Source organism: Coriobacteriia bacterium (assembly GCA_031292615.1).
Classification (GTDB): Bacteria; Actinomycetota; Coriobacteriia; order Anaerosomatales; family JAAXUF01; genus JARLGT01.
This window is the reverse complement of the sequence record JARLGT010000104.1, coordinates 1-45,722: the sequence shown is the minus strand read 5'-3', so window position 1 is coordinate 45,722 and position 45,722 is coordinate 1. Positions and strand designations below refer to the sequence as shown.

General features: G+C 65.7%; 44 protein-coding genes and 1 tRNA gene. 6 read left to right on the top strand and 39 right to left on the bottom strand.

Going from position 1 to position 45,722, the window contains the following annotated elements; translation table 11 throughout:
- From P4L93_09560 to P4L93_09545, 4 genes are all read right to left on the bottom strand, one after another.
- Positions 1-1,329 (bottom strand): mannose-1-phosphate guanylyltransferase/mannose-6-phosphate isomerase (locus P4L93_09560; protein MDR3687187.1); only part of this gene is annotated, 1,329 nt, incomplete at its 3' end.
- Positions 1,330-1,436: 107 nt separating this feature from the next.
- Positions 1,437-2,309 carry a UTP--glucose-1-phosphate uridylyltransferase GalU gene (gene galU, locus P4L93_09555; protein MDR3687186.1) on the bottom strand — a complete coding sequence of 291 codons (873 nt, stop codon included), beginning with the start codon at positions 2,307-2,309 and terminating at the stop codon, positions 1,437-1,439.
- A 9-nt stretch (positions 2,310-2,318) separates the two neighbouring features.
- Positions 2,319-3,602: a glutamate-1-semialdehyde 2,1-aminomutase gene (gene hemL, locus P4L93_09550; GenBank protein MDR3687185.1), complete on the bottom strand. Its 1,284-nt coding sequence runs from the start codon at positions 3,600-3,602 to the stop codon at positions 2,319-2,321.
- Between the two features lie 69 nt (positions 3,603-3,671).
- Positions 3,672-5,225, bottom strand: coding sequence for a hypothetical protein (locus P4L93_09545; GenBank protein ID MDR3687184.1), 1,554 nt, complete (start codon positions 5,223-5,225; stop codon positions 3,672-3,674).
- Between the two features lie 136 nt (positions 5,226-5,361).
- Here P4L93_09545 and P4L93_09540 point away from each other — a divergent pair, with 136 nt between their 5' ends.
- Positions 5,362-6,351, top strand: a complete 990-nt coding sequence (locus P4L93_09540) for a glycosyltransferase family 2 protein (GenBank protein MDR3687183.1) — start codon at positions 5,362-5,364, stop codon at positions 6,349-6,351.
- 74 nt (positions 6,352-6,425) lie between these two features.
- Here P4L93_09540 and P4L93_09535 read toward each other — a convergent pair whose 3' ends face one another.
- The 5 genes from P4L93_09535 to P4L93_09515 all read right to left on the bottom strand — a co-directional run bounded on the left by P4L93_09535 (position 6,426) and on the right by P4L93_09515 (position 9,967).
- Positions 6,426-6,830: an Lrp/AsnC family transcriptional regulator gene (locus P4L93_09535; protein ID MDR3687182.1), complete on the bottom strand. Its 405-nt coding sequence runs from the start codon at positions 6,828-6,830 to the stop codon at positions 6,426-6,428.
- Positions 6,831-6,967: 137 nt separating this feature from the next.
- The gene (locus P4L93_09530) at positions 6,968-8,425 is read right to left on the bottom strand and encodes a radical SAM protein (protein MDR3687181.1); all 1,458 of its coding nucleotides are present in this window, start codon (positions 8,423-8,425) and stop codon (positions 6,968-6,970) included.
- 167 nt (positions 8,426-8,592) lie between these two features.
- The gene (hemB, locus tag P4L93_09525; GenBank protein ID MDR3687180.1) at positions 8,593-9,573 is read right to left on the bottom strand and encodes a porphobilinogen synthase; all 981 of its coding nucleotides are present in this window, start codon (positions 9,571-9,573) and stop codon (positions 8,593-8,595) included.
- Between the two features lie 11 nt (positions 9,574-9,584).
- Positions 9,585-9,773, bottom strand: a complete 189-nt coding sequence (locus P4L93_09520; protein ID MDR3687179.1) for a hypothetical protein — start codon at positions 9,771-9,773, stop codon at positions 9,585-9,587.
- Positions 9,774-9,891: 118 nt separating this feature from the next.
- Positions 9,892-9,967: transfer RNA gene (locus P4L93_09515), tRNA-Ala, on the bottom strand.
- 184 nt (positions 9,968-10,151) lie between these two features.
- Here P4L93_09515 and P4L93_09510 point away from each other — a divergent pair.
- Together P4L93_09510 and P4L93_09505 are read left to right on the top strand one after the other, a co-directional pair.
- Complete coding sequence (locus P4L93_09510) at positions 10,152-10,787, top strand: helix-turn-helix domain containing protein (protein ID MDR3687178.1); 636 nt, start codon at positions 10,152-10,154, stop codon at positions 10,785-10,787.
- A 104-nt stretch (positions 10,788-10,891) separates the two neighbouring features.
- Positions 10,892-11,443, top strand: a complete 552-nt coding sequence (locus tag P4L93_09505; GenBank protein MDR3687177.1) for a DUF308 domain-containing protein — start codon at positions 10,892-10,894, stop codon at positions 11,441-11,443.
- 56 nt (positions 11,444-11,499) lie between these two features.
- Here the strand turns inward: P4L93_09505 and P4L93_09500 are convergent, their stop codons facing one another.
- The 11 genes from P4L93_09500 to P4L93_09450 all read right to left on the bottom strand — a co-directional run bounded on the left by P4L93_09500 (position 11,500) and on the right by P4L93_09450 (position 22,364).
- A complete protein-coding gene (locus P4L93_09500) occupies positions 11,500-12,321 on the bottom strand; it encodes a uroporphyrinogen-III synthase (GenBank protein MDR3687176.1) in 822 nt (273 codons plus the stop codon).
- Positions 12,322-12,335: 14 nt separating this feature from the next.
- Positions 12,336-13,292, bottom strand: a complete 957-nt coding sequence (hemC, locus tag P4L93_09495) for a hydroxymethylbilane synthase (GenBank protein ID MDR3687175.1) — start codon at positions 13,290-13,292, stop codon at positions 12,336-12,338.
- Positions 13,293-13,313: 21 nt separating this feature from the next.
- Positions 13,314-14,660, bottom strand: a complete 1,347-nt coding sequence (gene hemA / locus P4L93_09490; GenBank protein MDR3687174.1) for a glutamyl-tRNA reductase — start codon at positions 14,658-14,660, stop codon at positions 13,314-13,316.
- 232 nt (positions 14,661-14,892) lie between these two features.
- Positions 14,893-15,738, bottom strand: a complete 846-nt coding sequence (gene ccsA / locus P4L93_09485) for a cytochrome c biogenesis protein CcsA (GenBank protein MDR3687173.1) — start codon at positions 15,736-15,738, stop codon at positions 14,893-14,895.
- Between the two features lie 119 nt (positions 15,739-15,857).
- Positions 15,858-16,049, bottom strand: a complete 192-nt coding sequence (locus P4L93_09480; protein MDR3687172.1) for a CcmD family protein — start codon at positions 16,047-16,049, stop codon at positions 15,858-15,860.
- Positions 16,050-16,092: 43 nt separating this feature from the next.
- A complete protein-coding gene (gene ccsA / locus P4L93_09475) occupies positions 16,093-16,845 on the bottom strand; it encodes a cytochrome c biogenesis protein CcsA (protein ID MDR3687171.1) in 753 nt (250 codons plus the stop codon).
- 29 nt (positions 16,846-16,874) lie between these two features.
- The gene (locus P4L93_09470) at positions 16,875-17,561 is read right to left on the bottom strand and encodes a heme exporter protein CcmB (GenBank protein MDR3687170.1); all 687 of its coding nucleotides are present in this window, start codon (positions 17,559-17,561) and stop codon (positions 16,875-16,877) included.
- A 17-nt stretch (positions 17,562-17,578) separates the two neighbouring features.
- The gene (locus P4L93_09465; protein ID MDR3687169.1) at positions 17,579-18,310 is read right to left on the bottom strand and encodes an ABC transporter ATP-binding protein; all 732 of its coding nucleotides are present in this window, start codon (positions 18,308-18,310) and stop codon (positions 17,579-17,581) included.
- Between the two features lie 3 nt (positions 18,311-18,313).
- Positions 18,314-20,458, bottom strand: coding sequence for a cytochrome c biogenesis protein CcsA (gene ccsA, locus P4L93_09460; GenBank protein ID MDR3687168.1), 2,145 nt, complete (start codon positions 20,456-20,458; stop codon positions 18,314-18,316).
- A gap of 82 nt (positions 20,459-20,540) precedes the next feature.
- Positions 20,541-21,224: a cytochrome c maturation protein CcmE gene (locus P4L93_09455; GenBank protein MDR3687167.1), complete on the bottom strand. Its 684-nt coding sequence runs from the start codon at positions 21,222-21,224 to the stop codon at positions 20,541-20,543.
- A 228-nt stretch (positions 21,225-21,452) separates the two neighbouring features.
- Positions 21,453-22,364, bottom strand: coding sequence for a quinate 5-dehydrogenase (locus P4L93_09450; protein ID MDR3687166.1), 912 nt, complete (start codon positions 22,362-22,364; stop codon positions 21,453-21,455).
- Positions 22,365-22,501: 137 nt separating this feature from the next.
- Between P4L93_09450 and P4L93_09445 the strand changes: the two genes are divergently transcribed.
- Positions 22,502-23,560 (top strand): HD domain-containing protein, encoded by a 1,059-nt coding sequence (locus P4L93_09445; protein ID MDR3687165.1) that lies wholly within the window; start codon positions 22,502-22,504, stop codon positions 23,558-23,560.
- Between the two features lie 15 nt (positions 23,561-23,575).
- Here the strand turns inward: P4L93_09445 and P4L93_09440 are convergent, their stop codons facing one another.
- A complete protein-coding gene (locus tag P4L93_09440; GenBank protein MDR3687164.1) occupies positions 23,576-24,343 on the bottom strand; it encodes a type III pantothenate kinase in 768 nt (255 codons plus the stop codon).
- 172 nt (positions 24,344-24,515) lie between these two features.
- Between P4L93_09440 and P4L93_09435 the strand changes: the two genes are divergently transcribed.
- Together P4L93_09435 and P4L93_09430 are read left to right on the top strand one after the other, a co-directional pair.
- Entirely contained in the window at positions 24,516-25,220 is a 705-nt protein-coding gene (locus tag P4L93_09435) for a response regulator transcription factor (GenBank protein ID MDR3687163.1), read from the top strand.
- An 8-nt stretch (positions 25,221-25,228) separates the two neighbouring features.
- Positions 25,229-26,269, top strand: coding sequence for an ATP-binding protein (locus P4L93_09430; protein MDR3687162.1), 1,041 nt, complete (start codon positions 25,229-25,231; stop codon positions 26,267-26,269).
- On the opposite strand, the gene P4L93_09425 is transcribed toward P4L93_09430, so the two are convergent.
- The 18 genes from P4L93_09425 to P4L93_09340 form a co-directional block, all read right to left on the bottom strand.
- The gene (locus P4L93_09425) at positions 26,266-26,847 is read right to left on the bottom strand and encodes a biotin transporter BioY (GenBank protein ID MDR3687161.1); all 582 of its coding nucleotides are present in this window, start codon (positions 26,845-26,847) and stop codon (positions 26,266-26,268) included. The two genes, P4L93_09430 and P4L93_09425, sit on opposite strands and share 4 nt — an antisense overlap.
- A 77-nt stretch (positions 26,848-26,924) precedes the next feature.
- Positions 26,925-27,887 (bottom strand): biotin--[acetyl-CoA-carboxylase] ligase, encoded by a 963-nt coding sequence (locus P4L93_09420; protein ID MDR3687160.1) that lies wholly within the window; start codon positions 27,885-27,887, stop codon positions 26,925-26,927.
- Positions 27,884-28,558, bottom strand: a complete 675-nt coding sequence (locus tag P4L93_09415) for a DedA family protein (protein MDR3687159.1) — start codon at positions 28,556-28,558, stop codon at positions 27,884-27,886. The genes P4L93_09420 and P4L93_09415 overlap by 4 nt, the downstream gene beginning before the upstream one ends.
- Positions 28,559-28,613: 55 nt before the next feature.
- A complete protein-coding gene (gene nadC, locus P4L93_09410; protein ID MDR3687158.1) occupies positions 28,614-29,540 on the bottom strand; it encodes a carboxylating nicotinate-nucleotide diphosphorylase in 927 nt (308 codons plus the stop codon).
- Positions 29,541-31,235, bottom strand: a complete 1,695-nt coding sequence (gene nadB / locus P4L93_09405) for an L-aspartate oxidase (protein ID MDR3687157.1) — start codon at positions 31,233-31,235, stop codon at positions 29,541-29,543. It lies immediately after the preceding gene.
- A complete protein-coding gene (nadA, locus tag P4L93_09400) occupies positions 31,228-32,142 on the bottom strand; it encodes a quinolinate synthase NadA (GenBank protein ID MDR3687156.1) in 915 nt (304 codons plus the stop codon). The genes nadB and nadA overlap by 8 nt, the downstream gene beginning before the upstream one ends.
- Complete coding sequence (panC, locus tag P4L93_09395; GenBank protein MDR3687155.1) at positions 32,139-33,008, bottom strand: pantoate--beta-alanine ligase; 870 nt, start codon at positions 33,006-33,008, stop codon at positions 32,139-32,141. Before panC ends, nadA begins: the two co-directional genes overlap by 4 nt.
- The gene (panB, locus tag P4L93_09390; protein MDR3687154.1) at positions 33,008-33,916 is read right to left on the bottom strand and encodes a 3-methyl-2-oxobutanoate hydroxymethyltransferase; all 909 of its coding nucleotides are present in this window, start codon (positions 33,914-33,916) and stop codon (positions 33,008-33,010) included. Before panB ends, panC begins: the two co-directional genes overlap by 1 nt.
- A gap of 150 nt (positions 33,917-34,066) precedes the next feature.
- Positions 34,067-34,867 carry a 2-amino-4-hydroxy-6-hydroxymethyldihydropteridine diphosphokinase gene (gene folK, locus P4L93_09385; GenBank protein ID MDR3687153.1) on the bottom strand — a complete coding sequence of 267 codons (801 nt, stop codon included), beginning with the start codon at positions 34,865-34,867 and terminating at the stop codon, positions 34,067-34,069.
- A 224-nt stretch (positions 34,868-35,091) separates the two neighbouring features.
- Positions 35,092-37,263 carry a sodium-translocating pyrophosphatase gene (locus tag P4L93_09380; GenBank protein ID MDR3687152.1) on the bottom strand — a complete coding sequence of 724 codons (2,172 nt, stop codon included), beginning with the start codon at positions 37,261-37,263 and terminating at the stop codon, positions 35,092-35,094.
- A gap of 190 nt (positions 37,264-37,453) precedes the next feature.
- Positions 37,454-38,404, bottom strand: coding sequence for a dihydropteroate synthase (gene folP, locus P4L93_09375; GenBank protein MDR3687151.1), 951 nt, complete (start codon positions 38,402-38,404; stop codon positions 37,454-37,456).
- Entirely contained in the window at positions 38,401-38,973 is a 573-nt protein-coding gene (folE, locus tag P4L93_09370; protein MDR3687150.1) for a GTP cyclohydrolase I FolE, read from the bottom strand. The genes folP and folE overlap by 4 nt, the downstream gene beginning before the upstream one ends.
- A 115-nt stretch (positions 38,974-39,088) precedes the next feature.
- Positions 39,089-41,068 carry an ATP-dependent zinc metalloprotease FtsH gene (ftsH, locus tag P4L93_09365; protein MDR3687149.1) on the bottom strand — a complete coding sequence of 660 codons (1,980 nt, stop codon included), beginning with the start codon at positions 41,066-41,068 and terminating at the stop codon, positions 39,089-39,091.
- 48 nt (positions 41,069-41,116) lie between these two features.
- Positions 41,117-41,662, bottom strand: coding sequence for a hypoxanthine phosphoribosyltransferase (gene hpt, locus P4L93_09360; protein ID MDR3687148.1), 546 nt, complete (start codon positions 41,660-41,662; stop codon positions 41,117-41,119).
- A gap of 49 nt (positions 41,663-41,711) precedes the next feature.
- A complete protein-coding gene (gene tilS / locus P4L93_09355) occupies positions 41,712-43,106 on the bottom strand; it encodes a tRNA lysidine(34) synthetase TilS (GenBank protein ID MDR3687147.1) in 1,395 nt (464 codons plus the stop codon).
- Positions 43,107-43,160: 54 nt separating this feature from the next.
- The gene (locus tag P4L93_09350) at positions 43,161-43,958 is read right to left on the bottom strand and encodes an ABC transporter permease (protein ID MDR3687146.1); all 798 of its coding nucleotides are present in this window, start codon (positions 43,956-43,958) and stop codon (positions 43,161-43,163) included.
- On the bottom strand, positions 43,955-45,094 hold the full coding sequence (locus P4L93_09345; protein ID MDR3687145.1) for an ABC transporter ATP-binding protein: 1,140 nt from the start codon (positions 45,092-45,094) through the stop codon (positions 43,955-43,957). The genes P4L93_09350 and P4L93_09345 overlap by 4 nt, the downstream gene beginning before the upstream one ends.
- On the bottom strand, positions 45,091-45,711 hold the full coding sequence (locus P4L93_09340; protein MDR3687144.1) for an ABC transporter permease: 621 nt from the start codon (positions 45,709-45,711) through the stop codon (positions 45,091-45,093). Before P4L93_09340 ends, P4L93_09345 begins: the two co-directional genes overlap by 4 nt.
- Positions 45,712-45,722: the final 11 nt, after the last annotated feature.

Genomic DNA, 45,722 nt, shown 5'->3' with positions numbered 1-45,722 from the left:
GATGCCTTCGTTAGCCTGCACGGGGATGCGCTCCTCATCGCGCGTGACGATGGCGCTGCCGCTGACCACGATCCAGTGCTCGCTGCGGTGATGGTGCATCTGCAGGCTCAGACGACAGCCCGGCTTCACTTCGATCAGCTTGATCTGGTAGTGCGGGCTCTGTAGCAGGCTTTGCCACGTACCCCACGGCCGTAGGCTCACCTTGGGCTGCGTGACCTCAGGAGCGCCCACGGCCTTGAGCGCGTCGACGATCATGCGCACGTCCTGCGCGCGGCTCTTGGGCAGCACGAGGGTGGCGTCGGTCGTGTCCACGACAACGAGATCGTCAACGCCCAGCGTGGCAACCAGGCGATCGCCCGAGTAGACGATGGTGTTGTGGCTGTCGATGTCGACCCCGCGGCCAACCCGCACGTTGCCGTCGGCGTCCGCCTCGGCCACGTCCTCAAGCGCGAGCAGCGAGCCCACGTCGCTCCAGCGCAGCGGCGCCGGGATCACGGCGACGCGCGAGCTGCGCTCCATGACGGCGTTGTCGATCGAGATCGACTCCAGTGCCGAGAACCGCTCGCGTGCCTCGGCGCCGTTGCGATTGGCGAGGGGCTGTGCGGCGATCCACCGCGCGGTGTCGGCGATCGCCGCCTCGGCGCCACCCGCAGCGTCGAGCTCGGCGAGCACTTGCGAGGCCTTCATCACGAAGATGCCGGCGTTCCAGAAGTACTCCCCGCTGGCGACGAACTCCTCGGCGCGCGCAGCGTCGGGCTTCTCGATGAACTGGGCGGCGACGTGCGGAGTGGCGCTGCCCACGGCAAACGCCGGCAGCAACTCGCCAGCGCGAATGTAGCCGTAGCCGGTCTCGGGACGGCTGGGCGTGATGCCGATCGTCACCAAGTAACCGTCTGCAGCGACCTTGGCGGCCGCGCTGATCACGTCGGACCACACGGTGCCGTCCTCGAGAAGGTGGTCGCTGGGCAGCACGACCATGATCGCGTCGGGGTTCTCGGCGATGAAGGTAGCCGCGGCAAGTGCGATGGCCGGCGCCGTGTTCTTGGGAATCGGCTCCTGGATGTAGCGCACCGCGTGCAGCTCGGGATCGGGCTGGGCCGTCAGGTGGTTGCGCAACTCGTCGAAGAGACGCTCGTTGGTTGAGACGACGATCGACGAGCCGCCCTCGGCGAACGGGAGGATGCGGTGCACGGCTTGCGCGATGAGCGACTCCGTGCCGAACATCGAGAGGAGCTGCTTGGGATTGAGCTCGCGAGACAGGGGCCAGAAGCGCTGGCCGCTACCTCCCGCGAGGATGGTGGCAAACAGATTGTCGATGCGCTGGGGCACGGTTCACCTCTTGTCGGAATCGGGGACTTGCGCGCGCTAGTATACCAGCCGAATCCCCTCGCCCGAGGGTGCCGATGGACCGCCAGTGGTGAAGTTCGAGGCCGGTGCTACTTGGCTGGGCGCTCCGGATGCATCAGGGCGAACAGACTGTCGCGAAGCGCAGGCCCGTACTGTTCGCTCGCCAGACCCAGCTTGATGTTGGCCTCGAGCCAAGCGAGCACGTTGCCCGTGTCGTAGCCCTCGGCGGGATCGACGATGACAGCGTAGATCTCCTCGCGCTCGAGCAGTGCCACGAGCGCGTCGGTGAGCTGGATCTCGCCGCCCTTGCCCGGGGGCGTCTCGGCGAGAATCTCCATGACGGCTGGGGTGAGCAGGTAGCGGCCGAAGATTCGCAGGTTACTGGGCTCGGTGCCCACCGGCGGCTTCTCGACCAGACCGGTGACGCGCCACACGCCGTCGTCAACCAGTTCGCCGGCGATCACACCGTAGCGGTGGACCTGATCGGCGGGCGCAGGCACGACCGCGATGACGCTTGCCCCGGTGCGCTCGTGCACGGCGCGCATGCGCGGCAGGATCGAGCCGCCGGGAACCAGCTCGTCGCCGAGCATCACGAAGAAAGGCTCGTCATCGGTGAGCGGAGCACCGCATAAGACGGCGTGGCCCAGACCACGAGGCTCCTTCTGGCGCACGTAGAAGACCTCGGCGATGTCGGCGATGCTCTGCACCGTCGCAAGCTCCTTGGTCTTGCCCGCGGCCTCGAGCTCAACTTCGAGCTCGACCGAGCGGTCGAAGTGGTCCTCGATGGCGCGCTTGCCTCGGCCGGTCACGATCAGGATGTCGGTGACTCCGCCGGCGACCGCCTCTTCGACCACGTACTGGATGACCGGCTTGTCGACCACCGGAAGCATCTCTTTGGGCTGGGACTTGGTGACCGGCAAGAACCGCGTGCCGAGACCTGCCGCGGGAATGATGGCTTTCATCCGCGCTCCCTAGATCGTCGCAAGGACATCGGCGGCGGCATCGACGAACGCATCGATGTCGGCGTCGGTGTGCGCCAGGGACACGAAGCACGCCTCGAACTGGCTCGGGGCGATGGTGAATCCACGGTCGAGCATGCCGCGGAAGTACGCGGCGTACTTGGACGTATCGGAGGTCGAGGCCGTGGGCCAGTCGACAACGTCGGCGTCGGTGAAGAACATCGTCGACATGGAGCCGACGCGGTTGCAGCAGGTCGCGTGTCCTGCGCCCTGGGCTGCCTTGCACAGACCACCGGCGAGCTTGGCGCCGAGGCGATCGAGCTCGGCGTAGACGCCCGGCTCCTCGAGCTTCTGCAGAAGCGCAAAACCGGCGACCATCGCCACAGGGTTGCCCGAAAGCGTGCCGGCCTGGTAGACGGGGCCGATCGGAGCGAGCTGCTCCATGATCTCGCGCTTGCCGCCAAACGCGCCAACCGGGAAGCCGCCGCCGATGATCTTGCCCATCGTTGTCAGGTCCGGGATAACGCCGTAGAGCTCCTGCGCGCCACCGAGCGCGACGCGGAAGCCGGTGATGACCTCGTCGAAGATGAGCACAACACCAAACTCGTCGCACAGATCTCGCAGGCCCTGAAGGAAGCCGGGAGCAGGAGCCACGACGCCCATGTTGCCGGCGACCGGCTCGACGATGATCGCCGCGACGTGGCCGGCCTGAGCCTCGAGCGTCTTGCGAACCGGAGCGAGCTGGTTGTATGGCAGCACGATGGTGTCGGCGGCCGCGCCCTTGGTCACGCCAGGCGTCGACGGGATGCCGAGCGTGAGCAGACCGCTGCCGGCGGCCACGAGCAGCGCGTCGGAGTGGCCGTGGTAGTTGCCGTCGAACTTGATGAACTTCTCGCGGTCTGTGTAGCCGCGCGCCAGGCGTATGGCGCTCATGGTGGCCTCGGTGCCGCTCGAAACCATACGAACCATCTCAATCGACGGCACGATCTCGGCGAGCTTCTTCGCCATCTCGAACTCCATGGCGGTCGGAGCGCCGAAGCTGGTCCCGCGCGCCAACTGCTCTTGGACGGCCGCGATGACGTGGTCTGGCGTGTGGCCGAGGATCATCGGCCCCCACGAGCCCACGAAGTCGATGTACTCGTTGTCATCGACGTCCCACACGCGGCTACCTTTGGCGCGTGCGTAGAAGATCGGATCGATGCCGACCGACTTGAAGGCGCGCACGGGTGAGTTCACGCCACCCGGGATGAACTTCTGGGCGGACGCGAAGAGCTCGGATGACTTATCGTGAAGCATGGGTGACCCTTCCGTTCAGATTCCTTGGATGCAGGCAGCGCGCCGAGTGGGGCTGCGCCGCCTGAAGCATCATACCGTTTCGGGAGCCGGAGCCGCCCAAGCGAACAGCGCGGCCGATCCCACGAGCGCGATGGGCGTGTACATCTGACCCCAGTAGCTGCTCGTCGCCCCGATCGTGGCCGTGAAGAGGACCCAGAACGTCGCAAACGCCAGAACGGGAACGAGCGCTCCCTTGTTACGCCGCAGCACGAGCCACCAGCCCGGCAGTTGTGCGAAGAGCGGCAGCGCGCGTTTCCCGATGAACGTACCGTACGGGACCATCATGTACGCCGCCGGCGCGATGAATCGCGTACCGAAGGTGTCGGCGGCGCTGGCTGCGAGCCGTCCCTTGATGTCGGGAGCTCCCGGCTGAGGCGCCACGAACGGCGCACCAGCACGCAAGTGCACGAAGTAGAGGACGAAGAAGCCGAGCATGAACGCGGCGTAGAGCCCCGCGAAACGCCACCATTTCGCGCCTTCGCGCCAACCGCGATAGATCGCCCACAGAAGCAAGATGGCGAGCCAGATCAATGCCACGTCTCGGAAGATACCGGCAAGCAGCGCGAATACCCCGGCCCACACGTAGCGCTTGCGTATCTGCAGCATGATGCTGAACAGGATCGCCAATCCCGCCCACCAGTCAGGAAAGAAGAGGTTCATCCAGCTAGTGCACATCAGCAGCAGGGGAAAGAGCACGGGTGGCACGAGGGCAGCTCTGGCCGTCAGCGACGGATACAGTCCCCACCACACCGCGAACAGGGCCACGACGCACAGCAGCAGCGACCAGTAGAACAGTCCGCCCCCCGGCGCCAAGACCCGCCAGATGTAGAACGTCCACGGCATCCGGATAAACGAAGCCGAGTACGCCCACCCGTAGAACTTGCCGTTGCGAACGTCCTTTTCGGCGATGAGGCGGGTATCCCCCGAGGCGGCCTTCACGAAACCCGGGTAGTACGGCATGCCCTTGAGGAGGTTGAAGTAGGCGTTCATGTAGATCGCCGCGTCGTAGCGGTAGGTGCCGGCTGCAAGAGGGTGCGTCGAACGCAGCCGAAACGGGCTTGAGTACGCCGCCAGGATCAGCGCCACCGCGATTGCGGTGACAGCAACGCCGCCGAGCACGGCGCGCGCAACCTCGGCGCGGTCGGGAGCCGTGCGTGACGCGAGCCAGCGCGCGCCCATCGCGAGCACGGACACGCCCAGCATCACCGTCAACACGAGGGCGAAGTCGGCACGACCCCAGTGGCCGTTGACCGCCGAGGATCGGATGAGTGGCCCGAGAAACTCGCCGTGCACTTCGCTTTGCGGATAGCCCACGTGCCAGCTCGAAAGCGCGTTGACGGCGCGCGGCGCGCGAAAGCCGAGTACGGCCAATCCCCCGCCAAACCCGCCCACCACGGCCCCCACGACGCCAGCCGAGAGCAGGTTCCGGCAGACGGCCGCGGTCAACGCTCCGCCCGCGACGATTGCCAGTACCCAGCCCCAGGGACCGCCCACCCCTATGGTGAGCGCGATGCCAGCCGCCAGAATAGCCACAAGCGCCGCGTGGCGAGCCAGATCCAACGCCCTCGTGACGCCCTGACCCATGTGGATGCCCCTCCATCGAGCAGGCGCAGGTCGCCCGCGATACGAGGGGTATAATACGGCGAACTCGCGGCGGGGGATATCGAACCTGCCGCGCTCTGCGCTCAGCTGCGCCGATTCCAACCCAACAAGGAGCCCCGTGGGCACGGAACTGCACTCGATCGTGGTGCCGATGTACAACGAGGAGTCCGTCGCCGAGGAGTTCATCCGACGCGCGACGGCGGCGTTCTCGGCGCTTCCAGACTACGAGATCATCGTGGTCGACGACGGCAGCAAGGACCGCACCTTCGAGATCGTTTCGGCAATCGCGGCAAGCGACCGGCACGTCAAGGTGGTGCGCTTCGCGCGCAACTTCGGCCACCAGACGGCCACCACCGCCGGCATCGACCTCGCAGCCGGAGACACCGTCAGCGTGATCGACGCCGACCTGCAGGATCCGCCTGAGCTCATCTTGCAGATGGTGCAGCTGTGGCGCGACGGCGCCGACATCGTTTTTGCTGTGCGGGAGTCCCGCGCTGGCGAAAGTGCGTTTAAGACAGCAACCGCCAGCGCGTACTATCGCGTGTTGCGTCGCAGCGCGCGCGTCGACATCCCGGTCGACACCGCCGACTTCCGCCTGATGAGCCGCAAGGCGACCGAAGGCCTCAAGGCCATGCGCGAGCGCAGCCGCTACATGCGCGGGCTCGTGGGCTGGATGGGGCTCGAGCGCGCCACGATTACCTACCACCGCGATGCGCGCTTCGCGGGCGACACCAAGTACCCGCTGCGTAAGATGTTCCGCCTCGCCGCCGACGGCATCGTCTCGTTCTCGACGATCCCTCTGCACATCGCGACGTTCATGGGCGTGTGTGCGGCCGGGCTGGCGTTCGTCTACGCGCTCTACGCTGTGATGATGAAGATCACCGGGAACTACGTGGTTCCCGGCTGGGCGTCGATCATGGTCTCGGTGCTCTTCGTGGGCGGAGTGCAGCTCATCACGCTCGGCGTCGTGGGCGAGTACATCGGCCGCATCTACGACGAGGTGCGCGCCCGTCCGCTCTACCTCGTCTCCGACGTGCGAGGCTTCGAGCCCCCTACCGCCGAGCACTTCGCCGTATCGCCGCTGCCCAAGACCGACCGCACGCTCTAGCGGGACGGTCGCTCGCGCCGAGAACTGTGTCGCGCGCCAAGAGCGACCCGCGGGCCACGGCCGCCCGCGGCGCCCTACTCCGACAGCGCGACAACCTCGCTCGCGGTGCCATCAAGCAGCCAATCTCGGACGCGCTCGATCACCTCGGCAGGCTCCATTGATATGCCGCGCAGTTCGAGTTGCGCCGCGACCTCGGTAAACGGGTGCTCGCTCCACGGGAGATCGAACGAAACGAGCTGCGCGAGGTCCGCGTCCTCCACCGAGGCGCCCGACGCAAATGCGTCCGGGTCTGAGAAGATCACCGCGATGCGCGCGACCGCGCCGGTCTCCCGCAGCTTCTCGGCGCTGTTCAAGACATCGGACTCGCTTGCGCCGAGTTCGGCAGCCAGATCGCAGTAGGGAGACTCGGATACGGGGAAGCCGCTCTGTAGAGCCGCGAGGACCCGCGTGTCGAGCGGGGTGAGATCGAATTCGCTCATTGTGCCGCCTCCATTGTGATGTCCGGTCAAAGGGTGGCGTCGTCGTGCCGACCCTCGCAGTCTATCGCAGCCCCAAAGAAAGACGGCCGCCCCGGTCTCCCGAGACGGCCGTCGCTCGTGCGATTCACGGCGAAGCGCTACTCCGCGCTGGTCGAGACGCCGACCTCGGCGGCGGCCTCCTCCAAGGAACACTCGCCCTTCCACGCGGGCGGCTGGTAAGAGCAGTACGGCTCGGCCTCGAGGTAGTCGCCGGTCGCCTCGAGCGCGCGGGCCCGGCAGCCGCCACAGACGGCCTTGAACTCGCAGGCGCCACACTTGCCCTTGAGGAGCGAGTAGTCGCGAAGGTCGTTGAAGACCTTGCTCTCGGTCCAGATCTCGTGGAACGGCTTCTCTTTGACGTTGCCCAGCTGCATGTCGAAGTAGCCGCACGGCTGGATGTCGCCGATGTGGCTGATGAAGCAGAACGTGATGCCGCCGAGGCACCCGCGCGTCATCGCGTCCAAGCCGTACTCCTCGCGCGTGACCTTCTTGCCCTCGGCCTTGGCCAGCTGACGGATGATGCGGTAGTAGTGCGGCGCATCGGTGGGCTTGAAATGCAGCGACGAGGTCTTCTGGCGCTCGTAGGCCCATACCAGGACGCGCTCGTACTCCTCGGGCGGGAGCTCCTCGGCCAGGATCTCGGAGCCGCGGCCCGTCGGGACGAGCATGAAGATATGGAACGCATCGATGCCGAGCGACTCGGCCAGCGTGTGCATCTCCTCGACGAGGTGCGCGTTGCGCGTGGTGACGGTCATGTTGATCTGCACACCCACGCCGTGGCGCTTGGCCATCTTGATGCCTTCGATGCTCGCATCGAACGCACCGGGCTGCTGGCGGAACTCGTCATGGCCCTCGGCGTTGGGGAAGTCGATCGAGACGCTGATGCGCGGAATCTTGTGGTCCGCCATCTTCTGGGCGATCTCTTCGGTGATGAGCGTCGCGTTGGTGCCGATGACCGGCATTGCGCCCTTCTCGTGGGCGTAGTCGGCGATCTCCCAGATGTCGGGTCGCATGAGCGGCTCGCCACCGGTGAGGATGATGATCGGGTTGGAGATGGTGACGATGTCGTCGATCGTTGCCTTGATCTCGTCAAGCGTGAGCTCGCCCTCGTAGTGGCCGAACTCAGCCGCAGCGCGGCAGTGCACGCAGCTCAGGTTGCACGAGCGGGTGATCTCCCACGCGATGATGCGCGGCGCCTTGATGCCCGTGCGCTCCTGGTATGCGATCGCAGCGGGACCGCCGCCGGGGCGGAAACCCACTGAGCGAGCGCCACCGTGACGCTGCGTCTCGCCGGGACCGCCAGGGACGCCAGCGGGGTGCCCACCCGGATGACCGCCGGGGTGACCGCCCGGGTGGCCGGGACCGCCGGGGACGCCAGCCGGATGGCCCGAGCTTGCGATCGGGATGGCGACGCCTGCCTGGCCGCAGCCGGCCTCGGCGTCGGCCATCTCCTGCTCGGTGACGGTGGCGTCGGCGTCGTCGATCGGCGTCGTCTCAAGCTCGCCTTCGAGGTCGAGATCGGGACGTGCCGAAGAGTCTCCTACGTTCTCAGCCATGTACGCTCCTCTTGAAAAAGCTTGTCGGCTCGGAGGCAAGACCGGCCGGCACGCACGATGCGTTCCGATGTAGCGACGTCACGCGCGGCCAGTCCGCGTGTCACGCTCGCCCGCGTGAAGCAGCAAGTACGGTACCGCCGATGCGAATCGCGTCCGCGTGCGTCTGACTACTTCTCGGCGAGCCACCTTGCGGCGTCTTTGGCGTGATAGGTCAGAATCAGGTCGGCGCCGGCACGCTTGAACCCAACCAGCGTCTCGAGCACGACGCGCTTCTCGTCGATCCAGTCGTTGGCGGCGGCGGCCTTGACCATCGCGTACTCCCCCGACACGTTGTATGCGGCGGTGGGATACCCGAACTCGTTCTTCACGCGGTAGATCATGTCCATGTAGGCAAGCGCCGGCTTGACCATGACGATGTCGGCGCCCTCCTCGATGTCGAGTGCGGCTTCGCGAATGCCTTCCTCGGCGTTGGCGGGGTCCATCTGGTAGCCGGTGCGATCGCCGAAGGTCGGCGCACTGTCCGCGGCGTCGCGGAACGGGCCGTAGTAGCCGCTGGCGTACTTAACCGAGTAGGCCATGATCGGGATGTCCTGGTAGCCCTCGGCATCGAGCGCACCGCGGATGGCGGCGACGCGACCGTCCATCATGTCGCTCGGCGCGACCATGTCCGCGCCGGCCTCGGCGTGAGTGACCGCCTCCTTGGCGAGCAGCTCGATCGTGACGTCGTTGATGACGCAGCCACGGTCGTCGAGGATGCCGCAGTGGCCGTGGCTCGTGTACTCGCACATGCACACGTCGGTGATCACGTAGAACTCCGGGTCGTGCTTCTTGATGGCGCGAATGGCCTCCTGCACGATTCCGTGCTCGTCGTAGGCCTCGCTACCCACCTCATCCTTGGTGGACGGCAAACCGAACAGAATGACAGCGGGGATACCGAGACTCCTCAGTTCGTCGATCTCGGCGGGCAGCATGTCAAGCGAGAGCTGGTACTGGCCCGGCATCGACTTGATCTCGTCGCGCAGGCCTGTGCCCGGCTTCACGAAAATCGGATAGATCAGGTCGGCTGGAGACAGTGCGGTCTCGCGAACCATCGAGCGGATGGTCGCGTTGGCGCGCAGACGACGGGGGCGATACGACGGGAACTGCACTTGAGAGCTCCTTACTCGACGAACTCGTCGACCGAGACCTCGTCGGCCGACTCGACGACGATCTCGTCGCTGGTCATGTACTTGACGTAGCGGGCGAACGTGATGGCGGCCCAGGCTGCCGAGACGGCAACCGTGATGTAGAACAGGAGCTGGATGAAGAAAGCGATTATCTGCCCGTAGGCCTCGATCCATGCAACCATTTGGTCCTCCTTGATACGGCGCGTCGTGCGCTGCGGCGTGATGACGTTCTCAAGAGCTTGCGAACAGTCAGGGCGGCCACGAGATCGCTCTCGCCGGCCGCCCTGACATTCTACCCGATGGTGGAGACGAGGAGATTCGAACTCCCGACCTCTGCCGTGCGAAGGCAGCGCTCTCCCAACTGAGCCACGTCCCCATGAGGGATGCACGAGCGGCGAACACGCCGCCAGAGCAGACAGTAGTGTGCCCACCCCACATTCCTTTGTCAAACGGCGCCGAGGGAATGCCCCCGGGCAAATCGGTACGTTAGTTGCCCTGCAACTGCAATACCAGATATAACCGTCGTGCACATCTAGACGACTCGCAAAGGAGCACGAAGCATGAGCGAATTGACCGGGAGCGGCAACTCGGAGCAGGCCCTACGGCCGACGGGCCGTGACGAGGTTATCGCCAGCACGATCCAAGCCGCCATCGAGCTGTTCTCGAAGCGCAACCCCAGTCAGGTAAGCGTCCGTGAGATCGCCGCAGGCGCCGGCGTGAGCCACGCCTTGGTGCACCGATATATGGGCAGCAAGCAAGACATCTTCCGAGCAGCTCTCGCAGCCGCGCGGCAAGAAGCTGCGGACTACTGGATGCAAGAGCACGGCCTTTCGCAGACTGCAGGCACGTTCGACTCCACCCTGCCCCCTGGACGCTACGTGCGCATGGCAGTTCGCGCCTCGCTTGACGGTGTGGAGATCAGCCCGGAGGACTTGAAGCTCCCTCACTCCGATGAGATGCTCAAACTCCTCGTGGGTTCGGGGCTTCCGCCGATTGAGGCCCAGGCCCCTTTCGACATCCGAATCGTCCTTTCGGCGGTTACCGCGATGGCCGCCGGCATGGCCATCGCCGAGGACTTCTTCTTGGCGCAGTCGGGCTTGCAGGATGAAGACCCCACGTACGTCCATTCCGAGTTCAACCGCCTGATTCGTTTGAATCTCAGCCTCGCAGACACGCGACCTCGCCCCGCCGAGTAAGCCTGCTTCCGGCGTTTCCTGACCGTTCCGCTTGGGAATCTGTCTCGAAGACACGCCGCTATGCGCGTTGGTTGATGCAACGCGCGAGACTGAGGGGGTAAACAATGGCCGACGCTACTGCCAACGTCGCGGTCACCAAGGGTCAGCTCATGCCGTGGTGGCTCACGCTCGTCCAAGGAATTGCAGTCTTGGCGATCGGGCTGCTGCTCATCTTCATGCCTGCGAAGACGACCGTCGTTCTGGTTCTGTTCCTCGGCTGGTGGTGGCTCGTCTCGGGCATCTTCGAGATCGGATCGCTCTTCGTCGACCGGACCGCCTGGGGTTGGCGCCTGTTCACCGGCCTGCTCAGCTTGCTGGCCGGCGCCTACATCATCGGAGCGCCGCTGGTAGGCGCCGTGGTGGTCGTGGGTGTGGCTACACTGATGCTCGGCATCAACGGCATGATCATCGGCATCGTGGACATCATCAAGGCGACCCAGGGCGCGGGCTGGGGCAAGGGTATCCTGGGCATCTTGAGCTTCATCTTCGGCGCGGTCATCGCGTTCAACTTCACGACGTTCATGAGCGCGCTGCCGTGGGTCTGGGGCATCTTCGCGGTCGCCGGCGGTATCGCGGCCATCGCAATGTCGTTCCAGCTGCGCAAGATTGAAGCGTAGCGCGGGCGCGACCGCAGGAGCGCACTGCTGCTAGGCTTGGCGCGCGAGCGCCGGCACTAGGGGCGCGAAACGAAGTAATCGGCGATGGCCTGAGCGAGTGAGGCCATCGTCTGCTTTTCGGCCTCAATGTCATCCTTGTAGCCCAAGGCCTTCAGCGCCTCAGTCGTGACGGGCCCGATGCTGGCCACGGCGACGCCTGCCATCAGAGCGCCCGGCTCGATTCCTGCCGAGCGAATCGCGCTGAAGAACGCCTCGGCGATCGCACCACTTGTGAAGCTGACGCAGTCCACCGAGCCTGCGCGCAGACGCTCGAGTACTTCAGGTGCGGGCTCGACCGCCACGGTCTGATAGACCGGCACGACATCGACCTCGGCACCCATCGCACGCAAGGCATCCGGAAACACCTCACGGGCCTTCAGGGCGCGCGGAACCAGCACTCGGCAGCCCTCGCCGACCCCCAGCGATCCAAACGCCGCCACGAGCCCCTCAGCACGCGCATCGTCCGGCACCAGATCGGGCTCGACGTCCTTGACGCGCAGGTGAGCCGCGGTCGCTCGACCCACCGCCGCGATCTTGACGTGCGAGAGCGCCTCGGCCGCTCTATCCACAAACACCAGCCGAGCGAAGAAGCGGTCCACGGCGTTTGTCGACGTCAGCACGACCCAGTCGTAGCTGGTTAGCTCGGCGATCGCGGCATCAACGGCGCTAGGGTCGGGCGGGTCGACCACGGCAAGCACGGGCATCGCGAGCACTTCGGCGCCAAACGCTTCGAGGGGCTCGGCGAGAGAGGCAGCCTGCTCGCGCGTGCGTGTGATGACGACGGAGCGCCCGGCAAGGGGCGCTCCATGTTGGTGCGATGCGTTGGTTTCCACAGTCACGCTCTCGGCTGCTCCTACGTCTCGAGCAGGCCGTCGACGCTGGCCTCGCGGATCTCGGAGAGGATGGCGTCAGCGCCCAACTCGAGCAGCTCGGCGACGATCTTCTCGCCCAGCTCGATGGGCTGGCTCGCTGGGCCCTCGAGATGCGCGCGCAGGATTCGGTCGCCTGCCACGGATCCGACGACCGCGTCCATGACGAGCGTGTCGCCCTCGAGCTGCGCATACGCTCCGATCGGTACCTGGCAGCCGCCCTCGAGCTTGTTCATGACCACGCGCTCGGCGGTGACGCACAGCATCGTGGGACCGTCGCCGATCTTGTCCATGACGTCGGTCATGAACTCGTCGCTCTCGCGGATCTCAATGCCGATGGCGCCTTGGCCAACCGCCGAGACCATCTGCTCGGTGGGGATGTAGCCGGTGATGCGGTCGGCCCAGCCCATGCGCGTGATGCCGGCGCTGGCGAGGATGACCACGTCGACCTCGCCGGTCTCGGCCTTGCGCATGCGGGTGTCGAGGTTGCCGCGCACATCGACGATCTCGACGTCGGGACGAAGCGCCCTGACCTGCGCGATGCGGCGAAGAGAGCTGGTGCCTACCTTGGCGCCCTTCGGCAGCGACTCGAGCGAGTAGCCGGCGCCGGACACCAGCGCATCGCGGGGATCGACGCGCGGCGGCATTGCCGCGATACCCAGGCCCTCGGGAAGCTCGGTGGGGACGTCCTTCATCGAGTGGACGCACAGGTCGACTGTGCCAGCCATCAGCTCGACCTCAAGCTCCTTGGTGAACAGGCCCTTACCGCCTACCTTGGCCAGCGGGACGTCGAGAATCTTGTCGCCGGTGGTCTTGATGATCTTCAACTCAACAGGAAGGCCGGTGATCTCTTCCACCAGCCCTTTGATGTACTCCGATTGCCACAAGGCCAACTTGCTGCCCCGGGTGCCGATCGTAAGCTTCTCGCGGCTTGTCGCCACTTGGATCCTCCCTCTTGTTCGCTAGCCAGCCGAGGCCTTCTCTCCCCTCCCGAGGAGCGACCTGATCAGGCCCATTGGGCGGTGAGGGCTCGTACCCTCAGGATTGCTGTCGAGTCCGTAGAGCATGCGTGCCGTCTCGACGTAGGAGTAGCCGTCCTTCTCGGAGGCTACCTGCTTGAGACGTTGGGTGGGTCCGTGGAGCATCTTGTTGACGATGGACGCGGTCAGCGCGTCGACCGTCGCAAGTTCCTTCTCCGACAGACCGCCGAGGCGCTTGATGGCCTTCTCGAGCTCGGCCTGACGGATCGCCTCGGCCTTGCTGCGAATCGCGGCAACCGTCGGGACGACCTCCATCGACTCGAGCCACGACTCGAAGGACGCCATCTCCTCGGCGATGATCACTTCAGCGAGCTCGGCCTCGTGCATACGCTCTTCGAGGTTCGCCGAGACCACACCGTTGAGGTCGTCGATGTTGTAGAGGTAGACGTCGGCCAGGTCGTTGACGGCCGGATCGATGTCGCGAGGAAGTGCGATGTCGATGAGGAACAGCGGGCCACGGCGACGTCCCTTGCGGGCGGCGGCGACCTCGCTCTTCGTGATGACGTAGCCGGTGGCGGCGGTCGAGGAGATCACGATGTCGGCATCGGCCATACGTGTGAACAGATCCTCGTAGGGAATCGCCGTGCCCTCGAACTTGTCGGCCAATTCCTGGGCGCGGGCGAAGGTGCGGTTGGCGACGAGCACCTCTTTGACGCCTTGGGAGACCAGATGCTTGGCGGTCAGCTCGCTCATCTTGCCGGCACCAACCACGAGAATCGTTCGGCCATCGAGCGTGTCGAACACCTTCTTGGCCAGTTCGACGGCAGCGTAGCTGATCGAAACGGCGTTCTCGCCGATCTCAGTCTCGGTGCGCACGCGCTTGCCGACCTCGAAGCTCTGGCGAAACAGCTTGTTGAAGATGCGCTGGCTGCCGCCACCCTCGAAAGAATGCTCGTAGGCCTCTTTGACCTGGCCGAGGATCTGCGCCTCGCCCAGCACCATCGAGTCGAGCGACGCTACCACGCGGAAGAGGTGGCGAACGACCGCCTCACCCTCCGAAATGTAGAGGTAGCGGACGAGCTCGTGGCGATCCAAGTCGTGGTAGTCGCACATGAAGTCGATGATCGCGCCCGGGCCGTCGAAGTTCTCGGCGGTCACGGCGTAGATTTCGGTGCGGTTACAGGTAGAGACGATCACGGCCTCGGCGACAGCGTCCGATGCGGTGAGCGCCGAGAGAGCCGATTGCTGGACGTTAGCGGGAAACGTCAGCTTCTCTCGGATATCGACCGGTGCGGTCTTATGGCTCAGGCCGACTAGTGTGAGATGCATGTCTTGGCGGCTCGCCTTTACCTGTTTCGGACAAAGGAGCGCCCTCGCCGGAGCGGTGCGTGTTGTTCAGGCAAGCAGGCCCGGCGAGGGCGATGTTATCGCGCTATCGAACACGCACCACTGCTATACGCCTGAACGGCCGAATTCTAGCACTTTTCAAACCTTAGCGCTACTTAACGCACGACCTCAAATGGGGTAGCGAGGCTCGTGCCGAGCGGCGCGAAATGCCCAGCTAGAGGCCGAAAACGTGGAAGCCCACGGGAATAGTGCGGGCGATGATCGCCAAAATCACGACGAACACGAAGCCCACGACGGCCACCCACGAGGACGTACGGGTGGGGACGCCGCGGCGGTACACCACCCAGAGGTAGATGGCGAACGTGACCCACACAACGCCGGACATCATGATGCGGGGGTCGAACCACCAGTTAGGCACATCGGCATCGATTGCGCGAAGGATGCCGAGTAGGAGCCCCGCCGTATAGACCGGGAACGCAAAACCGATCGCTCGGCGGGCAATGAGCTGCAGTGTGGCAAGCGAAGGCAGCCGGCGTGTGATCGTGTTCGACTTGTGACTCTTGAGCTGACTCTCCTGCCACAGATAAAGTCCTGCCGAAACGGCGCCGAACGCGAAGCCCGCGTTGCCGAATACGATGAGCGCAACGTGGAAGCCGACACGCCAGTTGTTCAGCAGCGCCGCCTCGGACGGCGCCATCTGTGCACCGCCAGCGATGTGGCCGACGATCTGCGACGATGCCATCAGGACAACGGCGACCGGGATGAGGAACGTCCCGTAGACCTTGATCTTGATGACGTGCTCCATCACGAAGTACAGGAGTACGAGCGCCCAACTGGCGAGCATGAGCTGATTTGCGCCCGTCAGCTCGGTCGTATGCATCGCCCACGACCGAGTGCCGATCGAAGCTGTCTGGCACAGGAAGCCGGCGCCGGTGAAGAACCGCGCCCACCACCCTACCTTCGAGCGTCGGAGCACGAACTGGTAGGCGTAGAGGACGGTCGCCCCGATGTAGAGCGCCAGCGAAAACCAGAACAGTACGCCCGATGCCTGCAGAAGCACGATCGTCCTCCTCTCAGAAGCGAATCGATTGGCGTGATGCTATCGCAAGCAATGAGCTGCTTGGCTCGACGTGCGCAAGGCGGTACGGCGAGCGGGCCACGATTCGGTGCCGGTCAGTGCTACGCCTTGCCGCCATCGCGGCGCGCGCAGGACTCCTCGACAACCAGGATCTCCTTCTCGAGCTTCATCAGGCGGCTCAGTACCAGGCTGACATAGCCGATTAGGGCGATCCAGAGCACGCCGTACGCAGCAACCACGTACGGGAAGTCCGGCAGGACTAGCTTGTAAAGCTCGGCATTGGTCGGGTCCATGGAATGGTTCCTTCCCTTCGATCGAACGTCGCGAGAGCTGAGATCAGCCCTCGAGGGATTCCTTGGCAACATCGAGGCGCTCGTGGAGACGCTCCTCGCTCATGCGCATCGTGTAGATCGCGTAGCCGATCATCAGCATGCCGATCTGCCCGATGATGAACGGGATGAGTTGGCTTGCATCCAGGCCGTTCGGTGTGAACACGACCGGGTGATCCGAGGGGATCAGGCGAGTGATGAGGAACGAGATCGGCGCGTCGATGAACGCGATGATGCAGAACACCGCAGCGTAGACGGCGCGACGCTCCTCGTCCTCGACCGAGTTGCGCAACACGAAGTATGCGATGACCAGCAGCGTCATGATGAAGTAAGTGGTGAGTCGCGGCTCCCACTGCCACCACACGCCCCACGAGGCCTTGGTCCACAGATCGCCCGTGATCATCGTCAGAATGACGAAGAGCAGCGTGACCTCCATCGCGATGCGCGACTTGGTGTCGTAGTCCTTGCGGCGCGTCATGAGGAAGCGGATGGCGAAGAAGGCCGCCACGCCGAACACGAGGAACGAAGCCTCGGCGACGGGCACGTGGAAGTAGAAGATCTTCTGGCTGAACCAGGCCTTCCCGTAGATGAAGCCTTGCGCGGTCTGGCCGAGCAACGGCCGGGCCGTGGTGACGGCGTTGGGGAACGTCGCCGTGCCGAATGTCACGACCGTGGACCGCCAGAAGGCCCAGAACAGGTCGATCGTCGTGAGAACTCCTCCCACGATGAGCAGGACGAGCGCAGTCCTGAGCTGTTTCACGCTTCCTCCTGTAGACGTAATCGGAGCTGTCATGCACCGATAATGAACTCGTAGAGACCGTATGCGGCCACAAGCATTATGACATCGTACGCGGCACCGATAGCCATCGCCGTCCAGAACAGGCTCATGTAGCCCGGATTCCCGATGATAATGGCCGACGTGGCGGCCACCGCTGCATACAGCAACGGGAACATGATCGGGATGAAGAGCACGGCCAAGATGAAGTCCTTGCCCGTCGTGTTCACCGACATTGTTGCCAGCAGCGTGCCGATTCCCGAGATGCCCACGGCGCCCACAAGCAGCGCCACAGCAATTCCCCAGATCGGGCCGACGATCGGCCTGCCCGACAGGAACATAAGCATGAAGATTGGGATGGTCAGCACCTCGACGATGAGCAAGAAGATGAGGTTGCCTACCGCCTTGCCGAAGAAGATCACTGGGCGGTCCAGCGGTGAGAGCAGCAGCGCTTCAAGGCAGCCTTGGTCCTTCTCGTGAACGAGCGAGCGGTTCAGCCCGAGCATCGAGGTGAAGAGGAACGCGAGCCAGAGTAGGCCGCCGGCGATGAGGCGTACGTCGAAGCCGTTTCCGGCCTGGGAGAGTGCCACGTAGTAGACGACGAGCGTGAGCAGTGTGTAGAGGCCCATGGACGTGAGCATCTCTTTCGTCCGCAACTCCATGACGATGTCCTTCTTCAGAATCGCCTTGAACTGGCGCATTGCGGAGATCTTAGCCACTACGACACCCCCATTCCGACCGTCGCTCGGTAGGTGTCCGCGAACTCATCGGGGTCGATCGCTTCGCGCTCGTCGAAGAGCACGACTTTGCCCTTGGCAAGAATCAGCGCGTGGCTGCACAGCTCCAGACCCTTCTGCAGGTCGTGGCTGATCATCACGAATGTGTGCTCGGCGCGAACCGCGGCGATGAGCGAGTCGAGGATGTCCATCGCGTGCGGGTCGAGGCCGGAGTACGGTTCGTCGAGGAAGATCACGTCGGGGTGGTGCAACAGAGCACGTGCGATAGAGAGTCGCTGCGTCATGCCGCGCGAGAACGTACGCACGGCGTCGAGTCGCCGGTGATCCAGCTCGACGGCCAGGAGCAGCTCGCGGACGCGCTCCTTCGGGTTGTCGATGCAGTACAGCTCGGCGAAGAACTCGAGGTTCTCCTCGGCGGTGAGGTCGGGATAGAGCAGAGGGTTGTGGCTGATGAAGCCGATCTTCTCGCGCAGCTCGACCGCATCCTGCACCACGTCGAGCCCAACGACTTTGGCGGTGCCGCTCGACGGGTTGGTCAGCGTCGAGAGGACCTTGAGCATGGTTGTCTTGCCAGCGCCGTTGGGGCCGAAGATCGATAGGAACGCGCCCTTGGGAAGGTCGAACGTGACTTTGTCCAAAGCCTTGCGCGCGCCAAAGGTCCGGGACAGGTCCCGGACCTCCAATGCGAGTTGTGTCGCTACGGGCTCGGCCATCAGCTACGCGGCCTTGGCACGACGCGGCTTGACAGTCGCGAGTTCGCGCGCGCCGCTCTTGGGCCATACGGCCAGCGCCGTCCCGAAAAGCAGCAGCATGAATCCGACCCATGAGAACCAGATCAACGGGTTGATCTTGACGTTGACGACGAGCGTGGAGCCCGAGCTTCCCTGGTACACCACGAAGATGTCGCGTAGCGGCTCCGAGTACACCTTCGCGTCCAAGCGGTTCTGCTGCGTCGCGGTGAAGTCGGTCATGCCCGGCATGATGGTTCCGAGCTGATTCCCACCGCGAGAGACAGCGAGCGTCATCTTCGAGGTCGTGTTGCCGTTAGCCAGCGTGGCGTCAGCCACGCCCTGATAGGTGAACGTGTAGTCGGCCATCTGGAACGTCGTGCCCGGCTTGTCCTGAACCATGAACGTCTGGTCCTGGACGTACATCGCCGAGCCGATCAGCCCGATCAGGATGACGCCCATGCCGATGTGCGCAATGTAGCCGCCCGACTGCGAGCGAGCCTTGGTGATGAGCGACCAAAGCGCCACTCCGAAGCCTTCGCCACGCGCATCGGCGCGCTTGCGGGCACCCTCGATAAAGAGGCTGATCGTGTTGGCGATCAGGATTGAAGCCACTAGCATGCCCAGAATCGCGACTCCGTGGTAGTACCAGGCGGGTCCAGCGCCTGCGAACTTCTTACCGGGGTCGCTGGTCTGCGTGACCATGAAGTCGTAGATCGGGCGCAGCGTCACGAACCACTCGGTGAGGAGGAGCGCGAAGATCACCGCAGCGCCGGCGAGCGACCACCTCAGGCGCTTCCAGAGCGATGGCCAGTCGGTGTTTCGCCACGACAACATCGGGCAGATGGCCAGAATGGCCAGATAGGCCACGCCGACCGGTCGGGCAACCGCGTCAAACGTGGTCGATGGCACGGACCTTCCTGCGAGCGGCAAGAAGCCCAGTCCAAGCTTGCCCAGCCCAGAGCTGATCGTCAGATAGGCGACGAGCCAACCAGCGACAAGCATGATGACGTTGTTGAAGTAGTAGGCCGCTTCCTTGCTGGTCAGCGACTCGAACTCGTCGTTGCCAGCAAAGGTCTTCCAGCGCCATATCAGCAGCGCCAAGGGCAGGAGAACGGCGACGATAATCATCGCGAGGAACAGCCACTGCGAAACCGGGTCAGGCTCGAATGCATGCACCGAGTCGACCAAACCCGAGCGTGTGATAAACGTGCCGAGGATAACAAGCGCGAACGTAGAGCTTGAGAGCACGACCGCCCAGCGCTTGAAGCCGTCACGCCGCTTGAACACCGTGAAGCTATGCAGAAGACCCACGCAGGTCAGCCACGGCAGCAGCGAGGCGTTCTCCACCGGGTCCCAGCCCCAGTAGCCGCCCCATCCGAGCACGACGTACGCCCAGATTGCGCCCAAACCTATGCCCGCACCTAGGAACAGCCAGCCGAAGACCGTAATGCGATCGACGATGTCGACCCACGCGCGAGTACCATCGTTGACGATGAGTGCTGCGATCGCGAAAGCGAACGGAATCGTCATGCCCGCATAGCCGATGAATAGCATCGGCGGGTGCAGAATCATCGCCCAGTGCTGCAGCAGCGGGTTCATGCCCCACGCTGCCGCCGAGCCGATCAGCTGGTGCGTCGCAGGGTCGATCGATTCGGCCGGCGTCACCTTAAACGGCGCGTTGGAGTCCGAGAAAAGCATCGCGGCCGTAAAGAGCGCGAGCACGACGTTGGTTACCAGCACGCCCATGTTCGAGAGTGGGTCGGTGATCTCGATGCGCTTCCAAGCTACGAACGATGCGTACAACGAGACGAACCACGCCCACAGCAAGAACGAACCCTCGCGGCCTGCCCACACACCGGACAGCGTGTAGAGCCATGCGAGGCTGGAGACGTCGCTGCTGTGATTCTGCGCGACGTACATGAAGGTGTAGTCGTGCCGGAAGAACGCAAGCGCCATGACGAGGATGGAGATCGTCAGCGCTCCGGTTGCGGCGAAGGTCGCGAGGTACCCGAAGTTGGTAAGACCCTCACCGGCTTTGGGGCCGGCAAGATGCCCAAAGAGCAGGGCACCGATCGAGATAACCGCAGCCGCAAACGCAAGCCACAGAGTCACCAGCCCGAATGTAACCATCCTATCGACTCCGTCCGTAGAGAGTTCATGTCAGCGCCGTACCCGGATGTGCCGGGCACGGCGCGTTCAGTTACATAGGGTGCTACTGACCTTGAGCCAGCGCCACCGAGGTCGCAGTGAAAACGTTGTCCGTGCCGAGAGTACCCGTAACCACGACCTGCGCGCCATCCTTGACGGTGTCAGGCAGGCCACCGGTGAACTTGACGGCGACGGCCGGGTCGCTGCCGTCGGCCTTCGAAGCTAGGAAGAAACGCTGGGCCGCGGTGGCCGAGCCGAGCGAACCGGGCTTGACGTAGCCGCTTACCTGCAGATTGGGCTTGCCGGCCATCGACGTGCCTTTGTTCAGCTCGCCGACCGGAATCGCGCCAACCGCCGAGCTGTATTTCGACGGGCACTTGGTGATCATCTCGTTCGCCTGGACGACGCCATTGCCATCCAGCGTGCCGGTGACGACCGCGACGACGCCATCGCCGAAGGTGTTGGGGGCGGTGCCGGTGTAGACGACCTTGAGCGTGGGGCCAGTACCCGCGGTGTCGCTCTCCTGCTTGATGGTGAACTTCATGGGGTTCGACTGCTTGTTCCACGAACCGGCGACTACGGCACCTTCCACCTTCACGCGGCCGCCGTTCTTGGCATCGCTCTTCACCTGGGCGATGGTGCTAGACACCGCCGACTGCTTGTTCCCGAGGGTAACAACGAGAACCGCAATCACAATCAGGATGATCGCGGTCACCCCGATGAGGCGCATCCGAGCACGCTTGTTCACGAACAATCACTCCTTCACAGCAGCCCAAAGGGCTGCGAAGCACCGTCGGAGGAAGGGCGCCGAGAACCGACGCGCACGAAAACGCACCCTTTGCCTGCCGCCTGCCTGAACAGATGGATACTAGCACCGCGAGCACGGGGGCGCCAGTTGAGAGTGGCGCAAAACGGGCCGCGGTTTCAGGTCGGTTTAAGAGCAAAACAGGTGCCGAGAGCAGTCAGTTCGGGCTCTTTACGCCTCAATCGCCGAATCGCGCTGAAGCCATTGGACGTCGGGGGCGAATCCCACGCTGTCCAGGAGCTCCTTGTAGCGGGCGGGGCTCAGCTCGGCAGACGCGCCATCGAGCGCAACCATCGTCGCCTCCATCACGTTGGTGCCAAACGACCGCCCCTCGAGCCGCGGAGTGGATGTCACAAGTAGCTCGGCCCCTCGCTCGCGCAAAAGCGCCACGTCCTCAGCGGTGGTCGTGTTGGTGATGACCCACTTCCCTCGCATGTCCGGGGGCAGGTACTTGCGCACGTATAGCCAATCGCCAGCGACGATGTCGGCCCAGCAGTACAGCGCTTCCATGCGAGGATTGGACTTCGGCGCCTTGTCCTGCTCGCCTCCGGTCGGGTAGAGCAAGGTGAACGGCAGCTGCACGACAATCGGCGTCAGAAGATGCACGAGGGTGACCAGCGAGCTCCAGCGTTTGATGATGATGGGGACGTCGATGGCGTACTCGAGATCGCCGAAGACCTGCTCGGCGCCGGCGGATTGTAGCGCCTCTGCCATCCCCCACCGGTCGACCGCCGACGTCATGAGCGTCTTCTTGCCGGTAAAGTCCAGGCCGCACTTGGTGCGTAGGTACTCGATCGTCGAACCCTCAACGGGGCCCTTGAGTCCCGAGCCGTCGAGCACGGGGGTCTGGTGGACGTCCTTGATGAGCCGCTTGGCGTCCCGGAAGTAGTAGGTGCGGCCTGCCGCGCGCAGGAAGTGGTCGATGCCGCCCATACCCAGTGCCGCCACCTTGCCGTCGAGTTCGGCAAAGCGGCTGGCTGCCTTGGCCAGATCGCCGTCCCAACCTTCTCGGCGGATGCGGAATCGCGTCCCTAGAAGGTCGAGCTCGACCTCGTGGTCGCGCTTGGACGAGCCGATTGACACGCTCACTACTTCTTTGATGGGAAGCCCCCTCGTACCGGGTCTGACGTGCTGGTTTCCAGTATATCCAAGCGAGGAGAAGTGCAACGCCGGTACCAATGGGTAACTTGCCAAATCGGCAGTCGGCCTACAATGCATCCATGGCCGAGAGACGACAGGACGCAAGCACGCCAGCACCAAGCGCTCGGGAGGTCTACGACGCCGTCTGTGCGGTCGTCACCCCTGTGTACTTGGTAGGCGGTTCGGTGCGTGACGCGCTGCTCGGGCGCGAGTCGGGCGACTTCGACTTCACCACCCCGCTCGATCCTGACGCTATCGAATCCCGCGTTCGCGCAGCAGGTCGCCGGCCGTACCTCGTGGGCAAGAAGTTCGGGACGGTGGCGTTCAAAGTCGAGGGCCAGACCGTCGAGGTCACGACCTTCCGCACCGAGGTCTATCCCGAGGACACGCGCAGGCCTCGTGTCGAGTTCGTCTCCGAGCTGGCCGAAGACCTCTCCCGCCGAGACTTCACCATCAACGCGATGGCGCTGGCGGGCGACGAGATTGTCGACCTGTACGGCGGGCGCGAGGATCTGGCCGCACGCACGATTCGCGCCGTGGGCGACGCACGCGAGCGCTTCGCCGAGGACCCCCTGCGCATGCTGCGTGCCGCACGATTCTCGGCACAGCTGGGCTTCGATGTGGAGCCAGACACCGTGGCGGCGATGCAGCGGCTCGCCCACCGCATCCTGCTGGTCGCCCGCGAGCGATGGGTCGCCGAACTCGACAAGCTGCTGGTCGGACCCGACGCGACGATCGGTCTGCGCCTGCTGGCCGAGACCGACCTGCTGCGCTACCTGCTCCCAGAGCTGCAGCTCCAAGTGGGTTACGACCAGAACTCGCGCTACCACGACCGCACGCTATGGGAGCACACGCTTGGCGTGGTGAGTGCCACCGCGCCCGACATCACACTTCGCTGGGCCGCACTGCTCCACGACGTCGCCAAGCCGTACATGCGAGTCGAGAAGCCGGGGCGCAGCACGTACGTCCGCCACGACCTGCTCGGCGGCGAGATCGTGGAGCGCACTGCGCTCTACCTGAAGTGGGGCAACAGGCGGCGGGAAGACGTCAAGCAGCTCGTCGCCACCCACATGCTCGCCGACAATCCCCTGCGCGAGGCCGACGACTCGGCCAAGCCGCCTCAGTCGCCTGAGGAGTAGCGCGCCGGGCGCGGCTCAGCAGAGGTTGCGGTCGTAGATGATGCGCAGGCCCTCGAGTGTCAGGTCCATGTCGACGTGCTCGATCGTGTCGCAGATCGGACCCATCCGCTCGGCCAGACCACCAGTGGCGATGACGGTCGCCTCGGCGCCCAGCTCGCTCCAGACGCGGCGCACGAGGCCGTCGACCATTGCAGCCTCGCCGAGCATGAGGCCGGCTTGGACGCTCGCACGCGTGTTGGTGCCTATCGCTTTGGCCGGCGCCTCGAGGTCGACCTTTGAGAGACGAGCGGCCTTGCTGAACAGTGCTTCGGCTGAGGTCTCGACTCCCGGCGCGATGGCGCCGCCCAGGTAGCCGCCGTCCTCGGCGATCACGTCGATCGTCGTGGCAGTGCCGAAATCGACGACTACTACCGGACCGCCGAAGCGCTCGAACGCCGCGACGCCATTGACGATGCGGTCGGCCCCCACCTCGTGTGGGTTGTCGTAACGGATGGGCATGCCGGTCTTCAGGCCTGGGCCCACGACCATCACATCGCAATGCGCGCCCACGCGCCCGACTTCTTCCCAAGCCGACGTCAGCCGAGGCACGACCGAAGCGAGAATCACGTGGTCGATCTGCCCCCACAAGAAGCCCGAGAGGGAAAGCAGCCCGGCGACCTTGACGCGAAGCTCGTCGCCGGTCAGCGACGCGTTGGTCGAGACACGCCAGTGCCCGACCAGCTCGGCGCCGTCGAACAGGCCCAGCACGGACTGTGTGTTGCCGACATCGACGGCGAAGAGCACGCGACCTCCTAGGTGGTGGATCTTGCAGCCGAGATGACGGCGCGGTGACGCGCCTCCGGCCTCCGCAGGACTGATGCTATCATCGGCGGGAGGCTTCGCGAGAGCAAGCCTGCAAACACACACGGCATCTACCTGCGCAAACGCGAACGCACCCGACACCGGGAGGCGCACTTTGAGCGAGAATCCGGCACGTATCCTCGTCGTCGACGATGAGGCGTCCATCACCGAGTTCGTGAGCTACAACCTTCGCAAGGAGGGTTACGAGGTTTCGGTCGCTTCAAACGGCGACGAGGCACTCGAACTCGCTCACGCAAACCCCTTCGACCTGGTCGTCCTCGACGTCATGCTTCCCGGCATGGATGGTTACGAGGTCTGCCGACGCCTTCGCGCCGAGTCCACCGTGCCCGTCCTGTTCCTCTCGGCACGCGATACCGAGCTGGACAAGGTCGTAGGGCTCGAGATCGGCGGCGACGATTACCTCGCCAAGCCGTTCGGCGTGCGGGAGCTGCAGGCGCGCGTCAAGGCGCTGCTGCGCCGCGCGCCCTCGGGCTCGCGCGAGGCCGCGATGGTCGGCGAGCGCATCGAGATGGCCGGCATCACCCTGGACGAGGCGGCTCACGTCGCCGAGGCCGACGGCCGGCTGATCGACCTGACCCCGCGTGAGTTCGAGCTGCTGGCCTGCCTGATGCGTCACGGCGGCAAAGTGCTTTCTCGCGACCAGCTGCTGCGCGAGGCGTGGGGCTGGGAGTACCTCGTCGAGACCAAGACCGTCGACACCCACGTCAAGCGACTCCGCGACAAGCTCGAGGCCGCAGGCGTCGATCCCGCGCTCGTCGAGACCGTGCGCGGGTACGGCTACCGCTTCCGCGCGGCTTAAGGCGCGTCGTGCGCTCGGCGCTCCGAACCCGCATCGCGCTCACGCTGATGGCCTTCGCCGTGCTCGGCGTCTTGGCTGGCGCAGCGGTGACGTTCCTGATGCCCGGCCGCCCGATCGCGCTGCCCACCGTACTGGTCGTCGCGGCGCTGCTCGCTTGGCTTGTCGGACGGCTTGCGGCTCGCTCGTTCGTGGCGCCGTTGGAGCGGCTCGGCGTGGCTGCGACCGCCTTCGCGTCGGGCAATCACCAGATGCGCGCCCAGGTCGAAGGGCCGCGCGAGACCCGCATCGTCGCCGAGGCGTTCAATCACATGGCAGCCGCAGTCGACAACGCAATCGACGAACTGAAGACCGAGGAGCGCCGCAAGACGCAGTTCGTCTCGGACGTGAGCCACGAGCTTCGCACTCCCCTGACCGCGATTCGCGGCGCCGCCGAGACCCTGCTCGATGGCGGCGTCGAGCCCGACGACGAGCAGCGCTTCCTCTCGACGATCGCGCTTGAGGCCGAACGGCTCGGCAGGCTCGCCAACGACCTGCTCACCCTGCAGCGTATCGAGGGCGCGACCGGCGAACTTCCGATCCGCCAGGTCGACTTGCGACTCGCGGCCGACCGCGCGCAGACGATGCTCGAGCCACTGCTGGAAGATCGCGAGGTCACGCTTTCTGTAAACGGCCGAGCACCGCTCGTGCTTGGCGATCTCGACCGGCTGCAGCAGGTCGTGCTCAACCTTGTCGACAACGCAAGCCGCATCGTCGGTCCTGGCGGACACGTCGTGGTGGAGCTGACCGCCGAGGGCGATCGCGCGGTGCTCTCGGTCATCGACGACGGGCCGGGCATCCCCGAGGCCGACCTGCCTCGGCTCTTCGACCGCTTCTACCGCGCCGACTCAAGCCGCACGCGCGCCAGCGGCGGGGCTGGCCTGGGACTGGCGATCGTTCGCGCGATCATCACTGCGCACGGCGGCCGCATTGAGGCGGCCAACATGCCGAGCGGTGGCGCGAGAATGACGGTGGTCCTCCCCGCGATTCCCGAGGAGCCCCACGTCGACTAGTCTCCGCTCGCCCTTCGTACCGCTGTCGCGATGACAACTGCAGCCGCCGCCTTGATCGCGTCGGGGACAAGGAACGGCAGCAGGGCGACGCCCGCGGCCGCGCCGACGGGCATGCCGGTCGTGACCACCAGCCAAGGAATGCCAATCGCATAGATCACGGCTTCGACGACGAGTACCGTCACAACAGCGGCGCCAATCTCGCCCATCGCGCCAGGAGCCCGTCGCACACCGCGATAGGCCAAGGCGCCGAGCCCGGCGGCCACGGGGAACGCCACCAAGAAGCCGCCGGTCGGCAGCGTGAACGCGGCGAAGCCTCCCACGCCGCCCGCGAAGACGGGCAGGCCGACCGCGCCCAGCACGAGGTAGACGCCCATCGAGGCGGCCGCCCACTCGGGCGCGAGCAGCAGCGCCGCGAGCACCACGAACACCGTCTGCAGCGTGAACGGCACCGGCCCGAACTTGATCTGAATCCACGAGGTTGCGGCCATCAGCGCGGCGACCAGCGCCGCCGAGACGAGTTCGCGAGTGCGCGAGCGACGCGTTGGAAACGCAGTGGCGTTCGGTGTGTCCAAGCTCATCGAGCACTCTCCGTTAACTCGGTGGCGATTGGCGGTTAACGGTAGCGGCGATTGGAAGCTCGGTCAAGAAGCGCACGCTACTCGCGGAGCGTGACCTCGCCGGCCACTACGGGGGTCACAGCGCCACTCTGCGCCCGGACGAGCAGCCGACCGCCCTCATCGACGCCGGTGACTTCACCTGCGGCCCGCACCGTCCCGGCCAGATCCCTCACCCGAACCTGGCGCCCTGTCAGCGCGAAACGCGCCTCGTATTCGCCCCGCATCGCCGGGAACCCCACAGAGCGCCACTGCTCGTATGCCTCGGCGATGCCATCGAGTTCTGCGGCCATTGCGCGGGCCAGGCCCACATGCTCCGCGACATCGGAGAGGTAGGCGGCTCCGGGCGTGCGCGGGGCATCGGCGGGCGGCCGCACGTTGAGTCCCACACCGGCGATCACCCAGTCGACAGCATCGGACTCCGCCGACATCTCCAGGAGGATTCCGGCAAGCTTCCCGTCGCCGAGCAACACGTCGTTGGGCCACTTGAGCAGTGGCCGGGCGCCGAGTGTCTCCAGTCCACGCACGACTCCGAGCGCCACTGCCAGGCCCAGCGACGCTGCCTCGACCGGTGCCACCGCCGGCCGCAGCACGACTGACAGGTACGCGCCGCCGTCGGGAGAGATCCACGTGCGCCCCAACCTGCCCCGTCCCGCGCTTTGCCGAGCAGCCAGCACAACGCTGCCTTCGGGTGCGCCTGCGCGTGCCAGCGCACGGGCGTCGTCGTTGGTGGAGCCAGTCTCGCCTCCGCCGGAGAGCTCGGCCCAAATCTGAGAGCGCAACAGCGGCTCGACCTCGCTCGGAAGCGGAAGGTCGGGCGCCGAGAGCAGCTGGTAGCCACTGCCGAGCACCGCTTCGATCTCGTAGCCGGCCTCGCGCAGCGCGGCCACGTGCTTGCCAATCGCGACGCGGCTCACGCCGAGCTGCCCGGCGAGCGCCTCGCCGCTGATGCCCGACGGACCTGCCCCGCGAAGCGCACTCAGGACGTCGCTGCGGGTCGTCATCGGTCGCCCCCCTGCTCGAACTCCTCGGCATTACGGGCAACGAGGCGCCGATCGTGGCGACGCTTGGCAATCCAGAGCGCAACCCCAACGGCGACGATAGCGAACCCCACCCACGAGACCGCGCCGAAGTACTTGAGTCCGACTCGGAAGTTGGCGCCCAGGAACCAGCCGACGCCAACGAGCGCCGCCGAGTATCCGATCGCCCCAATCGTCGTGTAGAGCTCGAACCAGAACAGGTTCATGCGGGACGCGCCCGCAATAGCCGGGGCGATGTTCTTGATCACGGCGACAAAGCGGGCCAGCAGGATCGTCACCGATCCATGCTGGACGAAGTACTCCTCGGTGGCCTCGATCGCCTTCTCGTCGATGCCGAATCTCGGACCCGCCCGCTCGATCAGCCCACGCCCACCTCGACGCCCGATGAAGTAGCTGACGTTCGCGCCGATGACGGAACCGACAGTGGCGACCGCGATGAGCAGCCACGGCGAGAGGTGCGAACCTTCGGCTGTGGTCGCCGCGACAGCGGCACCTGCAGTGATGACATCGCCCGGCGTGAAACTGCCTACGATGAACAGGTTCTCGAGCACGGTGGCGGCGAACACGATGCGGTAGCCGAACGCCGCGAGTGCTCCCAGTGCCCAAGCCAGAAGTGTGGAAAGTAGCTGCATCATGAGCCGTAGTGTCTCACGCCCTTAGCCCGCGGCGGTGACACTGTGGTACCTCTTCTTAAGACTCGTCGAGTCCGAAGTCGACGACCGCGACGCCCATCGTCAGCGCGCTCGTACTGACGCGGTCGACACCCGTCGCGCGAAGGGCAGTCAGCCGGTCTATGCGAATGGATCCGGAGGCCTCAGTGAGCACCGTCCGCGCCAGCTCGCGGGCGGACTGCCGGACAGCTAGCACCGCTTCGCCGAGCAGGTCGTCGGACATGTTGTCGAGCAGTACGAGGTCGGCGCCTGCCTCGACCGCCTCCTTGGCCTGCGCGAGCGTGTCGGCCTCCACCTCGACGAGCAGCCCTGGGCCGCCGAGACGCGCCGACTCGACCGCCGCGGTAATCCCCCCCGCTGCACGAATGTGGTTGTCCTTGATCAGCACCATGTCGAAGAGGCCAGCCCGATGGTTCGTGCCACCACCGACCGCCACGGCGTACTTCGAGAGCGCTCGCAACCCGGGTGCGGTCTTGCGGGTGTCGCACACGTCGAGATCGGGGCCCGCCGCCGCCACCCAACGCGCGGTCTCGGTCGCGATGCCGGATAGCATCATCAGGAAGTCGAGCGCCGTGCGCTCGCCGGTCAACACGGCCGTGGCCACGCCTTCGACGTCGAGCACCGGAGTGCCGGCTTCCACTCGGGTACCCTCGGCAACCAAGGGGAATACCTCGATTGGGTCGAAGAGTCCGGCGGCAACCGACAGCGTGTCGAAGACCGCCTGGACGAGCGGCAGCCCCGCCACAACACAGGCCTCGCGCGCAACGACGCGCCCTGAGAACCGAGCGTCCGGGTCGATCGCCGAGGAGCTCGTGACGTCACGGGCCAGCAGCCCTGGCGTGACCCCTGCGCCCAGAGCAAACCGCTCGGCAGGGACGCCAAGATCCTCGGCGAGCGCCAGTGCGACGATCTGGGTGACGTCGGGGAGCGCGAACACGGCCGCCACCTAGTCCGATCCCTCGAGGTTGCTGGGAAGCTGTGCTGGCGCGGCGCACTCGTGCGCGCGGTGAACCGGCGCGAACCTCGGGACAGCACCCCGCTTGAAGACGGTGCGCCCGAGCCAGCGCTCGTCATCGCGATCGGCGAAGTCGAGGCGCGAGTGACAGCCGCGCGACTCGGTTCGCAGCCATGCGGCGTGAGTGATCAGGGTGGCGACGGTCGCGAGGTTGTGCAGCTCGAGATCGGCGGCGTTGGCGGAGTTCCCCTCGGCCAGCACCGTCAGCGTCTCAAGCGTCTGCGCGGCGTCCTCGAGCCCCTCGTGGGTGCGTGTCATCGCCACATCGCGCTGCATGGCGTCGCGCAGCGTGGCAAGCGCATCCTCGCGGCCGAGTGCGGCTGCCGAGGGCTCGTCGTCGTCTGTCAGCACGCGTTTTGGCAGCTCGACGTCGTCTACCACTTCGAGCGCCCGAGCGATCCGCCGAGAGAAAACGAGCCCCTCGAGCAGCGAGTTGCTGGCAAGGCGGTTCGCGCCGTGCAGCCCGCTCGCGGTGACCTCGCCTGATGCGAAGAGGCCGGGCACGGTGGTGCGTCCGTCGATGTCGACCCGCACGCCACCCACAAGGTAGTGCGCGGCCGGCGCGACGGGAACCAGGTCGCGCGACAGGTCGTAGCCAGCCTCTGCGCACGCCGCCCAGATCGTGGGGAAGCGCGTGCGCAGGTACTCCTCGCCTAGATGGCGCGCGTCGAGCGAGACGTTGTTGCGGCCACTCTCGGTCATGACGCGCTCGATGGCGCGACTCACGACATCTCGCGGAGCGAGCTCGGCCAGTGGATGCACGCCGAGCATGAATCGGCGACCCTCCGCGTCGAGCAGATGCGCGCCTTCGCCACGGAGCGCCTCGGTGAGCAGGAAGCGCGGCGCCGCGTCGTGATCGAGCGCCGTGGGATGGAACTGCACGAACTCCAGGTCGGCGACCTCGGCGCCAGCGCGCCACGCGGCGGCTAAGCCGTCTCCGGTTGCGATGCGCGGGTTGGTGGTGACGCGATAGGCCTGCCCCGCGCCACCGGTCGCCAGCACCACCGCGCGCGCCCAGAACACCTCGAAGTCGCCGCTCTCGCTGTCGAGCACGAGCGCGCCCACGCACCGGTCGCCCGCCGTGAGCAGGTCGACGAGGAAGCGCTGCTCGAACACCTCGACCTCGCTGGCACGCAACGCCTTGGTCAGCGCGCTTTGGATCATCGCACCGGTCGAGTCGCCGGAGTGAAGCACGCGCGGCAGGGAGTGACCGCCTTCGCGCGCCAGCGCCACCTCTCCGCCCGCCTCGAGGTCGAAGCTGACTCCCAGCTCCTGCAGGTCGGCGAGCGCTTCGGGCGCCTCGCCAACGACCGCGCGCACGACATCCTCGTCGCACAGGCCCTGACCCACGACGAGCGTGTCGGCGAGGTGCAGTTCGACCGAGTCAGCCTCGCCCACCGCTCCGGCGATGCCACCCTGCGCGTACCACGTGTTGGTCTCGGTGATGACGCCCTTGGTCACGAGCGCAACCGAGCGCGTCCGCGACGCGGCGATCGCCGCCGTCAGCCCTGCGATGCCCGAGCCGACCACCAGAACGTCGCAGTCGTGCTGAACGCAGCCTTGCGTGTCGAAGTGAAGCAGGTAGCGGCGGCCCAGCGCGTCGGGCAGGACCCCCGGCTTAGCCAATTGCGATCATCTTCTTCACGGCCGCAAGCGCTCGGAGGCGCACGTCTTCATCCAGCGTGATCTCACCCGAGCCGCGGTCCAGACAGTCGCGCACCTTTTGCAGCGTGGTGACCTTCATGTTGGGACACAGCATCCGGGGCGAGAGCTCGTAGAAGTGCTTCTCGGGAGCGGCCTTTTGCAACGCGTGAAGCAGGCCCGACTCGGTCACGACAACGAACTCGTCGGCCGAAGACGACACAGCGTAGTCGAGCATCTGCGAGGTCGAGAGCACGGCGTCGGCCATATCGACCACCTGCGGCCGGCACTCGGGGTGCACCATCACGAGGGCATCGGGATGAAGCATCCGCTCGGCGTCGACCTGCGCGGGCGTGACCTCGTCGTGTGTGGGGCACCAGCCCTCCCAGAGGTCGACCGTCACGTCAGGCAGCGAGCGCGCCACCCAGCTGCCGAGGTTGCGGTCGGGCGCGAACAGAATCCGCTCCGCGCCGAGTGCACGAACCACTGCTACCGCGTTGGCGCTCGTGACACACACATCGCTCTCGGCTTTGACCTCTGCCGATGAGTTCACGTAGGTCACGACCGGCACGCCGGGGTGCTCGGCCTTCCAGATGCGCAGCGCAGCGCCGGTCACCATGTCCGCCATGGGACAGCCGGCGTCGGGCTCGGGCAGCAGCACCTTCTTCGCGGGCGCCAGGATCTTGGCGGTCTCGGCCATGAAGTGGACGCCTGCGAAGACGATGATCTCGGCGTCAGTGGCCGCTGCTTGCCGAGACAACCCCAGCGAGTCGCCTACGAAGTCGGCCACGTCCTGCACCTCGGCGCGCTGGTAGTTGTGCGCGAGAACGATCGCCCCGCGTGTCCGCGCGAGCTCGCGGATCTCGGCGGCAAGTGCGGCAAAGTCGGTCACTCGGCTCCTCCCGGAGATGGCGCAAGCGCACAGTTGTCGATCAGGCGAGTCTTGCCCACGCGGCCAGCGATAATCGCGCGCGCGGGGCGGTCGACGGTCTCGAGCGGCTCAAGCGTCTCGGGGTCGACGATCGCTGCGTAGTCGAGCGTCAGCGCACCGGGCGCGCGCGTTCCGGCCGCCTCGCGCATGACGATGCCGAGCGCTGTCGCGTCATGCTCCCCCCAGGCCAGCGCCTGCGCAGCGGCCTCCAGCGCCTCGGGTAGCGCGAGCGCGTAGTCGCGTTCATCGACGGACAGGTACGCGTTACGACTCGAAAGCGCCAAGCCGTCGATGTCGCGCACTACCGGACAGCCAATCACTCCCACTCCCAGGTCCAGGTCGAGCGCCATGCGCTTGAGAATGGTCAGCTGCTGAAAGTCCTTCTCGCCGAAGAACGCGAGGTCGGGACGGATGATTCCGAAGAGTTTCGTGACGATCGTGGCAACACCGGCGAAGTGGCCGGGTCGTACCTCTCCCTCCCAGCGCCTGGCCAACGGCCCGGGATCGACGGTCACGAGCGGAGTGCCGGCGTACATGGTCTCTACGCTCGGCGTGAACACCAGATCGACGCCCCCGTCGCCGAGCATCTCGACGTCCTCGTCGACTCGCCGAGGATAGCTCTCGAAGTCCTCGCCGGGCGCGAACTGCGTCGGGTTGACGAAGATCGACACGACGACGACGTCGGTGCGCTCGCGCGCGGCAGCGACCAGCGAGAGATGGCCGCGATGGAGCGCCCCCATCGTGGGTACGAGGCCGACGGTCTTGCCTCCGCGGCGAGCCTCGGCGATGGCGGCGCGCATCTCGTCCTTGCTGGCGATCCGTTCGATCACGGCAGGTACTCCTCCATGCGTGCCTCGGCGTACTCGGCCGAGTAGCGCACTTCGGCCTCTGCGAGGACGTCCATGTCCAGATGCGTGCTCTGCGGCTCGCCAGGGAACGACCGGTCGCGCACGTCATCGGCGTAGGCGCTCACCGCGCGCGAGATCTCCTCGGCGAGGGTGGCGTAGCGCTTCGCGTGGCGCGGGAGGAAGTCCCCCAGGCCCAGGATGTCGTGGAAGACTTGCACCTGGCCATCGCACCCCGCACCGGCACCGATGCCGATGGTCGGGATCTCGAGCAGCGCCGAGATGCGTTGGGCGAGCTCGGCTGGGACGCACTCGAGCACGACGGCAAACGCACCGGCGTCTTGTAGCGCAACCGCGTCGGCCATCAGCCTCGCGGCGGCGGCGGCGTCTTTGCCCTGCGTCTTGTAGCCGCCCAATGTGTTGACCGACTGCGGTGTCAGCCCGAGATGCCCCATCACGGGAATCCCGGCCGCCGTGAGCCCTTCGACCAGGACGAGCGTGTCGTCGCTGGCGCCTTCGAGCTTGACGGCCTGCGCCCCCGCCTCGGCCAGGAAGCGCGCGGCGTTTCGCATGCCCTCCGCGTAGTCGGCCTGGTAGCTCATGAAGGGCATGTCGGCTACGACCAGTACGCGGGAGACCGCATGGGTAACCGCACGCGTGGCTCGCACCATGTCCTCCATGGTGACGGGCAGGGTCGACGCTTCGCCCAGGACGGTCATGCCGAGCGAGTCGCCCACGAGTATCGAGTCGACGCCGGCAGCCTCAACGAGGCGCGCCGAGTGGTAGTCGTACGCGGTGAGCATGACGATGGGGCGGCCCGATTCCTTCAGAGCGCGAAGCGCTGGCGCAGTGACACGGGGAGTCTTGCCCGGTTGAGCTTGTGCGCTCATAAGTGCCTCCAAACGGTCCCGCTGTCGCAGCCTGGCCGGTTGCCAGGTCCACGCAACGCCTCCGACGAGGAAGCACAGTATACAGCTTCACTCCAGCCCACCACCTGCTGCGACGGCGGGCCGTAGCCTCTCGCGCGGAGGGTGTCTGCTCTATTCAGGAGCCGGTCCTCCCAGGTCGTCCGGGAACTGCGGCTCCGCGGCCATAACCTCGGCAATCAAGATGTTCGCTTTGTCGGCGTAGTCGGACGGGACGAGAAGCCGGAACGTCGTCGGCATGCCCCAGACGTCCATCGCGGCGTCTGGAGGATACGGATCGAACGCGTACGGGATGCCGGCGTCTTCCAGAACCTGGCGCTGAATGCTGATTGCCGCATCCCAACCAGCGACGACGTCGTTGCCTCCTTGGCATGTGGCGATCTCGACCCAGTCCTCGACGAGCGCCGGGTCGTTACGCATGACGCCCAGATCGGCCACCGGCCCCATGTCGCCCACAAGGTCGCCGACCTTCACACCCTCGCGTGTGATGAGAGTGCCGTCGGGCATGTGTAGACGCGGCGCGATATCAAGTAGCGGCACGACGACGAACTCGCGCTCGAGCATCCGAGGATGCGGGATCGTCAGCTCGTCGGACGTCATCTCCTCGTCGCCGAACAACAGGATGTCGAGGTCGATCGTGCGCGGCCCGTTCTCCACGTCGCGTACGCGGCCCATCGACTCCTCGAGCGACTGCAGGTAGCCGAGCAACTGAGTCGACTCGAGCGATGTCGTGATCTCCGCGACAGCGTTTGCAAAATTGGGCTGGTCGGTCACGTATGCGGGCTCGGACTCATACGCGTGAGACACGCGCTCGACGTGCGTGTCGGGAATCTCGGTGATTGCTTCAACGGCTGCTGCCAGGTTTGCCAGGCGATCGCCTTCATTGCTGCCAAGTCCGATGTAGGCAGTGGTCATCGTCGGTCTCCTTCTAAGAGTGGCGCTTCACACGCGCTCGTAGTGACAGTATTCCCCTCCGCTTGCCGAGAAGTCGTTCCCACACAGACAGCACACAAAAGCGGCCCTCGGCTGACGTAGCCGAGGGCCGCTCGCATGTTCAGGTAGTTCCGGCCGGTTCAGCTGCAGGCGAAGCCCGTCAGCTGGAAGCCGGCCCGTTGGCGACCGCGAAGTCGGTCGCCAGCCTACTTCGCGAGGAGGACCAGCAGCGGCACCAGAAGCAGCGCCACGATGTTGAACACCTTGATCATCGAGTTGAGCGCAGGGCCGGCCGTGTCCTTGTACGGATCGCCGACGGTGTCGCCGGTAACGGCGGCCTTGTGGGCCTCGCTACCCTTGAGCCACTTGACGCCGTCCTTGTCCACGAAGCCATCCTCAAAGCGCTTCTTGGCGTTGTCCCATGCGCCGCCGCCCGAGGTCATGGAGATGGCGACGAACAGGCCGGTCACGATGGTACCGACCAACGCGCCACCGAGGAGGAGCGAGGTGAACTCGAACGCATTGGGGAACCCAACGGCCTTGAGGATGAAGCCCAGGATGATGATGAGCACCGGTACGCCGGTCGGGATGAGCGCGGGAAGCGTCATCTCCCTGAGAGCAGCCTGAGTCACGAGGTCGACACAGCGAGCGTTGTCTGGCTTCTGCGTGCCCGCCATGATGCCCGGCATCTCGCGGAACTGACGACGCACCTCTTCGACCACCGCGCCGGCGGCCTTGCCGACAGCGGTCATCGCGAGCGAGGCAAACAGGAACGGCAGCGCGCCGCCGATGAAGAGACCGACAAGCACGCGCGGGTCACTCAGGTTGAACACGAGCGCGAGGCGCTGGCCGAGCTGCTCGGTGATCGCGTGGGTGAAGTCGCTGAAGAGCACGACGGCAGCTAGCGCGGCCGATGCGATTGCATAGCCCTTCGTGACGGCCTTCGTAGTGTTGCCGACGGCGTCGAGCGCATCGGTGACCGTACGCACCTCAGCCGGCAGACCGGCCATCTCGGCGATACCACCGGCGTTGTCGGTAACCGGGCCGAAGGCGTCGATAGCAACGACGATGCCCGCCATCGAAAGCATGGAGAGCGCAGCGACGGCGATGCCGTAGATGCCGGCCAATGAGTAGCTGAGCAAGGTGGCGATGGCGATGGCGATGACGGGCAGACCGGTCGCCTCCATGCCCACCGCGAGACCTTGGATGACGTTGGTGCCGTGACCGGTGACCGACGCCTGGGCGATGGAAGTGACCGGGCGGAACTTCGAGCCGGTGTAGTAGTCGGTGATGTAGACCATGGCTGCAGTCAGCGCGATGCCGACGAGCGCGCAGAACCAGATCGTCATGGGGTTAGGACCAACCGTGGCGCCCACGGCGACGAGGGTGTGACCGATCGCGGTCAGCTTGAACACCTGGACCGAAGGCGTCAGCCACGAGATGACCGGGTAGAACAGGATCGCCGCGATGGCGGCTGCAGCCCACAGGCCCTTGTAGAGCGCACCCATGATCGTGCCGTTGGGGCTCATGCGCACGAAGAACGTACCGATGATCGACGCGACGATCGAGACCGCGCCAAGCGCAAGCGGCATGCCGAGCGAAAACGCCATGCCGATCTGGCCAAACGCGAGGATGCCGATGAGCATCGCGGCAACGGTTGTGACCACGTACGTCTCGAACAGGTCGGCAGCCATGCCGGCGCAGTCGCCGACGTTGTCGCCGACGTTGTCGGCGATGACGGCGGGGTTGCGGGGGTCGTCCTCCGGAATGCCCGCTTCGACCTTGCCCACGAGGTCGGCGCCCACGTCAGCGGCCTTGGTGAAGATGCCGCCGCCCAGACGGGCGAAGACCGAGATGAGCGAGCCACCGAAGCCGAGGCCCACCAACGCCGAGGTCGGTGCAATCCCGGCCGAGACGAGCAGTGCCATGATCGAGACCGACAGGATGCCGAGCCCGACCACGAACAGTCCCGTGACAGAACCGGCCTCGAACGCGACGGTCAGCGCCTTGCCGAGACCCCCACGAGCAGCTTCAGCGGTGCGCACGTTGGCGCGAACCGAGATGCCCATGCCGATGAAGCCGGCCGCGGCCGAAGCCGAGCCGCCCAGCAGGAAACCGATCGACGTCCAGACGCCGAAGCCGGTGACCCCGAAGAAGCCGGGAATCGCGATTGCGATCGCAAGAACGACGGCCACAATACCGACGGTGCGGTACTGCCGTCCGAGGTACGCCATCGCGCCCTCTTGAATCGAGCCGGCAATCTCCTGCATCTTCTCGTTGCCCGCAGGCAACTTGTTGATCCTCATGACGAGGATGCCAGCGTAGGCCGCAGCTAGAACTCCCGCGACGATACCAAGGTACAACGGCAGATTGGGCATTTCTCCTCCAGTAGCGGAATGTGCGGGTTTTGCCGGCCCGCACCCCTCCCAAGACGCGCACATTCTACCAGAGTAGAGTGCCCGGTATGCACCAATCCGCCCGAGCATATGTAATGGGCTGGATATACGGATGCAACGTACGCGCCACGCAGTGGGCGGCATCGGCACGAAACGCGTCGCGCAGACGGCGCTACTCCGTGCGGAGGGCCTGCTGGATCGCCAGCGCCTGCAAAGTGGGAGCGACGTCGTGGACGCGAAGGACGTTGGCGCCGTGCTCGGCGGCGAACAGCGCCGCGGCAATCGACCCACCCAGGCGCTCGAGCGGCTCCTCGACACCGCCAATCTCTCCGATGAAGCGCTTTCGCGACACGCCCAGGACGAGCGGGAACCCAAGCTCGGCGAGTTCGGGAAGGCGACGCAGCAACTCGAGGTTGTGCTCGATGGACTTGCCGAAGCCGATGCCCGGGTCCAGGGCGATTCGCTCGCGCGCCACACCCGCGGCCTCAAGCATTGTGGCCTGCGCCACCAAGTAGCCGCCCACCTCGACGACGACGTCGTCGTAGTACGGCCGGTCCTGCATGGTCTGCGGCTCGCCGAGCATGTGCATCACGACCACACCAACGTCGCAAGCTACGGCAACATCGACCATGGCTCGGTCGCGGAAGCCGGACACGTCGTTGATGATGCTCGCGCCGGCCTGCACGCACGCCTCGGCGACCTCGGCATGGCGAGTGTCCACCGAGACGGGGACGTCCTCCGTGGCGTAGCGCAACACCACCGGACGGACGCGCGAGAGCTCGGCGACAACTGGGACGGGCTCGGCGCCCGGCCGGGTCGACTCGCCGCCAACGTCGAGAATTGCGGCGCCCTCGGAGATCAGGCGCTCGGCATGCGCGACAGCGGCGGCAGGATCGTCGAAGCGTCCGCCGTCCGAGAACGAGTCGGGCGTAACGTTGAGGATGCCCATCACGAGCGGGCGGTCCAGCTTCAGCTCGAAGCGGCCGCAGCGCCACACGCGCGGGGTGGCGACCGGGGTAGGCTGACTGCCGGCGAGAGGCGACTCGGCGGACGCGGGCTCGCCAGCACCGGCGGCAGCCCGCGCCGCGGAAGTTGAGAGCCCGTGTTCGTCGGCGTGCGTCACCCGCGACCCCTCTGGGTGATCAGCGCCATCGCCTCGGCGCGCGTGGGCGCGTTGCGCTCGAAGATGCCGCGCACGGCACTCGTTACCGTCTCGGAGCCGGGCTTCTTGACGCCGCGCATCGACATGCACAGGTGCTCGGCCTCGATGACCACGATGACGCCGGCCGGATCGAGATACTGCACGATCGTGTCGGCGATCTGGCTCGTCATGCGTTCCTGGACCTGCGGGCGCTTGGCAAAGACGTCCACCACGCGTGCGAGTTTCGAAAGGCCGCAGATGCGCCCCGACTTGCCGGGGATGTAGGCGACGTGCGCACGACCCATGAACGGCACGAGGTGGTGCTCGCACATCGAGTAGAGCGGGATGTCGCGGACGAGCACCATCTCTTGGTGGCCCTCGTTGAAGGTCACGACGAAGTGCTCGGCGGGGTCCGCCTCGATGCCCGCGAATACCTCGCCGTACATGTCGGCGACTCGGCGCGGCGTGTCTCGCAGACCCTCGCGCGTCGGGTCTTCCCCCACGCCCTCGAGGATGAGGCGAACGCCAGCTTCGATCTTGTCGCGATCCATGTGCCGTCCTTCCGTGCCGCTTGAGCGCACATGCGCCCACTAAGGGTACCCGAATGCACGTGGGCCCGCGCAGTTTCGCGCGGGCCCACGGGTAGTTCCTCGTGCGCTGAAACCCTTAGGCGCCGTACGCCGGCGGAACTCCAGCCATCGGGGGCTCGGTCAGCGGAATCGAGCGTTCGCTCTCAGTCGGAGCGGCCGCAGGCGGCTCTTCTTCCTCGGCGACCTCACCCTTGGCTGCCTTGTCGGCGGCCTCCTTGATGAGGAACTCGTCCCACTTGTTGGAGAGCAACGCCTCGAGCTCGTCCTTGTCGACAGTCTCGCGCTCGATGAGCACGCGGGCCATCAGGTCGAGCTGCTGGCGACGCTCCGTGAGGATGCCGCGTGCCTTCTCGTACGCCTCGTCGATCAGGCGGCTGATCTCCTTGTCGATCTCGTAGGCGATCTCCGGCGAGTAGTCCGCGTTGGCCGAGAAGTCGCGACCGAGGAAGACCTCGTGGCTCGCCTCGCCAAACGTCTGCGGGCCGAGCTTCTCGCTCATACCGAAGCGCGTGACCATCTGCTTGGCCATCTTGGTGGCCCGCTCGATGTCGTTGCTGGCGCCGGTGGTGATGTCACCGATGGCGGTCTCCTCGGCGACGCGGCCGCCGAGCATCATCGCGAGGTTGTCGGTCATCTGCTGCTTGCTGGTGAGGAACTTGTCCTCCGTCGGCAGCGAGAGCGTGTAGCCGAGTGCTTGGCCGCGGGCGATGATCGAAATCTTGTGCACAGGGTCGGTATTGGGCAGGTTGTGACCCACCAGGGCGTGACCGGCCTCGTGGAAGGCGATGATCTTCTTCTCTTCGTCGGAGATCAGACGGCTCTTGCGCTCCGGGCCGGAGATGACGCGCTCGATGGCCTCGTCCATCTCCTCCATGTCGACCTTCTTCTTGCCGTGACGCGCGGCGAGAAGCGCGGCCTCGTTGACGAGGTTGGCCAGATCGGCACCGGTGAAGCCAGGCGTGCGCCGAGCGAGGACTTCGAGCTCGACATTGTCGGCCAGCGGCTTGCCACGAGCGTGAATCTTCAGGATGCCGAGGCGACCCTTCAGGTCGGGGCGGTCCACCACGATCTGGCGGTCGAAGCGGCCCGGGCGCAGGAGCGCCGGGTCGAGGATGTCGGGTCGGTTGGTGGCCGCGATCAAGATGACGTTGTCTTTGATGTCGAAGCCGTCCATCTCGACAAGCAGTTGGTTCAGCGTCTGCTCGCGCTCGTCGTGCCCGCCACCAAGACCAGCGCCACGCTGGCGGCCAACGGCGTCGATCTCGTCCATGAAGATGATGCAGGGATTGGCGGCCTTGGCCTGCTCGAACAGGTCGCGGACGCGCGAGGCGCCCACGCCCACGAACATCTCGACGAAGTCAGAACCTGAGATCGAGAAGAACGGCACTGCGGCCTCGCCGGCAACAGCACGGGCCAGCAGCGTCTTGCCGGTACCCGGAGGGCCAACGAGCAGCACGCCCTTGGGGATCTTGGCGCCCAGCGCCTGGAACTTGCCGGGGTTGGCCAGGAACTCCTTGATCTCTTGGAGCTCCTCGATGGCCTCATCGGCACCGGCCACGTCCTTAAACGTGATGCGTGGTTGGTCGCGAGTCATGCGCTTGGCCTTGGCCTTGCCGAAGTTCATGATCTTCGAGTTGCCGCCTTGCATCTGGTTTAAGAAGAAGAACATCACGAACACCAGAAGCAGGATGGGCAGGATCGAAGTCACGATGCCAATCCACAGCGGCGTGCCAGAAGAGTCGGTGTTGTATTTGACGTTGTTGTCTTGGAGCAGCGTGTTCAGGCTATCGGTGCCCGAGTACGACGACGTGAACGGCGTGGCCGCCTTCTTGGTCCTGGCCTCGGCGTTTGCGTAGAAGTTGCCAGACAGGCTGCTGTCGCGCACCACATAGGTGACGTCAGTGACGTCGCCCGCCTTAACCGCCGAGACGAATTGGCTCGTGGTGAGCGCAGTGGGTGGAGCCGTGCTGGACTTGTTCATCTGGAGCATGACAACCCAGACGAGCACCGCCAGCAGCACCAGATAGAGCAGTACAGTTCGGAAGTTCTTGTTCACGTTCCCGCGTCTCCTCGAAGAGACAGGGCGCCCGCAATGGGGCGCCGCCTAGTCTGCGTAGATCTCGGGCTTGAGCACGCCCACGTACGGAAGGTTGCGATAGCGCTCAGCGTAGTCGAGTCCGTACCCAACAACGAACTCGTCGGGAACGTCGAATCCCACGTACTTACAGCTGATAGGTACCCGCTGCTTGCCCTCCTTGCTCAGAAGCGCAACAACGTCCAGCGAGCGCGGCTTGCGCGACGCCAGATTCTTGAGCAGGTACTTCAGCGTCAGCCCAGTGTCGAGGATGTCCTCGCACACCAGCACGTTGCGTCCCTCGATCGTCTCGTCGAGGTCCTTCAAGATGCGCACAACACCAGAGGACTTGGTCGACGAGCCGTAGCTCGACACCGCCATGAAGTCCAGCTCCACCGGCGATGAGATCGCGCGCGCCAGATCGGCAACGAAGATCGCGGCGCCTCGGAGGACGGCGATGAGCAAGACCGGCTCGTCGCCGTAGTCGGCGCTGATCTGCGCGCCCAGCTCGCGGACGCGCCTCTGGAGCTGGTCCTCGCTGTAGATCAGATGCGAGATGTCCGGGTGAAGAGCCATGCGAGTGAGTCGTCCTTCCTGCATGAGCGCGTACACGCTCTGGTCGGCGTTACGGGCGGTACCACGTCAGGCGCATCGCACGCGCTGTTGTCGGCATCACCCGGTAGTCCTCGCTCATTCGTACACCTGCGAGCCAGACGATGCTACCCGCATCTCTCACGACGGGCACCGCGTGCCGCTGCCTGCGTACGACCTTCTCGTCGACGAGCAGGTCCGAAAGCTTGCGGCTCCCGTCCATCCCGAGTACCCGCATACGATCTCCCGGTCGGACCCCGTCAACGACGAGACTGCCGAGCGAATCTGCCGCGATCGTGATCGAGTCGGGCGTGCCGGCGATGCAATCCGGAGCGACCTCCTCGGCGACTATGCTGCCGGCGTCGCCAAGTTCGGCGGTACCGGGTAGCGGGAGCAAGGAGGGTGCCACCGCACGCAGCTCTTGGTCCGTGCGCGAGACGACCAGTCTACCGTACTCGGTTTCCGCTCGCAGGTTGCCCGGCAGGTCGCGCGCGAACGAGTCGTCCGCCAGGCCGTCGACGAGCGCCTCCACGTGCGATGCCTCGAGCCGCGAGGCCTCCGGAAACGCCTCGATCAGCGCCGCTCGGACGGCTCGGCGCGCCATCGCGCGGTCGAGCGTGTGCATCCACTCACGGTCGAAGGCCACACGCTCGTCCGGCGTGGTCTCGGCGAAGTCGTGGCCGAAGTCGCGCGCAAGGCGAGCGAGCAGTGCGTCGTCGTCGCCGAGCAGGTCCATGGAGCGGGAAAGCGTCTCGCGGAATGCCGGGTTGATGCTCTCGGCGATGGGCACGATCTCGGCTCGCACGCGGGCACGAAGGCGCGACGTGTCGGCGTTGCTGGCATCCTCGTGCCACGGCTGGCCGAGCGCGGCGAGGTAGTCGCGAATCGCCGCGCGGTCGCAGTCGAGCAGCGGGCGCACGATTCGACCGCGCTGGTACGGGATCGAGGCCAGCCCTCCAGCGCCGGCGCCGGTGATCGCGCGCATTAGGAAGGTCTCGACGCGGTCGTCTCGGCTGTGAGCAGTGGCGATGCGGCCGAATTCGGGACGCACGCCAGCGTCCTCGCATGCGGCGTCGAGGGCCTCGTCGGCGAAGCGGTAGCGCACTCGGCGGCCGGCGTCCTCGAGGTTCAACGAGCCTGCGGCCGCGTACTCGGCGACGTCGAAGCGAACGACCGTGCACGGCACACCCAGCTCGTCGCAGAGCGCCGAGACGAACGCCGCATCAGCGTCGGAGAGATCGCCGCGCAGCATGTGGTCGACGTGCAGCACCGAGAGCGGTCCGGTCTGGCCCAGCTCACCGGCGGCCAGCAGACGCAGCAGCGTCACGGAGTCGGCGCCGCCCGAGACCATGGCAAGCACCGGCGCGGCGGGGTCGAGGAGAGCCCGGCGCTCGGTCGTGGCGCGGGCGATGTCGCTGATGGAAGGCATGTCCACAGGGTAGCGCAGCGCAGAAGAGGCGGGCAGCCGCTCGCCGGGTGGAGGCTAGTCGCGCAGCCCGGCCGGCGTCAGCCACATGCCGAGCACCGTGAGCGCGCCGTCGATCACGAGTGCGAGCGCCGAGACCGCGAGCGCTCCGGTGAGAATGTAGCCGGTGTTCTGCGTCGAGATGCCGGTGAAGATGGGCAGCCCCAAGCCGCCCGCGCCAACCGCCGCCGCGACCGTTGCGGTGCCGACGATGTAGATGGCTGAGGTCCGAACGCCGGAAAGTATCACCTCTTGGGCAAGCGGCAGCTCAACCGAGAACAGGATGCGCCACTTCCCCATCCCCATTCCCCGCGCCGAGTCGATCACCGCTGGCGCAACGGCCTCCAAGCCCGCAACCGTGCCGCTCACGACGGGGAACAGCCCGTACAGGAACAGTGCAACGACCGCCGGCCAGAGTCCGATGCCCAGAATCCCGAGCATGATCGCGAGGACCGCGATGGGCGGAAACACCTGGCCGAAGTCCACTGACGCCGAGACGATGTCGCGGAAGTCCTTGCCGCTGTCGCGCGTAACCCACACGCCGAGCGGCAGACCCACGACCACCGTCAGGCCCACAGAAACCAACACGATCTGGAGATGCTGCAGCACCAGGTCGGAGAGCGGAGTCTGGAACACTGGATCGGGTTGCGCGCCCAAGAGCCCGACCAGCACCTTGGCGACAAGGTCGGGACTCATCACGATCGCGACAAACACCGCCGTGCCCACCACGAGTGCGCCTGTCGCGATCGCTCGCCGACTCACCCGCGCGGGCCTGGCGACTGCGATGCTCCTCGCGCTGTCTGCCCCGGCGCTCATGCGGGCGGTCCAGCCTCCGCGGGCTCCGACGCGAGATGCGCGTCGCCGCCCTCCATCGTGCTCTCGACATCGGCCAACGACACGTCGCCGAGCAGCTTGCCCGCCCGGTCGACAACCGGCACCGTGCGATAACCCAACGCGAGCATGCGCGAAAGCGCTTCCTTCAGCGAGGTCTCGGGCAGCACCGCGGCCTCACGCCAGTCGACGCGCGTGGCGGCGTCGGCCAGCGGGGTCCCGCGCGCAATCACGCGGCAGTCGATCCAGCCGACTAAGGAGCTGTCGTCACGCGTGAGGTAGACGAAGTTGGCTGGAGCGCACGTGGCGGCCTCGATCGCCGACGTGTCGTCGATGCGCGCGGTGCGTACGTCTCGGCGCATGACGCTCTCGACGCGCACGCGACCCAGACGCTTGAGCGCGGCGTCGGCACCTACGAAGTCGTGGACGAACTTGTTGGCCGGGTGGTCGAGCAGTGTCTCGGGCGTGTCGTACTGCTGGAGTTGGCCGTCGCGCATGAGAGCAATTCTGTCGGCGAGGCGAATCGCTTCGTCGACGTCGTGAGTCACGAAGATGACCGTCTTCTTCAGCTCGCGCTGGATCTTGACGAACTCGGCCTGGAGCCGGTCGCGATTGAGCGGGTCGACCGCCCCAAACGGCTCGTCCATCAGCAACACCGGCGGGTCTGCGGCAAGCGCTCTGGCAACGCCGATGCGCTGGGCCTCCCCTCCCGAGAGCTGGCGGGGGTACTTGCCCGCGTACTGGCTGGGGTCCAGCCCGACGAGGTCGAGCAGCTCGGTGATGCGCGGGCCGATCCTGTCCGCCTTCCAGCCCAGGAGCTTGGGAACGGTCGCGATGTTATCGGCGACGGTGAGATGCGGAAACAGGCCGACCGACTGGATCGCGTAGCCGATGTGGCGGCGCAGCTCCTCGGGTCGCAGCGAAGCGGCGTCCATGCCGTCGATCAGGATGCGCCCGCTCGTGGGCTCGATGAGGCGGTTGACCATGCGCAGCGTTGTGGTTTTGCCGCAGCCGGAAGGCCCAATCAGCACGGCAACCTCGCCGTTGGGGACCTCAAGCGTCAAGTCGTCGACAGCGTTGCGGTCGCCGTAGCGCTTGGTGATGTGCTCGAGCGCGATCACGCCTGCTGCCTTTCCCTGATGCCTGGCGAGACAACGGCGACTTCAAGCGCGCGCATGGCCTGGTCGGCCAGGATGGCGAGCACGACCATCGGCAACGCGCCGAGCAAGACCAGGTCGGGCACGTCGAGTCCGGCGCCATAAAACACGATCGTGCCCAGATCCATGGCACCGGCAATCGCCATGACCGCGGCGATCCCCACTGTGAGCACGAGCGCCGAGCGCAAGCCCTCGATCAGTAGCGGCAGCGCGAGAGGGAGCTCGACCTTCCAGAGCAGCTCCCTGCGGCTCATGCCCATCCCAAGCCCGGCATCGACGATTGCCGGGTCCACCCCGGCGATTCCAAGGTAGGTGTTTCGGACGATGGGCAATAGCGCGTAGAGCGTAAGCGCGATCAGCGTGGGCACCGTGCCGATGCTCGGCAGTGCGACCGCGGTCAGAACGACCATCAGCAGGCCGAAAAGCGCGAGCGAGGGCACTGTCTGGATGATGCTCACGACCGGGATAACCACTGCCCGCACCGGCTTCATCCGCGCCGACAGTATGCCGAGCGGCACCCCGATGAGAGCGCCGAGCGCCATGCCGCCAACCGAGAGCCACACGTGGCGCCAGGCGAGCAGCCAGAAGCCAT

Coding starts and splice junctions, on each gene's coding strand:
- folK (MDR3687153.1), bottom strand. CDS start 34,867: ATGACCACTGCCTACATCGGACTTGGCAGCAATGAAGGCGATCGCCTG.
- hpt (MDR3687148.1), bottom strand. CDS start 41,662: ATGGCTCTTCACCCGGACATCTCGCATCTGATCTACAGCGAGGACCAG.
- P4L93_09415 (MDR3687159.1), bottom strand. CDS start 28,558: ATGATGCAGCTACTTTCCACACTTCTGGCTTGGGCACTGGGAGCACTC.
- P4L93_09520 (MDR3687179.1), bottom strand. CDS start 9,773: ATGGTTGCATGGATCGAGGCCTACGGGCAGATAATCGCTTTCTTCATC.
- panB (MDR3687154.1), bottom strand. CDS start 33,916: ATGAGCGCACAAGCTCAACCGGGCAAGACTCCCCGTGTCACTGCGCCA.
- P4L93_09530 (MDR3687181.1), bottom strand. CDS start 8,425: ATGGCTGAGAACGTAGGAGACTCTTCGGCACGTCCCGATCTCGACCTC.
- hemL (MDR3687185.1), bottom strand. CDS start 3,602: ATGCTTCACGATAAGTCATCCGAGCTCTTCGCGTCCGCCCAGAAGTTC.
- P4L93_09510 (MDR3687178.1), top strand. CDS start 10,152: ATGAGCGAATTGACCGGGAGCGGCAACTCGGAGCAGGCCCTACGGCCG.
- P4L93_09545 (MDR3687184.1), bottom strand. CDS start 5,225: ATGGGTCAGGGCGTCACGAGGGCGTTGGATCTGGCTCGCCACGCGGCG.
- P4L93_09425 (MDR3687161.1), bottom strand. CDS start 26,847: ATGAGCTTGGACACACCGAACGCCACTGCGTTTCCAACGCGTCGCTCG.
- tilS (MDR3687147.1), bottom strand. CDS start 43,106: ATGCCTTCCATCAGCGACATCGCCCGCGCCACGACCGAGCGCCGGGCT.
- P4L93_09465 (MDR3687169.1), bottom strand. CDS start 18,310: ATGGCCGAGCCCGTAGCGACACAACTCGCATTGGAGGTCCGGGACCTG.
- P4L93_09535 (MDR3687182.1), bottom strand. CDS start 6,830: ATGAGCGAATTCGATCTCACCCCGCTCGACACGCGGGTCCTCGCGGCT.
- galU (MDR3687186.1), bottom strand. CDS start 2,309: ATGAAAGCCATCATTCCCGCGGCAGGTCTCGGCACGCGGTTCTTGCCG.
- ccsA (MDR3687168.1), bottom strand. CDS start 20,458: ATGGTTACATTCGGGCTGGTGACTCTGTGGCTTGCGTTTGCGGCTGCG.
- P4L93_09480 (MDR3687172.1), bottom strand. CDS start 16,049: ATGGACCCGACCAATGCCGAGCTTTACAAGCTAGTCCTGCCGGACTTC.
- P4L93_09350 (MDR3687146.1), bottom strand. CDS start 43,958: ATGAGCGCCGGGGCAGACAGCGCGAGGAGCATCGCAGTCGCCAGGCCC.
- hemA (MDR3687174.1), bottom strand. CDS start 14,660: ATGCATCTCACACTAGTCGGCCTGAGCCATAAGACCGCACCGGTCGAT.
- P4L93_09420 (MDR3687160.1), bottom strand. CDS start 27,887: ATGACGACCCGCAGCGACGTCCTGAGTGCGCTTCGCGGGGCAGGTCCG.
- folE (MDR3687150.1), bottom strand. CDS start 38,973: ATGGATCGCGACAAGATCGAAGCTGGCGTTCGCCTCATCCTCGAGGGC.
- P4L93_09380 (MDR3687152.1), bottom strand. CDS start 37,263: ATGCCCAATCTGCCGTTGTACCTTGGTATCGTCGCGGGAGTTCTAGCT.
- P4L93_09505 (MDR3687177.1), top strand. CDS start 10,892: ATGGCCGACGCTACTGCCAACGTCGCGGTCACCAAGGGTCAGCTCATG.
- P4L93_09445 (MDR3687165.1), top strand. CDS start 22,502: ATGGCCGAGAGACGACAGGACGCAAGCACGCCAGCACCAAGCGCTCGG.
- P4L93_09470 (MDR3687170.1), bottom strand. CDS start 17,561: ATGCGCCAGTTCAAGGCGATTCTGAAGAAGGACATCGTCATGGAGTTG.